A 56171-nucleotide genomic window follows, 5' to 3' on the forward strand; every position below is an offset into this window, starting at 1 on the left:
CCGGATTGGAAGGCCAGCGCCGCATGACTCGGCGCCTCAATGTGACGCCTAACGTGATTTCGACCTCACTTTGCCATATCTAGGAACGCGTTCCTTCCTATGGACTCTTCTTCGCGGAGCAACTGCTCGACGGGAAGGGCAATGCGATGACGCAGTCCCAGACTGAGTACTTCGTGGCGTGGAAGCCGCCACAGTCTGGTCTTCGAGTCGAACCGTGCGCCCCGCCGCAATGCCTCTCGGCGCAGCGCGGACTCGCTGTCCTTGATCTTGAATGAGACGATCTCGTCGCAGCGCTTGCGGATGACGGTTCGCTCGATGATGAGTTCCACTGTGGTGAGACGCTCCTCCCCCGTTCCACTTTGCCGGTAGCGAACACACACCAGCTGGTCTCCGTATTGGCGCATCAGCCGGATGGCGCCGCGTTCACCCGGCTGCATGGTCTTGGCCACCCGCCACCAGGCGCTGAGCGCGGTGGCAGTCTTCCTTCGGGGCTGCGGTATCTGCATTTCCTCTCCAAGCCTCACGGGCAATCGTGCGGGGGCATCGGCGGCGCAGGGGGTGTCGCCGAGTCCGGTCGGGGGTTGCCGAGAGTGCCGAAACAGGGATACTGTACAAACATACAGTCAATGAATCAATCTGGAGTGGCGCATGAACCATCCGAGACCCGCCTCGTCGAGCTCGCCCCGCCTCCTCGACCTCCTGCGCATGCAGGTGCGCTACATGCACTACAGCCTGCGCACCGAGCAGGCCTATGTGCACTGGGTGCGCGCCTTCATCCGCTTCCACGGGCTGCGCCATCCGGCGGAGCTGTCGGGCGCCGAGGTGGAGGCCTTCCTGGCCTGGCTGGCCTCGGAGCGCCAGGTCTCGCCGTCCACCCACAAGCAGGCGCTGTCGGCGCTGCTGTTCCTCTACCAGAAGGTGCTGAACCAGCGCGTGCCGTGGATGGACGAGATCGGCCGCCCGCAGCGCCAGCCGCGCCTGCCGGTGGTGATGTCGCACGACGAGGTGTCGCGCCTGCTCGCGGCGATGGCGCCGTGGCCGGTGCTGCAGCTGTTCGCGCAGCTGCTCTACGGCACCGGCCTGCGCCTGATGGAAGGGCTGCGCCTGCGTGTGAAGGACATCGACTTCGAGCGCCGCGCCATCGTCGTGCGCGAAGGCAAGGGCGGCAAGGACCGCGTCGTGATGTTGCCGGCCGCGCTCGAGGCGCCGTTGCGCGCGCAGCTGGCCGAGGCCCATCGCCTGTGGGCGGCCGACCGCGCGGCCGGCGTCGCCGGGGTGAACCTGCCGCATGCGCTGGTGCGCAAGTACCCGCGCGCGGCCGAGTCCTGGGCCTGGTTCTGGGTCTTCCCGCAGGCCACGCTCTCGACCGATCCGCGCGAGCGCCCGCTCGGCCACGCCGCCGGGGACGGCCAAGCACCGCCGCCGCTGCGCCGCCACCACCTGTTCGACCAGGGCTTCCAGCGCGCCTTCAAGCGTGCGCTGCACGAGGCCGGCATCGCCAGGCCCGCCACGCCGCACACGCTGCGCCATTCCTTCGCGACGCACCTGCTGCAGTCGGGCTACGACATCCGCACTGTGCAGGAGCTGCTCGGCCACGCCGATGTCAGCACCACCATGATCTACACCCATGTGCTCAAGCTCGGCGGCGGCGCCGTGCGCAGCCCGCTCGACCAGCTGCACATGCCCGTGGCCGCCACGCCGGCGGCACCGGCCGGCGCGCCGCAGTGGCCTGCCGGCGCCGGCCGCTACGCGCGCGAGCCCGATCCGCCGGCGTGGCACTTGCCGGCCGAGCAACCATCGCCATGCGACGCCGCACGACCCTGCCGGGCTACGCCGAGCTCCACTGCCGCAGCAGCTTCAGCTTCCTGAGCGGCGCCTCGCAGCCCGACGAGCTGGTGCGCCGCGCGCACGCGCTCGGCTACGCTGCGCTCGCCCTCACCGACGAATGCTCGCTCGCCGGCGTGGTGCGCGCGCACGGGCAGGCGCGCGCGTGCGGCCTGCACCTGATCGTCGGCGCGCAGATGCAGCTCACGCTGCCCGCCGCGGGAGGCAGTGCCGCGCCGGCGCCGCATGCGCGCCTGGTGCTGCTGGCGCAGACGCGCCGCGGCTACGGCAACCTGTCGCACTGGGTCACCGTGGCGCGGCGTCGTGCGCCCAAGGGCGAGTACCTCGCGCATCCGTCCGATGTCGAAGGCCGCGTGCCCCACGCACCCTTCCTCGCCGGGCTGCCCGGATGCCTGGCGCTGCTGGTGCCCGATGCGGCGCAGGGCTTCGAGGCCGTGTTCGCGCAGGCGATGTGGCTGAAGACCTGGTTCGGCATCGACCGCGCCGGCATCGCCCTCGAGCTGCTGCACCGCGCCGGCGACGAGGCGCTGCGCGCGATGGTCAAGCGCGTCGCGCAGCTCACCGGACTGCCCGTCGTCGCCGCCGGCGACGTGCTGATGCACGTGCGCTCGCGCAAGGCGCTGCAGGACACGCTCGTCGCCACGCGGCTGAACCGGCCGGTGTCGCAGTGCGGCCTCGCGCTCGCGCCCAACGCCGAGCAGCACCTGCGCTCGCGCATGCGCCTGGCGGCGCTGTACGAGCCGGAATGGCTGGAGAACACGCTGGCCTTCGCCGCACGCTGCAGCTTCTCGCTGGCCGAACTGCGCTACGAGTACCCGCGCGAGATCGTGCCCGAGGGCCACACGCCGGCCTCCTGGCTGCGCACGCGGGTGATGGAAGGCGTGGAGCGCCGCTTCCCGCTCGACGGGCCGCTGGCCGAGCCCGGCGCCGAGGCGGCGCGTGCCGACGCGCTGCAGCGCATCGAGCACGAGCTCGCGCTGGTCGCCCAGCTCGGCTACGAGCCCTATTTCCTCACCGTGGCCGACATCGTGCAGTGGGCGCGCGCGCAGGGCATCCTCTGCCAGGGCCGCGGCAGCGCGGCCAACTCGGTGGTGTGCTACTGCCTCGGCGTCACCGAGGTCAGCCCGCGCGAGGCCACGCTGCTGTTCGAGCGCTTCATCAGCGCCGAGCGCAACGAGCCGCCGGACATCGACATCGACTTCGAGCACCAGCGCCGCGAGGAGGTCATCCAGTACATCTACGGCAAGTACGGCCGCCACCGTGCCGCGCTCACCGCGGTGGTGATCAGCTACCGCCCGCGCAGCGCGGTGCGCGACGTCGGCCGCGCGCTGGGCATCGACCCGCAGCGCATCGACGCCGTCGCCAAGGGCCAGCAGTGGTTCGATGGGCGCAGCATCAGCGCCGAGCGGCTGCGCGAGAACGGCTTCGACCCCGAATCGCCCATCGTGCGCCAGTGGGTGGAACTCACGCAGCAGCTGATCGGCTTCCCGCGCCACCTCTCGCAGCACCCCGGCGGCTTCGTCATCGCGCGCGACCAGATCGAGCAGCTGGTGCCGGTGGAGAACGCCGCCATGCCGGGGCGCAGCGTGGTGCAATGGGACAAGGACGACCTCGACGCGCTCGGGCTCATCAAGGTCGACATCCTCGCGCTGGGCATGTTGAGCGCGCTGCGGCGATCGCTGGCCGACATCGCGCGCAAGCTCGGCCGGCCGTTCGGGATGCAGCAGGTGCCGCGCGACGATCGGGCCACCTACGACATGATCTGCGCCGCCGACACCGTGGGCGTGTTCCAGATCGAGAGCCGCGCGCAGATGAGCATGCTGCCGCGCCTGCGGCCGCGCACCTACTACGACCTGGTGGTCGAGGTGGCGATCGTGCGGCCCGGGCCCATCCAGGGCGGCATGGTGCATCCCTACCTGAAGAACCGGAACCTGAGCGACGATCAGATCGACTACCCGAAGGCGCTGCGCCCCGCGTTGCAGCGGACCAAGGGCGTGCCGATCTTCCAGGAGCAGGTGATGCAGATCGCGATGATCGCCGCCGACTTCACGCCCGGCGAGGCCGACGCGCTGCGCCGCGCGATGGCGGCCTGGAAGCGCAAGGGCGGGCTGGGGCCGTTCCACGACCGGCTGGTCGGCCGCATGGTCGAGAAGGGCTACGAGCGCGACTACGCCGAGCGCATCTTCAAGCAGATCGAGGGCTTCGGCGAGTACGGCTTTCCCGAGAGCCATGCCGCCGGCTTCGCGCTGCTGGTCTACGTCAGCTGCTGGATCAAGCGCCACCATCCCGATGCCTTCCTCGCCGCGCTGCTGAACAGCCAGCCGCTGGGCTTCTACGCCCCGGCGCAGCTGGTGCGCGACGCACGCGCGCACGGCGTGGAGGTGCGGCCGGTCGACGTGGGCGTCAGCGAAGTGAACTCGGTGCTGGAAGGATTGAGCGGGCCGGTCGGTGAGCAATCGGTGCCGGTGCGGCTCGGCCTCGACCGTGTCGGCGGTCTGTCCCTGGAGGCGGCCGGGCGCATCGTCGCGGCCCGCGACGGCGGCCCCTTCGCCAGCGTCGAGGACCTCGCCCGTCGTGCCGCGCTCAACGCCCGCGACCTGCAGGCCCTCGCGCAGGCCGACGCGCTGCGCGGATTGGCCGGCCACCGCCACCAGGCCGCCTGGGCCGTGGCCGGCGTCGACACGCGCGCCACGCCGATGCTGCGCGACACGCGCGTGCACGAGCGGCGCGCCGAGCTCGCACCGCCCTCGGCGGTGGAGGACACCCTGGCCGACTACCGCGCGCTGGGCCTGTCGCTGCAACGTCATCCCATCGGCCTGCTGCGCGAGGAGCTCGCGCAGTTCAAGGTGCAGCCAGCGGCGGTGCTGAAGACCTACCCGCACGGGCGCCTCGCGCGCGCCAGCGGCCTGGTCACGCACCGCCAGCGCCCCGAGACGGCCAAGGGCACCACCTTCGTCACGCTGGAAGACGAGACCGGCGTGGTCAACGTGATCGTCTGGCCCAGGGTGTTCGAGGCGCACCGGCGCGAACTGCTCGGTACGCGGCTGCTCACCGTCTACGGCCAGTGGCAGCGCGAGGGCGAGGTGATGCACCTCGTCGCCATGAAGCTGATCGACCACAGCCCGCTGCTGGCGGGATTGGTCGCGCGCAGCCGCGACTTCAGGTGATACGCGCAGCCGCGACTTCCGTCGAGCCGTGCGGCCAATGGCAAGATGCGCGCTTTGCCCGACCGGAACCACCCCCGCCGATGCTGTACCTGCTGTCCCCCGCCAAGCGCCTCGACTACGAGAGCCCCGTGCCGCCCGAGGTGGCCGCGCTCGCCACCACGCCGCGGCTGATGGGCGAGGCGGCCGCGCTGATCGAGGTGATGAAGGCGAAGACGCCGCTGCAGGTGGCGAAGCTGATGGACCTCTCCGACGAACTCGCCGCCCTCAACGTGGCGCGTTATGCGGCCTGGTCGAAGCGCAACACGACGAAGAACAGTCGCCCCGCGCTGCTCGCCTTCGCGGGCGATGTCTACGAAGGCCTGCAGGCCGGCACGCTCGCCGTCGACGACCTCGCCTGGGCGCAGGAGCACGTCGTCATCCTCTCCGGCCTGTACGGCGTGCTGCGGCCGCTCGACCGGCTGCAGCCCTACCGCCTCGAGATGGGCACGGCGCTGGCCAGCGAACGCGGCCGCAGCCTCTACGAATTCTGGGGTGACACGCTCGCGCAGTACCTGAACAGGCGCCAGCGCGGCGAAGGTGAGCCGGTGGTCGTCAACCTCGCCTCGCAGGAGTATTCGCGCGCCGCACTGCGCCCGGCGCTGAAGGCGCGCGTGGTCGAGTGCGTGTTCGAGGAAGGCCAGGGCGGTGGCGCCTACAGAATCGTCAGCTTCTTCGCCAAGCGGGCGCGCGGCATGATGGCGCGCCACGCGATCGTGAACCGCCTGCAGACGCCGCAGGCGCTCACCAGCTTCGACGAGGACGGCTACCGCTTCGACGCGCGCGTCTCCACGGCGGACCGGCTGGTGTTCAGAAGGCCGGCACGGTGAGCGCCGTCCCCAGGCGCATCCTGCCCGTCATCGCGATCTCGCAGTTCGCGGGCACCTCGGTCTGGTTTGCCATCAACGCGGTGATGGCCGACCTGCAGCACGACGTCGCGCTGCCCGCGGCCGCGATCGGCTGGCTGACGGCGGCGGTGCAGATCGGCTTCATCGTCGGCACCTTCGTCTTCGCGCTGCTGTCGATCGCCGACCGCTTCTCGCCGCGCAAGGTCTTCCTCGTCTGCGCGCTGCTCGCCGGCGCGCTGGCCGCTGCCACCGCGCTGCTGCCGCCGCAGTTGTCGCTGCTGCTGGTGTTGCGCTTCGCCACCGGCGTCGCGCTGGCCGGCATCTACCCGGTGGGCATGAAGATCGCGGCCGGCTGGTTCGCCCAGGGGCTGGGCTGGGCGCTGGGCGTGCTGGTCGGCGCGCTGGTGTTCGGCAGCGCCTTGCCCTTCGCGCTGCGTGCGCTCGGCGCGCAGTGGCCGTGGCAGGCGGTGATGCTGGCCGTGGCCGCGGTGGCCGCGGGCGGCGGCGTGCTGATGTACCTGCTCGTGCCCGACGGGCCGCACCTCGCGCCGGCGGCGCGCATCACGCCACGCGCGCTCGGCGTGATCTGGCACGACCGCCAGGTGCGCGCTTCGGCCTTCGGCTACTTCGGCCACATGTGGGAGCTCTACGCCTTCTTCGTGCTCATCCCGGCGATCGTCGCCACGCGCTTCGTGGGGGCGGCCTCGTCCTGGTGGGTGGCCGCGACGATGGCGGCAGGCGGCGTCGCCTGCGTGATCGGCGGCGCGCTGGTGCGGCGCGTCGGCGGCGCGCGCGTCGCTGGCTTCCAACTCGCCAGCAGCGGCTTGTGCGGCCTGCTCGCGCCGTGGATGCTCGATGCGCCGCTGCTGCTGTGGGGGGTGTGGCTGCTGTGGTGGGGTGCCACCGTCTCGGGCGACTCACCGCAGTTCAGCGCGCTGACCGCCGCCAACGCGCCGCGCGCGATGGTCGGCAGCGTGCTCACCTTCGTCAACGCGATCGGCTTCACCATCTCGGTGGGCACCATCACGCTGTTCGCGGCGATGGCGGCGGTCTGGCCGCTGGGCAGCGTGCTGCCCTGGCTGGCCGTCGGCCCGGCGGTCGGGCTGTGGTTCCTGCGCTCGCTGACCCGGGCCGGGCAGTAGGCGGTTCTAGCGGCGGGTGTCGAAGACCAGGCAGGTGGTCGTGGCGTGCGCGTACAGCTTGCCGTCCGGCCCGATCAGCCGGCCTTCGGCGGTGGCCACCTGGTTGCCGCCATGCACCACGCGGCCCTCGGCGCGCACCAGCGGCACCTTGTCGGTCAGCGCACGCACGATGTTGATCTTCAGCTCCAGCGTGGTGTAGGCCTTGCCGGCGGGCAGCGAGGAGTGCACCGCGCAGCCCACCGCCGAGTCGAGCAGCGTGGCGAACCAGCCGCCGTGCACCGTGCCCAGCGGGTTGTAGTGCGCGAAGCCGGGCCTGCCCTGGAACACCGCGACGCCGGGCTCGACGTGCACGAGCAGGAAGTCGAGCGTGATGCCGATCGGCGGCGCCGGCAGGCGGCCGGCCATCATGGCCTCGAACACCTGCATGCCCGACAGCCCGGCCACCTGCTCGGGCCGAGCGACGCCGATCTCGCCACGCCGCGCGCGCGCCGCTTCGCCGTCGGCCTGCCAGCGTGCCAGGGTGGCCTCGGCCTCACTCGTCTTGTTCATTCGCACTCCAGTCGTTGCAGTTGCAATAATTGCAGATACAATAATCAGCATGAGCGATGGCGTCAAGCCGCAGGGCTGCACCAACCTGAAGCTGCGACAGCTCAGCCGTGCCGTCACGCGCCACTACGACGCCTATGTGACGCCCACGGGACTCAAGAACACGCAGTACTCGCTGCTCTCGCACGTGGTGCTGCTCGGGCCCATCCGTCCCGGCGAACTGGCGGCGCGCATGAAGCTCGGCGCCTCCACGCTGACGCGAAACCTGCAGCCGCTGATCGCTGCCGGCTGGGTGGAGCAGGGCCCTGGCGACGATGCACGCAGCCGCTCGGTGGTGGCCACCGACGCCGGTCGCGCCAAGCGGGCCGAGGGCCAGCGGGCCTGGAAGCAGGCGCAGTTGGCGCTCAACGCCAGGCTCGGCAGCGAGCGCGTGGCGGCGCTGCACGCGCTGCTCGACGACTGCCTGGCCGTCCTCGACGAACCGGAGACCGACGATGAATGACGCCGTGCGCCGCGCGCTGCCGCCGGTGGCCCTGGTGCTGCTGGCCGCCGGCGGCACCTTCGCGCTGACCATGGGCGCGCGCCAGTCGATGGGTCTGTTCCTCGGCCCGCTGAACACCGCCACCGGGCTCGGCCTGGCAAGCATCAGCCTCGCCTTCGCCTTCGGCCAGTTGTGGTGGGGTCTCACCCAGCCCTTTGCCGGCATGGTGGCGGACCGCATCGGCGCCGGCCGCGTGCTGCTGGCCGGCGTGCTGCTCGTCGCGCTGGGCACGGCGCTGATCCCCTTCATGACCAGCACCGCCGGGCTGGTGTTCGCCATCGGTGTGCTCGCCGCCGGCGGCGCCGGGATGGCCGGGCCCTCGGTGCTGATGGCGGCCACCACGCGCCTCGTGCCGCCCGACAGGCGCGGCATGGCCAGCGGCATCGTCAATGCAGGGGGTTCCTTCGGCCAGTTCCTCTTCGCGCCGATCGCCCAGGGCATCACCGCCGCCGCCGGCTGGGCGGCCGCGCTGCAGAGCCTGGCCGTGATCACGCTGCTGGCGCTGCCCGCCGCCTGGGTGCTGCGCGGCAACGCGGTGCAGGTGCAGGGGTCCGGCGCGGCGCCGGCGAAGCGGGAGGGCACGCGCGAGGCGATTTCCCGCGCGCTGGGCGACCGCAGCTACCGGCTGCTCGCCGGCGGCTTCTTCGTCTGCGGCTTCCACGTCGCCTTCCTCGCCACCCACCTGCCCGGCGTGGTGGCCTCCTGCGGGTTGCCGCCGCAGGTGGGCGCGTGGTCGCTGGCGATGATCGGCCTGTTCAACATCGTCGGCAGCTTCGCGATGGGCTGGGCGGTCGGCCGCTGGCGCATGAAGTCACTGCTCTCGCTGGTCTACGCGACGCGCGCGGTGGCCGTGCTGGCCTTCGTGCTGGCGCCGAAGAGCACGGCAGTGATGCTGCTGTTCGCCGCCGTGATGGGCCTGACCTTCCTGTCCACCGTGCCGCCGACGGCCGGGCTGGTGGCGAAGTTCTTCGGCCCCGCGCACATGGCCACGCTGTTCGGCATCGTCATGCTGTCGCACCAAGTCGGCGGCTTCCTCGGCGCCTGGCTGGGCGGCAAGGCCTTCGAGGCCACCGGCGCCTACGACTGGATGTGGTACACGGACATCGTGCTCGCCGCCGGCGCGGCGCTGCTGCACCTGCCGATCCGCGAGAAGGAACTGCCGCCGCGCGCGGTGGCGGCCTGAGTCACGCGCCGCGCGTGGCCGCGATGCCGGGCACCACGCCCTCGCCGTAGGCGTCCTTCCAGCGCTGCATCAGGCGCTGGTGCTCGTCGAGCCGCGTGCCGGGCAGGCCGTCGTCGGCATGCCACGCGGCGATGCGCGTCTCGATGGCGAAGTGCGACACCGGCCTGACGCGCGAGGGCTCGTCGAGGCTGCCCACCGAGAGGTCCATGCGCGCCGACTCGCGGTATTCGAAGGACAGCGGCGTGCCGCAGTCCGGGCAGAAGCCGCGCAGCGCGAAGCTCGACGAGGCGTAGTGCTTCGGCGGCTCGGTCAGCCAGCGCACCGACGCCTTGGGCACGTTGAGGAAGGGCACGCGCGTGTTGCCGAAGGCGAGCTGGCACATGCGGCAGTGGCAGTAGTAGCCCTCGTCCGATTCGGGCGTCACTTCGTAGCGCACGCGGCCGCACAGGCAGCCGCCTTGCAGGGTCGTCGGATCGGCATCGGTCATGTCGGCTCCAGGAAGGATCAGACGGTGTAGTTGAGCACACGCCGCCCGCCGTCGGCGTAGACGATTTCGCCGGTGAGGTAGCTGGACGCATCGCTGAGCAGAAAGGCCACCACGTCGGCGATCTCGCCCGGCTCGCCCAGCCGCCGCATCGGCGTGCGGCTCATGATGCGCGCCTTCGCCTCCTCGCTGCCGAGCACCGCGTTCTTCGCCAGCTCGGTGGCGATGGTGCCCGGCGCCACGGCGTTGACGCGGATGCCGCGGTCGGCCAGGGCCAGCGCCATCACGCGGGTGAGCTGATCCACGCCGCCCTTGCTGACGTTGTAGCTGGCGATGCTCGGGATCGCCATCACGCCGTTCACCGAGCTCATGTTGACGATCGCGCCGCCGCCGCTGCCGGCCATGCAGCGTGCCACCGCCTGCGCGACGAGGAAGGCGCCCTTCAGGTTCACCGCGATCACGGCGTCCCAGTCGGCTTCGCTGATGTCGAGGAAGTCCGCGGCCTTGAAGATGCCTGCGTTGTTGACCAGCGCGTCGATGCGGCCATGGGCCTGCAGCGCGGCGGCCAGCGCGGCGTCGACCTCGGCCTTGCGCGACACGTCGCAGCGCTGGAACGAAACGGCGGCGCCGTTCGCGCGCAGCGTCGCGGCCAGCGCCTCGCCGCGCGGTGCGTCGACGTCCCACAGCGACACCGCCGCGCCGTCGGCCGCGAGCCGCCTCGCGCAGGCCTCGCCGATGCCCTGCGACGCGCCGGTGACGATGGCGACCCGGCCGGCCAGGCCGAAGTTCACGCTGCTCATGCGGCCTCCCTGTCGAGCCAGATGCCCATGCCCTGCGCGTTCAGCTCGATGTCCATGGCCAGCAGCCGCTCGACCTCGCCGGGCGCGAGCCGGCAGCCGTGCGCGGCCACGCGCGCCTGGTACTGCCGCAGCAGGCCCTGCTTGATCGCGGCATGGCGTTGCGGCGCGGCGCGCAGCGCGCGGCCCAGCGCCACCATCTGCTCGAGCTGCTCGAGGAACTCGGCGCCGAGCCGCTGCACCTCCGTGATGCGGCCGAAGTGCGTCAGGTACATGCACTCGGGCTGGAAGGACAGCAGCCGCTGCACCGACTCGCGCAGCTTCTCCGGCTCGAACTGCACCGGCGTGGTGGTGGGCAGCAGCCAGGGGCCGACCGCGGTGTCGAACTCGCGGTAGCTCAGGCCGAAGGTGTCCCCGGTAAAGAAGCCGCGGCTGCGCGCGTCCCACACGCAGTGGTGGTGGCGCGCATGGCCGGGGGTGTCGAGGAACTGCAGCGGCCGGCCGGCGAGTTCGATCACCATGCCGTCGGCCGACTCGCGCACGCGCTGCGCGCTCACGCCGACGATGCGTCCGTACGAGCGCTCCATCTCGGCCTCGCCGTAGACGGCCGTGGCGCCCGCCACCAGCGCGGCGGGGTCGATCATGTGGCGCGCGCCGCGCGGGTGCACGATGGCGGACGCGTTCGGCAGCTGCTGCATCAGCAACCCGACGCCGCCGGCGTGGTCGAGGTGCACGTGGGTGGGGATGACGAAGTCCACCTGATCCGGCTTCAGCCCCAGGGCTTCGAGCGTGCCCAGCAGCCGCGGCACGGCGTGGTTGGTGCCGGTGTCGACGAAGGCGGCGCGGCCGTTCTCGACGATCAGGTAGGCGGCATCGAACAGCGGGCGGTGGAAGCCGGTGTCGATCGCGTGGACGCCGTGGCCGAGGGCCTGTGCGTAGGGGGGAAGCGTGGACATGGGCAGGGATTCTAGGCAGCGCCTTCGTCCGCGGCGGCGGGACTTCCGCTATCGTCTCCCCCATGGTTCGTCGCTCGATCATCGTGCTGCTCGGCGCGCTCGCCGCCGGCTGCGTCAACATGAGCAACCCGGCGCAGCTCGCACCCGGCGCGAGCGCCGAGGCGATCCGCGCCCATCTCGGCGAGCCGACCGGCCGCCACGCGCTGGCCGACGGCGCGCAGCGCCTCGAGTACGCCCGCGGCCCCTACGGCAGCGAGACCTGGATGCTCGACGTCGATGCGCAGGGCCGTCTGCGTTCGGCCACCCAGGTGCTCAACGAGGCCAGCTTCGCCACCATCACCGCCGGCATGACGCGCGACGAGGTGCTGCGCGCCATCGGGCGGCCGTCGAACATCGGCCACACTGGCTGGACGAAGCAGACGGTCTGGTCGTACCGCTACCGCAGCCCGTTCTGCCAGTGGTTCCAGGTCGGCCTGAGCCGGGCCGGCATCGTCGAGGACACCGGCTACGGTCCCGACCCCTTGTGCGACGACGTCGACAAGCCGCTCATCGGTATCCTGCGCCACCGATGAACACCGTCCTCTACGGCATCCCGAACTGCGACACCGTCAAGAAGGCGCGCGCCTGGCTCGCCGGGCAGGGCGTCGACGCCGTCTTCCACGACTACCGGAAGCAGGGCGTGCCGCGCGCCGAGCTCGAGGCGTGGATCGGTGCGCTGGGCTGGGAGAAGCTGCTCAATCGCCAGGGCACGACCTGGCGCAAGCTCGACCCGGCGCGCCAGGCCGCGGTGACCGACGCGCGCAGCGCGCTCGCGCTGATGATCGAGCAGCCGAGCGTGATCCGCCGGCCGGTGCTGGTGCGCGGCGACACGCTGCGCGTCGGCTTCGACGCTACCGACTGGTCGCAGCTGTTCGGCTGAGCCCGGCCCCGGCCTGGTTCACAGGCGCAGCTCGAAGGTCGCTGCGGCGACCACCCGGCCGTTGATGCGCATGTCGACCTCGTGCCGCCCCGCGTGGTAGCGGCGCGTCGTCACCTCGCGCATCGAGTGGCGCTTGACCAGCGTGCGCGACTCGCCCGCCGCGAGATCGATCACCCAGCCCTTGAACACCTTGGGGCGCGCCTCGCCGTTGGCCTTGACGTGATGCACCGCGTAGTCGATCGCCAGTTTCTGCGTGCGCCGGGCCGTCGAGCTCAGCGCGAGCCGGAGTTCGACGCTGTCGCCCACGGCGATGCGCTTCGGCGCCACGCTCAGGCTCGCCGCGCCGGCGAAGCGCTGCCCCAGCCCCCACAGCGTGAGCATGCGCGCGTCGCCCTGCTTGATCAGCGTGCGGCTGGCGTGCTTGAGCAGGGCGCGGCGCTCGGCCGTCGCGCTGCTCAGGTGGCGCTCGACCCAGTTGGCCACCAGCGAAGGGTGGTCCTTGGCGATGTCGTTGAGGTGGTTGGCGACGCTGCGGCGCACGTAGTCGCTGGGGTCGTCCTGCAGCACTTCGAGCAGCGGCAGCGTCGGCGAGGGGTCGGCGATCAGCGCCTTGAGCCGCATGCCCCAGGGCAGGCGTGGCCGGCTGCCTTCGCTGACCAGCCGCCGCACGTGCGGGCTCGGATCGCGGGCCCAGCGCGCCAGCGTGGCGAAGGTCAGCGCCGGATGCGCGACGAGGAACGGGCGGACTGCCCACTCGGCGGTGAAGCGCTGCGTCAGCGCATGCAGCACGCGCAAGGCGCGCTCGGGTGCGGCCAGGCCCCGGCGTGCCACGAACTCGGTCAGCGGCCAGACCGTCCATCCGGCGAGCCCGGCGTCGCCGGGGCGCAGCTCGCCGAGTTCCTCGTCGCCCCGCAGCGGCGCCAGGCTGGCCTCGATGACGGCGGCAGCGGCCTCGAAGTCCGCCGGCAGTGTGGCCTCCAGCGCCGCGCACAGGTGCTGCGCGCGGGCCTTCAGCTCCAGGTCCTCCAGACCCGGCCGCGCCAGCGCCTCGAAGCGCTGGCCGTCGAAGGCCGGCCAGGCGCGTTGCAGGTGCCGGCGCAGCCAGCCCACGGTGTCCGGATTGAGCAGATTCTTGAATGGTTCGGCCATGGCGCCCCAGCATAACCAGCCCCGCGCGCGCACGCACTTCGTGCTCGAGCGCACCAGAAGAATGCAAATCGGATCAAAGAATCACCGAAGCAGTGCGCTCTGCCTGCACCAATCAAGGCATGACACTTGCTGTCCTGGTGCGCCTTCGTCCGTTCTCGGTGCGACAGGCACGACAAGAACGCACGAGGAGCCACCGCATGGATCAGGTCAAGCAGGGTACCGACGCCCTGTTCATTCTGCTGGGCGCGATCATGGTGCTGGCGATGCACGCCGGCTTCGCGTTCCTGGAACTCGGCACGGTGCGCAAGAAGAACCAGGTCAATGCGCTGGTGAAGATCCTCGTCGACTTCGCCGTCTCGACGATCGCCTACTTCTTCGTCGGCTACACGGTGGCCTATGGCATGAGCTTCTTCGCCGGCGCCGAGACGCTGGCGGCGAAGAATGGCTACGAACTGGTGAAGTTCTTCTTCCTGCTCACCTTCGCGGCGGCGATCCCGGCCATCGTCTCCGGCGGCATCGCCGAGCGCGCGCGCTTCGGCCCGCAGCTGTTCGCCACCGCGGTGGTCGTCGGCGCGATCTACCCGCTGTTCGAGGGCGCGGTGTGGGGCGGACGCTTTGGCCTGCAGGGCTGGATCGAATCGGTGGCGGGCGTCGCCTTCCACGATTTCGCCGGCAGCGTGGTGGTGCACGCGGTGGGCGGCTGGATCGGCCTGGCTGCGGTGCTGCTGCTGGGCGCCCGTGCCAACCGCTACCGCAAGGACGGCGGCATGAGCGCGCACCCGCCCTCGAGCATTCCCTTCCTCGCGCTCGGCGCCTGGGTGCTGGCCGTGGGCTGGTTCGGCTTCAACGTGATGAGCGCGCAGACCATCGACAAGATCTCCGGACTGGTGGCGGTGAACTCGCTGATGGCCATGGTCGGCGGCACGCTCGTGGCGGTGCTGCTCGGCAAGAACGACCCCGGCTTCGCCTACAACGGGCCGCTGGCCGGGCTGGTGGCGGTGTGCGCGGGGTCCGACGTGATGCACCCGGCCGGCGCGCTGGTCACGGGGGGCGTGGCCGGCGCGATCTTCGTCGTGCTGTTCACGCTGACGCAGAACCGCTGGAAGATCGACGATGTGCTCGGTGTCTGGCCGCTGCACGGCCTGTGCGGCGCCTGGGGCGGCATCGCCTGCGGCATCTTCGGGCAACAGGCGCTCGGCGGCCTGGGTGGCGTCGGCCTGCTCGCGCAGCTGATCGGCACCCTGGCCGGCGTCGCCTGGGCGCTGCTCGGCGGCGTGGTCGTCTACGGCGGCATCCGCGCCGTGACCTCGCTGCGCCTCACGCCCGAAGAGGAACACGACGGCGCCGACCTGTCCATCCACAGGATCGGCGCGACGCCGGAGCGCGAGGCGAGCTGGTAGCTCAGGCCAGCAGCTGCCGCAGCACGAACGGCAGGATGCCGCCGTGCAGGTAGTAGTCCACCTCGATCGGCGTGTCGATGCGCAGCGTCAGCGCCACGCGTTGCGTCGAGCCGTCGGCGCGATGGATCACCAGTGAGGCATCGGCCTGCGGCCTGAGCTCGGCGCCGAGGTCGATGTCGATCAGCTCGCCGCCGGTCAGCCCCAGCGCTTCCCACGAGTCGCCGCCCTTGAACTGCAGCGGCAGCACGCCCATGCCGACGAGATTGCTGCGGTGGATGCGCTCGAAGCTCCTCGCCACCACCGCCCGGATGCCCAGCAGCTGCGTGCCCTTGGCCGCCCAGTCGCGCGACGAGCCGGTGCCGTACTCCTCGCCGCCGAAGATCACCGTCGGCGTGCCCGAGGCCATGTACTTCATCGCCGCGTCGTAGATGGGCAACTTCTCGCCGGCGGCGACGGAGGCGCCGCCTCTCGGCGCGGGCTGCAGCAGCGTCACGCCGCCTTCCTCGCGCGAGCCGTCGGCCAGCGGCGGGATCATCAGGTTCTTGATGCGCACGTTGGCGAAGGTGCCGCGCACCATCACCTCGTGGTGGCCGCGCCGCGAGCCGTAGCTGTTGAAGTCGGCCTTCATCACGCCGTGCGCCTTCAGCCACTGTCCGGCCGGCGAACTCTCCTTGATGGCGCCCGCCGGCGAGATGTGGTCGGTGGTGATCGAGTCGCCGAACAGGGCCATGATGCGCGCGCCCTCGATCTTCAGGCTCACCGGCTTCGGCTCGGGCGTGAAGCCGTCGAAGAAGGGCGGCCTGGCGATGTAGGTCGAGGCGGGCCAGTCGTAGACCTGGCCGCTCGTGCCCTCGATCGCGTTCCACAGCTGGCCCGGCTGGCTCCTGACCTTCTCGTAGTTCGCCTTGAAGGCCTGGCCGTCCATGGCGTACTTCATCAGCGCGTGGACCTCGTCGCTCGTCGGCCAGATGTCGCCGAGGTAGACCGCGCGGCCGTTCGTGCCGGTGCCTACCGGCTCGGTCATCAGGTCGCGCATCACGTTGCCGGCGATCGCGTAGGCCACCACCAACGGCGGGCTGGCGAGGAAGTTGGCCTTCAGGTTCGGATGGATGCGCGCCTCGAAGTTGCGGTTGCCCGACAGCACGGCGGCGCAGACGAGGTCGTTGCCGGTGATCGCCTCGTTGATCTCCGCTGCCAGGTCGCCGGCGTTGCCGATGCAGGTGGTGCAGCCGTAGCCGGCGAGGTAGAAGCCGAGCTTCTCCAGGTAGGGCAACAGGCCGGCCTTTTCGAGGTATTCGGTGACGATGCGCGAGCCCGGCGCGAGCGAGGTCTTGACGTGCGGCTTCACCGTCAGCCCGGCGTTCACCGCCTTCTTGGCCAGCAGACCGGCGGCGAGCAGCACGCCCGGGTTGCTGGTGTTGGTGCAGGAGGTGATGGCGGCGATCAGCACGTCGCCGTGGTGCAGCGTGATGCCGCTGGCGGTGGTGACCGGCGCATCGAGCCTCCCGGCCGGCTGGTTGAATCCGTTGGCGGCCACCGGCGCGCTGAACAACTCGCCGAACTTTGTCTTCACCTGGCCGATCTCGATGCGGTCCTGCGGCCGCTTCGGCCCGGCCAGGCTGGGGGCGACCGTGCCGAGGTCGAGCGTCACCACCTGGCTGTAGTCGATCTCGCCGGCCTGGGCCACGCCGAACAGGCCCTGCGCCTTGAAGTAGGCCTCGAAGGCCTCGATCTCGCTCTTCTTGCGCCCGGTGCCCTTGAAATACTCGACGGTGCGCTCGTCGACCGGGAAGAAGCCCATCGTCGCACCGTACTCCGGCGCCATGTTGGCGATGGTGGCGCGGTCGGGCAGGGCGAGCGTGCGCGTGCCTTCGCCAAAGAACTCGACGAACTTGCCGACCACCTTGTGCTTGCGCAGGATCTCGGTGACGGTGAGCACCAGGTCGGTGGCGGTGACGCCCTCGCGAAGCCGGCCGGTGAGCTCGAAGCCGACCACGTCGGGCGTCAGGAAGTACACCGGCTGGCCGAGCATGCCGGCCTCGGCCTCGATGCCACCCACGCCCCAACCGACCACGCCGATGCCGTTGATCATCGTCGTGTGGCTGTCGGTGCCGACCAGCGTGTCGGGGTAGCACACGCCGTCGCCGCGCCGGTGCACGCCGCGCGCGAGGTACTCGAGGTTGACCTGGTGCACGATGCCGAAGCCCGGCGGCACCACGCCGAAGGTGTCGAAGGCCTGCATGCCCCACTTCATGAACTCGTAGCGCTCGCGGTTGCGCTCGAACTCGAGCTTCATGTTCAGGTCGAGGGCGTGCTTGTTGCCGTAGTGGTCGACCATCACCGAGTGGTCGACGACGAGGTCGACCGGCACCAGCGGCTCGATCGCCTTCGGGTTCTTGCCCATCGCGGCGGCGACGTTGCGCATCGCCGCCAGGTCGGCCAGCAGCGGCACGCCGGTGAAGTCCTGCAGCACCACGCGGGCGACGACGAAGGGGATCTCGTCGCTGCGCTCGGCGTTGGGCCTCCAGTTCGCCAGCTGGGCGACATGCTCCGGCGTGACCTTCCTGCCGTCGCAGTTGCGCAGCACGGACTCCAGCACGATGCGGATCGACACCGGCAGGCGGCTCACCGCAGGATGCCGCGTCGCCAGCGCGGGCAGCGAGAAGCAGCGACCCTCCCTGCCCGAGGCCGTCCTGAAGTTGCGGAGTGTCGAGGCGAAGGGATGGGCAGTCATGAGTTTCCTAGGTGACCGTTGGCAGGTAGCGCACCGAGAGCACGCCCTCGATCGAGCCGATGTCGGCCAGCACGGCGTCGGCCACCGGGCTGTCGACGTCGACCAGGGTGTAGGCCATCTCGCCGCGCGACTTGTTGACCATGTTGTGGATGTTCAGCCCGGCACGCGCCATCGCGGTGGAGATCTGGCCGAGCATGTTGGGCACGTTGGCGTTGGCGATCGCCACACGGTAGGCCGATTCGCGCGCCATGGCCACGGCGGGGAAATTCACCGCGTGGGCCACGTTGCCATGTTCGAGGAAGTCGCGCAGCTGGTCGACCACCATCACCGCGCAGTTCTCCTCCGCCTCGCGGGTGGAGGCCCCGAGGTGGGGCAGCGCGGTCACGCGGGGCTGGCCGTGCAGCGCGGCGCTGGGGAAGTCGCTCACGTAGTGGCCGAGCGCGCCGCGCTGCAGCGCGCCGAGCACGGCGGCGTCGTCGACCACGCCGTCGCGCGAGAAGTTCAGCAGCACGCCGTGGCGCTTCATCTGGCCGAGCTTGTCGGCGTCGACCAGGTGGCGCGTGGCCGGCAGCAGCGGCACGTGCAGCGTCACGAAATCCGCGCGCCGCAGCACCTCGGCCACGCTGTGCGCGCGGCCGACCTGCGCGGGCAGGCGCCAGGCGGCGTCGATGGAGATCTCTGGGTCGAAGCCGATCACCTCCATGCCGAGCTTGATCGCCGCGTCGGCCACCAGCGAACCGACCTTGCCCAGGCCGATCACGCCCAGCGTCTGGCCGGCCAGTTCGCGGCCGGCGAAGGCCTTCTTGCCGTCCTCGACGCGCTGCTCGAGTCCGGGCGCCGAGGGGTCGAGCGTGCGCACGAAGTCCAGTGCCGCGCTCAGGTGGCGCGCGGCGAGCAGCATGCCGGCGAGCACCAGTTCCTTCACCGCGTTGGCGTTCGCACCCGGCGTGTTGAAGACCGGCACGCCGCGCGCGCTGAGCGCGGCGACGGGGATGTTGTTGACACCGGCGCCGGCGCGGCCGACGGCGCGCACGCTGGCCGGGATCTCGCGGCCGTGCAGGTCGGCCGAGCGCAGCAGGATGGCGTCGGGCCGCTCCAGGTCCTTGCCCGTCAGGTAGCGCCCGGCCGGCAGCCGCGACAGGCCGCTGGCCGAGACCTGGTTGAGCACCAGGATCTTCAGGGGTGCCGGTGCGTCAGCCATGACTCGCCTCGAACTCCCTCATGTAGTCCACCAGGGCCTTCACGCCCTCGATCGGCATGGCGTTGTAAATCGAGGCGCGCATGCCGCCCACCGAGCGGTGGCCCTTGAGCTGCACCATGCCGCGCGCCTGCGCCCCCTTGAGGAAGGCATCGTCGAGCGTGGCGTCCTGCAGCTTGAAGGGTACGTTCATCAGCGAACGGCAGTCGCGGGCGACCGGGCTCGAATAGAAGTCCTGGCTGTCGAGGTAGTCATAGAGGATCGCTGCCTTGGTGCGGTTGTGTGCCTCCATCGCACTCAGGCCGCCCTGCGCCTTGATCCACTTGAACACCAGCCCGGCGACGTAGATCGCGTAGGTGGGCGGCGTGTTGAGCATCGAGTCGGCCTCGGCCTGCAGCTGGTAGTCGAAGGCCGAGGGCGTGATCGGCAGGGCGCGGCCGAGCAGGTCGTCGCGCACGATGACGATGGTCAGGCCGGCCGGGCCGATGTTCTTCTGCGCACCGCCGTAGAGCAGGCCGTACCGGGTGACGTCCAGCGGTCGCGAGAGGATGTTGCTGGACACGTCGGCCACCAGCGGCACCTCGCCCACGTCGGGCGTGAAGTGGTACTCGACGCCGCCGATCGTCTCGTTGGCGCAGATGTGCACGTAGGCGGCGTTCGGGTCGAGCTTCCAGGTCGCCCGGCTCGGGATGCTGGTGTAGTTCGTGTCCTTGGCGCTGGCGGCCACGTTCACCGTGCAGTACTTTCCTGCTTCCTGGATCGACTTCTTCGACCATTCGCCGGTGTCGATGTAGTCGGCGCTCGTCCTGCCGCGCAGCAGGTTCATCGGCACGATGGCGTTCTCGCCGATCGCGCCGCCCTGCAGGAAGAGGATGCGGTAGTTCTCCGGCACGGCGAGCAGCTCGCGCAGCAGCGCCGTCGCCTCGGCATGGATGGCGATGAACTCCTTGCCCCGGTGGCTCATCTCCATCACCGACATGCCCGAGCCCTGCCAGTCGAGCATCTCTTCGGCGGCCTGGCGCAGCACGGGCTCGGGCAGGGCAGCCGGGCCGGCGCTGAAGTTGAAAACGCGGGTCATGGAACGGGTCTCCGGAGCAGGGGCGGGAAAGGGGCCCACAGCATAACCAGATTCAGTGCGCGTTCGATGACGCCGGCCTCTGGCGCCGCGCCGCATTTGGTGACAGCATTCCGGCGCTCGTCCCACCACCCCCGAAGAACCACCAGGAGACTCGCCATGCAGAAGTCCGGCATCGACCAGGACGCCTTGATCCAGATGTTCGCCAACGCCAGCTCCGGCGCCACCGACCAGGTGCGCAAGGGCGTGACCCAGGCGACGCTCGCCGCGCTGCAGGGCCGCGAGCTCAGCCTGAAGAACATCCGCTCGGTGCTCAAGACGGTGGCGCAAGCCGCCTCCGCCGGCGCGGCACAGAACAAGATGCCCGACATCGACGTCGAAGATCTGCTCGACAAGGCGGTGGTCGGCATGGACGAGGCGCTGCTCAAGGCGGTGGAGGCCAACCGCGTGGCACTGCAGCAGTTCGTCAACCAGGGCGCGGACCTGCGCGAGAAGAATCTGAAAAAGGCGCTCACCGACCTGGAGGCGATGGAGGACAGCTTCATCGGCGCGGTGAAGAAGGCCGCCGAATCGGCCGGCACGCAGGCGGCGTCGCAATGGGCGCCGGTGCTGGAGAAGATGCAGGCCGGCGGCACGCTGTCCGGCGCCAAGGCAGCGACCACCGCCGAACAGTTCGTCCAGCAGATGCAGACGGCCATGCGCGACAGCCGCGCCGCGAGCCTGAAGGCGGCGCAGACGCTGGCCGAGAGCTACGCGGCGCTGGTCAGCGGCGTGCTGATCGGCATGTCCGACGCGCTGGCGCAGGGCGGCACGGCCAAACCCCGCGGCAGGAAGTAGGCAGCAGGCGCGGGCAGCGGCTGGGGTATCGTGCCGGGATGAGCGATCCCGGCGCCGACTTCTCGTTCTTCTGGCACGACTACGAGACCTTCGGCCGCGTGCCGCGCCGCGACCGGCCGGCGCAGTTCGCCGGTGTCCGCACCGACGCCGAGCTCAACGAGGTCGACGAGCCGGTGATGCTGCATTGCCGGCCGCCCACCGATGCGCTGCCCGACCCCGAATCCTGCCTGCTCACCGGCATCACGCCGCAGCACTGCCTCGAACATGGCATCCCCGAGCATGCCTTCGCCGCCGCCATCGAGGCGCAGCTCGCGAAGCCCGGCACGGTGGGAGTGGGCTACAACTCGATCCGCTTCGACGACGAGGTGACGCGCTTCCTGTTCTGGCGCAACCTCATCGATCCCTACGCGCGCGAGTGGCAGAACGGCTGCGGCCGCTGGGACCTGCTCGACGTGGTGCGCTGCACGCGCGCACTGCGGCCCGAGGGCATCGAGTGGCCGGTGAATGACGAGGGCAAGGCCTCGTTCAGGCTGGAGCACCTGACCGCCGCCAACGGCCTCGCGCACGAGGCGGCGCACGATGCGTTGTCCGACGTGCGCGCCACCATCGCACTGGCGCGCTTGATCCGCCAGCGGCAGCCGCGGCTGTGGGAGTTCTGCCTGAGGCTTCGTCGCAAGGAGGCGGTGCTCGCCGAGATCGGCAGCGACCGGCCGTTCCTGCACGTGTCGGGCATGTACGCGCCGGAGCGCGGCTGCTTGGCGGTGGTGTGGCCGCTGGCGCCGCACCCGACCAACAAGAACGAGCTGATCGTCTGGGACCTCGCCGCCGACCCGCAGGAACTCTTTGCGCTCGACGCCGAGACGATCCGCGCGCGCCTGTTCAGCCGCGCCGATGCGCTGCCCGAAGGCGTGCCGCGTCTGCCCATCAAGACCATCCACCTCAACAAGTCCCCCGTCGTCGTCGGCAACCTGAAGGCGCTGAACCCGGCCATGGCCGAACGCTGGGGCGTCGACCTCGCGCAGGCGACGCGACATGCACAGGCGGCGGCAAGCGGCGCGTCGCAGCTGGCCGGCCGCTGGGCCGACGTGTTCGAGCGCCCGGCGCCGACCTCGGCGATCGACGTCGACGAGGACCTCTACGGCGGCTTCGTCGGCCATGCCGATCGCGGCCGGCTGCAGCGGCTGCGCGAGTTGCCGCCCGATCGACTGGCCGCGCGCAGGACCGGCTTCGACGATGGGCGACTGGAGGAACTGCTGTTCCGCTATCGCGCGCGCAACTTCCCGGAGACGCTCGCGGACGACGAGCGCGAGCGCTGGGCGCAGCACTGCTTGCAGCGGCTGCACGAAGGCGCGGGCGGCGCGATGACGGTGGCGGACTTCCTGGAGCGCATCGACGCGCTCAGCGACACCGCGGACGAGCGCGGCGAGGAGATCCTCGCCGCCTTGTACGACTGGGCCGAGCAGATCGCGCCGGAGCGGCCCTGATCGCGCGGGCGGCGCTCAGGGCGCCGACTGCAGTGCGCCGACCTTGCCCGCCCCGCCGCCGATGGCGCGCCACGCGAAAGGCTGCGGCGAGTCGTTGAGGTAGTTCGGGTCGAGCACCGAGGCCAGGCCGATCTGAGCCTGCAGCGTGGCATTCGGCCAGAAGCTGGGCGCGGCGATGTTGTCCGCGCCGGGCACGTTGGAGGCGCTCGAGACGATGTTGTTCGACTGCACCACGTTGGCAAGCACGAAGCCGTCCCTGACCAGCGCGGGCGAGCCCGTGCCGGCGAACAGGTTGGCGGTCATCTTCACCGACTGGGTGTTGGCCGGGGCTGACAGGAAGCCACCCCCTGACCAGGTCATCACCAGCGTGTTGTGCACCATCTCCACTGTGTTGATTGACCAGCGGATGCCCTCGGCGCCGAACGCGATGGCGGTGGAGTTGTCGGCGTTCGGCCCCTTGTGGTAGAAATTGCCGCGCAGGTACACCACGCCGCCTTCCGGGAAATCGTTCAGATAGCTGGAGGTGCCGGAGGGGCCATCCATAAAGTAGCTGTTCTCGATGAAGTTTTCCTTGGCGCGGCTCTTCAGGTTGTGGCCGATCTTCGCCTCGTGGAAGAAGCTGCGCGTGACCGTCAGCCGACCGGCTCGGCCAATGTAGATGTTGTGCGACTGGCCGTCGCCATACCCATTGCGAGCAAACTCCGATCGATCGATGACCACCGACGCGGTGGCGTCGTCCGGCCCGAGAATCCCGTTCTCATTGTCGTAGAAGCCGCTGTTGAGGATGGTCAGGCTGCCGGTCTGTTCGGCGCGAATACCGGCACCGTTCTGGTCGGGTACCGACGTGTCGTGGAACTCGATGCTGTCCACCGTCACGTTTGATCCGGTGATGACCCAGAGCCCCTTGCCTCCAGCGCTCTTGCCGTCGGCATATAGCCTGGCGCGGCCGCCGATGCCGCAGATCGTCAGGTTGTTGGCCGACCAGGTCGTCACGTCGCCGCGGTAGTCTCCTGCAGCGATCTTCACCACATCGCCTGACTGCGCGATCGCCGCCGCGGCGCTGGGCACTGCAAAGGCTTTGCCGGGGCCGACCTCGAGTACCCGCCCGGTGGCGTTGTTGCAGGCCGAGCCGGTCGTCGCAGGAGCCGGTGCCGGTGCCGGTGCCGGTGCGGGTGCGGGTGCGGGTGCGGGTGCGGGTGCGGGTGCGGGTGCGGGTGCGGGGGACGGCGCTCCGCCCGCCGCAGGGGCGGGTGAACTGCCGCCGCCGCAGGCGACCAGCAGTGCGCTGGCGTGCAGGAGGACGAGGTGGATCGATCGCTGGAACGGATGGCGCATGGCCGCGTGAATGCCGGGAAGCGGGAACAGTGCGAATGCTAGTCCGGTGGCGCCGAGGTGTGTAACCAAAGCCGCGACCAGGGTCTCCCAAAACGCGCACGGCCCGCCGAAGCGGGCCGTGCCACAGACGATCAGCGCCGTATCAGACCGTCACCGACTTCGCCGTCTCCGCGTACTCCTCGATCTGGTCGAAGTTCATGTAGCGGTAGACGCTGGCCGCGTCCTTGTTGATGATGCCCATCTCGGACTGGTATTCGGCCACGGTCGGGATGCGGCCCAGCTTGGAGGCGATCGCCGCCAGCTCGGCCGAGGCGAGGAACACGTTGGTGTTCTTGCCCAGTCGGTTGGGGAAGTTGCGCGTGCTGGTGGAGACCACCGTCGCGCCCTCGCGCACCTGCGCCTGGTTGCCCATGCACAGGCTGCAGCCCGGCATCTCGGTGCGCGCCCCGGCGGTGCCGAAGGCGGCATAGTGGCCTTCCTTGATCAACTCGCTCTGGTCCATCTTGGTCGGCGGCGCGACCCACAACTTGACCGGGATGTCGCGCTGGCCGCCGAGCAGCTTGGCCGCGGCGCGGAAGTGGCCGATGTTGGTCATGCACGAGCCGATGAAGGCCTCGTCGATCTTCGTGCCGGCCACTTCACTCAGCAACTTGGCGTCGTCCGGATCGTTCGGGCAGCACAGCACCGGCTCCTTCAGCTCGTTGAGGTCGATCTCGATGACGGCGGCGTACTCCGCGTCCTTGTCGGCCTCGAGCAACTGCGGGTCGGCCAGCCACGCCTCGACCTTCTTAATGCGGCGCTCCAGCGTGCGCTTGTCCTGGTAGCCGTCGGCGATCATGTTCTTCATCAGCACGATGTTCGACTTCAGGTACTCGACGATCGGTGCCTTGTCGAGCTTGATCGTGCAGCCGGCGGCAGAACGCTCGGCGCTCGCATCGGACAGCTCGAAGGCCTGTTCCACCTTCAGGTCCGGCAGGCCCTCGATCTCGAGGATGCGACCGCTGAAGATGTTCTTCTTGCCGGCCTTGGCCACGGTCAGCAGGCCGGCCTTGATGGCGTACAGCGGGATCGCGTGCACCAGGTCGCGCAGCGTCACGCCCGGCTGCATCTGGCCCTTGAAGCGCACCAGCACCGACTCGGGCATGTCCAGCGGCATCACGCCGGTGGCCGCGCCGAAAGCGACCAGGCCGGAACCCGCCGGGAAGCTGATGCCGATCGGGAAGCGGGTGTGCGAGTCGCCGCCGGTGCCGACGGTGTCGGGCAGCAGCAGGCGGTTCAGCCAGCTGTGGATCACGCCGTCGCCCGGGCGCAGCGCGACGCCGCCGCGGTTGCTGATGAAGGCGGGCAGCTCGCGGTGCGTCTTCACGTCCACCGGCTTCGGGTAGGCGGCGGTGTGGCAGAACGACTGCATCACCAGGTCGGCGCTGAAGCCCAGGCAGGCCAGGTCCTTCAGTTCGTCGCGCGTCATCGGGCCGGTGGTGTCCTGGCTGCCGACGGTCGTCATCTTCGGCTCGCAGTAGGTCCCCGGGCGCACGCCCTGGCCTTCGGGCAGGCCGCAGGCGCGGCCGACCATCTTCTGCGCCAGCGTGAAGCCGGCCTTCGTCGCCGCCGGCGCCTGCGGCAGGCGGAACACGGTGGAGGCGCTCAGGCCGAGGAACTCGCGCGCCTTGGCCGTCAGCGAGCGGCCGATGATCAGGTTGATGCGGCCGCCGGCGCGCACCTCGTCGAACAGCACGTCGCTCTTCAGCTTGAACTCGGCGACTGTCTGGCCGTTCTTCACCAGCTTGCCGTCGTAGGGAAGCACCTCGATCACGTCGCCCATATCGAGCTTCGACACGTCGACCTCGATCGGCAGCGACCCGGAGTCTTCCTGCGTGTTGAAGAAGATCGGCGCGATCTTGCCGCCCAGCGTGACGCCGCCGAAGCGCTTGTTCGGCACGAAGGGGATGTCCTGGCCGGTGGCCCAGATCACGCTGTTGGTGGCGCTCTTGCGGCTCGAACCCGTGCCGACCACGTCGCCGACGTAGGCGACCAGGTGGCCCTTCTTCTTCAGGTCCTCGATGAACTGCATCGGGCCGCGCTTGCCGTCCTCCTCGGGCTTGAAGGCTGCGTCGGGACGGGTGTTCTTCAGCATCGCCAGGTAGTGCAGCGGGATGTCCGGGCGGCTCCAGGCGTCGGGCGCGGGCGAGAGGTCGTCGGTGTTCGTCTCGCCGGGCACCTTGAAGACGGTCACGGTGATGGCCTTGGGCACCTCGGGCCGGCTGGTGAACCACTCGGCGTCGGCCCAGCTCTTCATCACCTCCTGCGCCTTGGCGTTGCCGGCCTTGGCCTTCTCGGCAACGTCGTTGAAGAAGTCGAACATCAGCAGGGTCTTCTTCAGTGCCTCGGCGGCGACGCCGGCGACTTCCTTGTCGTCGAGCAGTTCGATCAGCGGGTGCACGTTGTAGCCGCCGACCATGGTGCCCAGCAGCTCGGTGGCCTTGGCCTTGGAGACGAGTCCGACCTTCAGGTCGCCGTGGGCCACGGCGGCGAGGAACGAGGCCTTGACCTTGGCCGCGTCGTCCACGCCCGGCGGCACGCGGTGCGTCAGCAGGTCCAGCAGGAAGGCGTCCTCGCCGGCGGGCGGGGCCTTGATCAGTTCGATCAGCTCGGCGGTCTGCTTGGCATCCAGCGGCAACGGCGGGATGCCGAGGGCGGCGCGTTCGGCGGCATGTTGGCGATAGGCTTGCAGCATGAGGGGCTCCGGTGGCGTTGCGGTGTCGCGGGCGGGTCTTCGGGTTACCCCGATATTTTATATCTTATATAAGACTTGAGGAAGCATCGCAGTGGTGGCTGACGCCGGACTGTCGCTCCACTCGCAAGCAAAGAAAAGGCCCGCCGGAGGCGGGCCTTTGCGGGAGCGGCGGAGCTTACTTGGCGGCGGCGAGGGCGGCGCTCTTCTGCTTCTCGTGCACGCAGCCGTCGACCACGCGGCGTCCGGCCTTCTGGTCCATCAGCATCGACTTGTTGGCGATCTGCAGCAGCATCGTCTGCCCCTTCACGTCCTCCAGGCGCAGTGCACCGGTGGACGACAGCACCGGTTTCATCGTCCAGACGTGCTTCTGGTGCCTGACGTCGACGTAACCGTTCGCCTTCGGGTTCATCGACACGTCGATCGACTGGCTGAACTCGCACTGGTACTCGCCGAGGTAGGTGCGTTCTGCCGCAGCCATCTGGTCGGCGTCGGCGGCGGGCAAGGCGACGGTGGCCGCAGCGGCTGCAGCCTTGGGCGCGGACTTCTTGGCCGCCACTTTCTTGGCTGCAGGCTTCGCCGGCGTGGCGGTCTGCGCTACGGCAACGGTGGCGCCCAGGCAGAGGGCGGCGGCGACGGCAAGGGTGGTCTTCAGGTTCATGGTCGGTGTGCGCAAGCGCGTGTCGAGTGACGGTGGCCGCAGCATGAGGCTGCCCGACAGCGTACTGCAACCAATTGCTGCGCGGTGGACCGCGCGCTTACAAGTGCAAACGTGGATGGGCCGCCGTCCGTGGTGCTTGCCACAGTCGGCGGACACCGCTCAGGCCGGGGAGGCCTCGAACCAGGCGCGACGGACTTCCGCCGGCAGCGGCTGGCCGGTGCGGTGGGCGCGCTCCAGCACCTGCCAGAAGTAGCGGTAGCTGGCGCGGTCGTGCAGCGTGTCGCGGTGGCGGATCGGCGCCCACTGCGCGGCCTGGGCAGCGCGCACGATCTCGATGGCGAGGTCGACCTCCGCGGCGGTCGGCGCGAACGCGTCGACGATGGTGAGCACCTGGTCGGGGTGGATGCTCCACATGCGCGTGTAGCCAAATTCGCGCGCGGCGCGCGTCGCCGCCGCCGCCAGCGCGTGCAGGTCCTTGAACTCGGTGACCACGCAGTGCGAAGGCGTCTTGCCGTGCGCATGGCAGGCCGCCGAGATCTCCAGCTTGGCGCGCACCACCAGCGGATGGGTGAACTGGCCCTGGGCGCTCATCGCCGTGGCCGGGATGGCGCCTCGGTGGGCCGAGACGAAGTCCATCAGCCCGAAGGACACCGACTCGATGCGCGGATGCGCGGCGATCGCATCGACCTCGCGCAGCGCGCCATGCGTCTCCACCAGCACATGCACGGGGATCTGCCGGCCGTGGCCGTGGATGCGCACGAAGTGGTCGATCTCCTCGCAGGCGCGCGTGGCATCCGCCAGGCCGCGCGGCTTGGGCACCATCAGGTAAGCCAGCCGCGCGCCGGCACGGCGCACCAGCGTGTCGACGTCGTTCGCGAAGGCCGGGTGGCCGACGGGGTGCACGCGTGCGCCGACGCGGCCATGCCGGTTGGCGGCCGACATCACCAGTTCGGCGCAAAGGTGCGCATGCTCGGCTTCGCCGCCGACCGGCGCGCCGTCCTCGCAGTCCAGCGTGACGTCGAACACCGGCCCGAGGTCGCCCTGCAGCTCCAGGCTCTTGCGCATGCGCGCCTCGACGCCGGAATAGTGGTCGCACACCGGCAGGGCCGGCGCGCGATCGTCGGCGTCGAAGAGGGCGTCGCGAGGATGGGTCATGAGATCACGGCGTGCGGGGCTCGCGGCGGCCGCAGCATCGGCAGGGGCGGGCGCTGCGGCGGCCCGGCGCGATGGCCCGACACGCGTTCTCATCGGGTCAGAGCAGGTGCTTGACGCCGTCCTGCTCGCCCTGCAACTCGGCCAGGGTCTTGTTGATGCACTCCTGGCTGAAGGCGTCGATCGGCAGGTCCTCGACGATCTTGTACTGGCCGCCCTCGCAGGTGACCGGGTAGCCGAACATCACGTCCTTCGGGATGCCGTATTCGCCATTGCTCGGCACGCCCATGGTGACCCACTCGCCGTTCGTGCCCAGCGCCCAGTCGCGCATGTGGTCGATGGCGGCGTTGGCGGCCGAGGCGGCCGAGGAGAGGCCGCGCGCCTCGATGATGGCGGCGCCGCGCTTGCCGACCGTGGGCAAGAACACGTCCTTGTTCCACACCTGGTCGTTGATCATGTCCTTCACGCTCTTGCCGTCGATGGTGGCGAAGCGGTAGTCGGCGTACATCGTCGGCGAGTGGTTGCCCCACACGCACAGCTTCTTGATCGAGGCCACCGGCTGGCCGGTCTTGGCGGCGACCTGGCTGGCGGCGCGGTTGTGGTCCAGGCGCAGCATGGCGGTGAAGTTCTCGCGCTTCAGGCTCGGCGCGCTCTTCATCGCGATGTAGGCGTTCGTGTTGGCCGGGTTGCCGACCACCAGCACGCGCACGTCGCGGCTGGCCGACTTGTCCAGCGCCTTGCCCTGGGCGGTGAAGATCTGCGCGTTGGCGGCCAGCAGGTCGGCGCGCTCCATGCCGGGGCCGCGCGGGCGGGCGCCGACGAGCAGCGCATAGTCGGTGTCCTTGAAGCCGGTCTCCGGGCTGGCATGGGCCTCCATGCCGGCCAGCAGCGGGAAGGCACAGTCCTCGAGTTCCATCATCACGCCCTTGAGCGCCTTCTGCGCCTTCTCGTCCGGGATCTCCAGCAGTTGCAGGATCACGGGCTGGTCCTTGCCCAGCATTTCGCCGGAGGCGATGCGGAACAGCAGCGCGTAGCCGATCTGGCCGGCAGCGCCGGTGACGGCGACTCGAACGGGTTTCTTGCTCATGGAGGGCTCCGGAAGAGGGGAAATGGGTCTTGGAGGGGGTCAGGGCGCGAGTGTAGGACGAAGCCGGCCGCGGGGCGAGGGGAATCCCGAGTCTTATGTCTTCTATAAGACATCTGTCAGCTGATTATGGACGATGGGCGCCCGTTGTGTTGCAATCCGCCCATGTCGACCGTCGCCACCGAGACCGCCAGCCCGGCCTTCAGTCCGCTGTACCAGCAGATCAAGGCGCTGATGGTGCGCGACCTGCAGGCCGGCGTGTGGCGCCCCGGCGAGGCGATCCCGAGCGAGACCGAACTCGCGGTGCGCTTCAAGGTCAGCCAGGGGACGGTGCGCAAGGCCATCGACGAACTCGCCACCGAGAACCTGCTGGTGCGCCGCCAGGGCAAGGGCACCTTCGTCGCCACCCATGCCGAGCAGACGACGCAGTTCCGCTTCCTGCGCCTGCAACCGGACGATGGCGTGGCCAGCGGCACGCAGCGCCGCTTCATCGACTGCCGGCGCCTGCGCGCGCCCGCCGATGTGGCGCGCGCGCTCGGACTGCGGTCGGGCGATGCGGCCATTCAGGTCAAGCGCGTGCTGTCGCTGCGCGGTTCGCCGGTGGTGTTCGACGAGATCTGGCTGCCGGCGGCGCCATTCAAGGGCCTGACCGCGGAGAAGCTGTCGGGCTATCGCGGCCCGATGTACGGGCTGTTCGAATCGGAGTTCGGCGTGCGCATGATCCGCGCCGAGGAGAAGATTCGCGCGGTCGCGGCGGAAGGGCAGGCGGCCGAACTGTTGGCGGTGCCGGTCGGCGCGCCGCTGCTGTCGGTCGAGCGGCTGTCGCTCACCTACGGCGACAAGCCCGTCGAATTGCGTCGTGGCCTCTACAACACCGCGGCGCACCACTATCGCAACGAACTGAGCTGACGCACCTTCGAATCGCAGCGGCGCCATGGTGCGCAAGCACCGTGCAAGGCTGCTGCAGTGCAATAGAATCGTTTGGTTTCGCGTTGATTACACCTTCACCGAAGACAAGGATGGGCATGGCAGACACCCTCAAGCAGCGGCCCCAGTTCCGCAACATCCACGTCTCCCAGATCGTCGCGTACCGCCTGCCGCCCGCGGGCATCGTGTCGATCCTGCACCGCGTCAGCGGCGTGCTGATGTTCCTGCTGATGCCGTTCATCATCTGGATGTTCGACGCCAGCGTGACCTCGGAGATTTCCTACGCGAAGTTCCAGTCCGCCTTTGTCGCCGGCGTGGGCATCCTGCCCGGTTGGTTCCTCAAGCTCGTCGTGCTGGGGCTGATCTGGGCCTACCTGCACCACCTGATCGCCGGCATCCGCCACTTGTGGATGGACTCGACGCACGCGGTCACCAAGGAGTTCGGTCTCCGCTCGGCCATCGTCACGCTGGCGCTGAGCGTGCTGCTCACGCTGGCACTGGGCTTCAAGCTGTTCTTCTGAGACTCCGCTCATGGCACAGAACTACGGATCCAAGCGCATCGTCGTCGGTGCGCACTACGGCCTGCGCGACTGGCTCGCGCAGCGCATCACCGCGGCGCTGATGGCGCTGTTCACCCTCGCGCTGATCGTGCAGGTGCTGCTGCCCGGCGAGATGGGCTACGACAAGTGGGCCGGCATCTTCAGCCGGCAGTGGATGAAGGTGCTGACCTTCGTCGTCATCGTCTCGCTGCTGTACCACGTCTGGGTGGGCATGCGCGATGTCTGGATGGACTACGTGAAGCCGGTGGCGATCCGCCTCGTGCTTCAGGTGTTCACCATCGTGTGGCTGGTGGGCTGTGCGGGTTGGGCCATCCAGGTTCTCTGGAGACTGTGATTCCATGACTACCAACAACGTCTCGAAGCGCAAGTTCGACGTCGTCATCGTCGGCGCCGGCGGCTCCGGCATGCGCGCCTCGCTGCAACTCGCCCGCGCCGGCCTGAACGTCGCCGTGCTGTCCAAGGTGTTCCCGACGCGCTCGCACACCGTGGCGGCGCAGGGCGGCATCGGCGCCTCGCTGGGCAACATGAGCGAGGACAACTGGCACTACCACTTCTTCGACACGGTCAAGGGCTCCGACTGGCTGGGCGACCAGGATGCCATCGAGTTCATGTGCCGCGAGGCGCCGAAGGTGGTCTACGAACTCGAGCACTTCGGCATGCCGTTCGACCGCAACGCGGACGGCACGATCTACCAGCGCCCGTTCGGCGGACACACCGCCAACTATGGCGAGAAGCCGGTGCAGCGCGCCTGCGCCGCAGCCGACCGCACCGGCCACGCGATGCTGCACACGCTGTACCAGCAGAACGTCAAGTCGCGCACCAACTTCTTCGTCGAGTGGATGGCGCTGGACCTGATCCGTGACGCCGAGGGCGACGTGGTCGGCGTCACCGCGCTCGAGATGGAGACCGGCGAACTGCACATCTTCGAGGCGAAGACCGTGCTGCTGGCCACCGGCGGCGCCGGCCGCATCTTCGCCGCCAGCACCAACGCCTTCATCAATACCGGCGACGGCCTGGGCATGGCGGCGCGCGCCGGCATTCCGCTGGAGGACATGGAGTTCTGGCAGTTCCATCCCACCGGCGTGCACAACGCCGGCGTGCTGCTCACCGAGGGCTGTCGCGGCGAAGGCGCGATCCTGCGCAACAGCAGCGGCGAGCGCTTCATGGAGCGTTATGCGCCCACCCTGAAGGATCTGGCGCCGCGCGACTTCGTGTCGCGCTGCATGGACCAGGAGATCAAGGAAGGGCGTGGCTGCGGGCCGAACAAGGACTACATCCAGCTCGACATGACGCACCTCGGCGCCGAGACGATCATGAAGCGGCTGCCGAGCGTGTTCGAGATCGGCCACAACTTCGCCAACGTCGACATCACCAAGGAGCCCATTCCTGTGGTGCCGACCATCCACTACCAGATGGGCGGCATCCCGACCAACATCCACGGCCAGGTGGTGGTGCCCAAGCACGGCGAGCCGAACGCGGTGGTCAACGGCCTCTACGCGGTGGGGGAGTGTTCGTGCGTGAGCGTGCACGGCGCGAATCGGCTGGGCACCAACTCGCTGCTCGACCTGCTGGTGTTCGGCCGTGCCGCCGGCAACCACATCGTCGACAGTGCGCTGAAGACGAAGAGCCACAAGCCGTTGCCCGCCGACGCCGCCGACCGCACGCTGTCGCGCCTGGCCCGCTACGAGAAGAGCGTCAGTGGCGAGTACGCGCAGGACGTCGCCAACGACCTGCGCAAGGCCATGCAGCAGCATGCCGGCGTGTTCCGCACCCAGGCCTCGATGGATGAAGGCGTGGTCAAGGTCAAGGCGATCGCCGAGCGCGTGAAGGCGATCCACCTCGCCGACAAGTCCAAGGTGTTCAACACCGCACGCATCGAGGCGCTGGAGGTGGAGAACCTGATCGAGTCGGCGCTGGCGACGATGGTCTCGGCCGCGGCGCGCCACGAGAGTCGCGGCGCCCACACCGTCAACGACTACGGCGACACCCCGGAGCACCCGAACGGCCGCAACGACGCCGAGTGGATGAAGCACACGCTGTGGTACAGCGAGGGCAACCGCCTCGACTACAAGCCGGTGAACCTCAAGCCGCTGACCGCGGAATCGATTCCCCCGAAGGTCCGTACCTTCTGAGCAAGATCATGGCCAAGCGAACCTTCCAGATCTACCGCTACGACCCCGACACCGACGCCCGGCCGCGCATGCAGACCCTCGAGGTCGAGCTCGACGGCAGCGAGCGCATGCTGCTCGACGCGCTGATGAAGCTGAAGGCCGTCGACCCGACCCTGAGCTTCCGCCGCAGCTGCCGCGAGGGCGTGTGCGGCTCGGACGCGATGAACATCAACGGCAAGAACGGCCTGGCGTGCCTGACGAACATGCGCACGTTGCCGGATGTCGTGGTGCTCAAGCCGCTGCCCGGCCTGCCGGTGATCCGCGACCTGATCGTCGACATGACGCAGTTCTTCAAGCAGTACCACTCGATCAAGCCCTACCTCGTCAACGACGAGCCGCCGCCCGACAAGGAGCGCCTGCAGTCGCCCGAAGAGCGTGACGAGCTCAACGGCTTGTACGAGTGCATCCTGTGCGCAAGCTGCAGCACGTCCTGCCCCAGCTTCTGGTGGAACCCGGACAAGTTCGTCGGCCCGGCCGGGCTGCTGCAGGCCTACCGCTTCATCGCCGACAGCCGCGACCAGGACACGGCCGGGCGTCTCGACGACCTCGAGGACCCGTACCGCCTGTTCCGCTGCCACACGATCATGAACTGCGTCGACGTCTGCCCCAAGGGCCTGAATCCGACGAAGGCGATCGGCAAGATCAAGGAACTGATGGTCCGCCGCGCGGTGTGATCGCAGTACTGCCATGACCGCGCTGATCGACGAACGAGCCCTCTCGAAGTTGCGCTGGCGTTGCCGCCGCGGCCTGCTGGAGAACGATCTGTTCGTCGAGCGCTTCTTCGCGCGCAGCGCGGGCCGCGTCTCCGAGCAGCAGGCCGCGGGCATGGTGGCGCTGATGGACCTGGCCGACAACGATCTGCTGGACCTGCTGTTGCGACGCAAGGAGCCCGAGGGCGAGCTGGCGCGCGACGACGTGATCGAGGTGCTCGACCTGATGCGCACGCCGATCGATCAGTGCCTGAGACAAGACGACGAAGGGCCGACACGAGCCCGCCTGGTGGAGACAAGCCCGGCCTCAACCCCGACCCGCCATTCAAGGAAAGAACCATGACTCCGTCTGACGTCAAAGCCACCCTGTCATTCTCGGATGGCAGCCCGAGCATGGAACTGCCGCTCTACAAGGGCTCCATCGGCCCGGACGTGATCGACATCCGCAAGCTCTACGCCCAGACCGGCAAGTTCACCTACGATCCGGGCTTCCTGTCGACCGCCTCCTGCCAGTCGACCATCACCTACATCGACGGCGACAAGGGCGAGCTGCTGTACCGCGGCTACCCGATCGAGCAACTGGCGACCAACTGCGACTTCCTCGAGACCTGCTATCTGCTGCTCAAGGGCGAGCTGCCCAACGCGACGCAGAAGGCCGACTTCACCAAGCTCGTCAGCAACCACACGATGGTCAACGAGCAGATGCAGTTCTTCCTGCGCGGCTTCCGGCGCGACGCGCACCCGATGGCAGTGATGACCGGCCTGGTGGGCGCGTTGTCGGCCTTCTATCACGACAGCACCGACATCAACAACGCGCAGCACCGCGAGGTCGCGGCGATCCGGCTGATCGCCAAGATGCCCACGCTGGTGTCGATGGCCTACAAGTACGGCATCGGCCAGCCGTACATCTACCCGAAGAACTCGCTGTCCTACTCGGCGAACTTCATGCGCATGATGTTTGCCACGCCCTGCGAGGAGTACGAGCCGAACGACGTGCTGGTGCGGGCGATCGATCGCATCTTCATCCTTCATGCCGACCACGAGCAGAACGCGTCGACCTCGACGGTGCGCCTGTGCGGTTCGTCGGGCACCAACCCGTTCGCCGCCATCGCGGCCGGCGTGGCCTGCCTGTGGGGCCCGGCGCACGGCGGAGCCAACGAGGCGGCGTTGAACATGCTGGAGGACGTGCAGAAGATGGGCGGTGTCGAGAAGATCGGCGAGTTCATCAAGCAGGTGAAGGACAAGAACTCCAACGTCAAGCTGATGGGTTTCGGCCACCGGGTCTACAAGAACTACGACCCGCGCGCCAAGCTGATGCGCGAGACCTGCCACGAGGTGCTGGATGCGCTGGGCATGAACAACGACCCCATCCTCAAGCTCGCCATGGAGCTGGAGAAGATTGCGCTCGAAGACGAATACTTCGTCGCGCGCAAGCTGTACCCGAACGTCGACTTCTACTCCGGGATCGTGCAGCGGGCCATCGGCATCCCAGTCTCGCTCTTCACCGCGATCTTCGCGCTGGCGCGTACCGTCGGCTGGATCGCGCAGCTCAACGAGATGATCGGCGACCCCGAGTACAAGATCGGCCGTCCGCGCCAGCTCTACCATGGCTCGGAACGCCGCGACGTCAAGCCGATGTCGCAGCGCGGCTGAAGAAACCGGCTCCCTCTGGAAGGCCCCGCACGGAAGTGCCGGGGCCTTTCTCATGCGCCTAAAATCAGCGGTTTCCCGCAGAACCGCCGCGAGCTGTCATGCCACGCACCCTGTACGACAAGATCTGGGACGAGCACGTCGTCCACACCGAGGAGGACGGCACCTCGGTGCTCTACATCGATCGCCACCTGGTGCACGAGGTGACCAGCCCGCAGGCCTTCGAGGGCCTGCGCCTGGCTGGCCGCAAACCCTGGCGCGTCAGCTCGATCGTCGCCACCGCCGACCACAACACGCCGACCACCGGCTGGGAGCTGGGCTACGACGGCATCACCGATCCGACGTCCAAGCAGCAGGTCGTCACCCTGGATGCCAACATCAAGGCCTTCGGCGCCGCGGCGTTCTTCCCGTTCCTCGACAAACGCCAGGGCATCGTGCACGTGATCGGGCCGGAGCAGGGCGCCACGCTGCCGGGCATGACGGTGGTCTGCGGCGACTCGCACACCTCCACGCACGGCGCCTTCGGCGCACTGGCGCACGGCATCGGCACCAGCGAGGTCGAGCATGTGCTGGCCACGCAGACGCTGCTGGCCAAGAAGGCGAAGAACATGCTGGTGAGGGTCGAGGGCCTGCTTGCGCGCGGCTGCTCGGCCAAGGACATCGTGCTGGCCATCATCGGCCGCATCGGCACCGCCGGCGGCACCGGCTACACCATCGAGTTCGGCGGCTCGGCGATCCGTGCCTTGTCGATGGAAGGCCGCATGACGGTGTGCAACATGGCCATCGAGGCCGGTGCACGCGCCGGCCTGGTCGCGGTGGACGAGACCACCATCGGCTACGTCAAGGGCCGCCCCTTCGCGCCCGGCGGCGTCGAGTGGGACCAGGCCGTGGCGTACTGGCGCACGCTGCGCTCCGACGATGATGCGACCTGGGATGCGGTGGTCGAACTCGACGCCGCACAGATCCGACCGCAGGTGACCTGGGGCACCTCGCCGGAGATGGTGCTCTCGATCGAAGACCGCGTGCCCGATCCCGAGCGCGAGAAGGACGCCGGCAAGCGCGGTGCGATGGAGCGCGCGCTGCATTACATGGCGCTGGAGCCCAACAAGCCGATCGCCGACATCCGCGTCGACAAGGTGTTCATCGGCTCGTGCACCAACTCCCGGATCGAGGATCTGCGCGAAGCCGCCACCGTCGTGCGCAAGCTGGGCCGGCGTGTTGCCGCCAACGTCAAGCTGGCGATGGTGGTGCCGGGTTCGGGCCTGGTGAAGGCGCAGGCCGAGCGCGAGGGACTGCACGAGGTCTTCAAGGCCGCCGGCTTCCAGTGGCGCGAGCCGGGCTGCTCGATGTGCCTGGCGATGAACGCCGACCGCCTCGAGCCGGGCGAGCGCTGCGCCTCCACCTCCAACCGCAACTTCGAGGGCCGCCAGGGCGCCGGCGGCCGCACGCACCTGGTCAGCCCGGCGATGGCTGCGGCGGCCGCGATCGAAGGCCATTTCGTCGACGTCCGGCGCATCGCCTGACCTGCCCCATCCTCCAAAGGAGACCGTCCATGAAGCGCATCCTGTTCGCCCTGCTCGCCGCGGCCTATCTGCTGGCCGGCTGCAACACCATCGAAGGCATGGGCAAGGACATCAGGACCGGCGGCGAGAAGATCGAAGAAGCTGCCAAGAAGAAGTAATCCGTCATGCAAGCCTTCACCGTCCACAAGGGCCTGGTCGCGCCGCTCGACCGCGAGAACGTCGACACCGACGCGATCATTCCGAAGCAGTTTCTCAAGTCGATCAAGCGCACCGGCTTCGGACCGAACCTGTTCGACGAGTGGCGCTACCTCGATCGCGGCGAGCCGGGCCAGGATCCGGCGCAGCGCAGGCCCAACCCGGACTTCGTGCTGAACCAGCCGCGCTACCAGGGTGCTTCCATCCTGCTCGCACGCAAGAACTTCGGCTGCGGCTCGTCGCGCGAGCACGCTCCCTGGGCGCTCGACCAGTACGGCTTCCGCGCCGTCATTGCGCCGAGCTTCGCCGACATCTTCTTCAGCAACTGCTACAAGAACGGCCTGCTGCCAATCGTGCTGAGCGAGATGCAGGTCAGCCAGCTGTTCGACGAGGTGGCGGCCTTCACCGGCTACCAGCTCACCGTCGACCTGGCGCGCCAAGTGGTGGTCAAGCCCGATGGTGCCGAGCTGTCGTTCGAGATCACGCCGTTCCGCAAGTACTGCCTGCTCGGCGGCTTCGACGACATCGGCCTGACGCTGCGCCATGCCGACAAGATCCGCGCCTTCGAGGCCGAGCGGCTGATGAAGAAGCCCTGGCTCGCCCACACCCTCTGACAAGGACATCCGCTTGAAGATCGCCATCCTGCCGGGCGACGGCATCGGCACCGAGATCGTCGCGCAGGCCCAGCGTGCGATGCAGTGCCTCGACCTGAAGTTCGAGACCGAGACCGCGCCGGTGGGCGGCGCCGCCTACGAGTCGCACGGCCACCCGCTGCCCGACTCGACGCTGAAGCTCGCCAAGGAAGCCGACGCGGTGCTGTTCGGCGCCGTGGGCGACTGGAAGTACGACAAGCTCGAGCGCGCGCTGCGCCCCGAGCAGGCCATCCTGGGCCTGCGCAGGAACCTGGGCCTGTTCGCCAACTTCCGCCCCGCGATCTGCTACGAGCAGCTCACCCACGCCTCGAGTCTGAAGCCCGAGCTGGTGGCGGGGCTGGACATCCTCATCATCCGCGAGCTGACCGGCGACATCTACTTCGGCCAGCCGCGCGGCCGCCGTGAGTCTCCCGACGGCGCCTTCAAGGGCGCGCCCGAGGCCTTCGACACCATGCGCTACTCGCGCCCGGAGATCGAGCGCATCGCGCATGTGGCCTTCCAGGCGGCGCGCAAGCGCCACAAGAAGGTCACCAGCGTCGACAAGGCCAACGTGCTGGAGACCTTCCAGTTCTGGAAGGACGTGGTCACCGAGGTGCACGCGCAGTACCCGGACGTGGAACTGGAGCACATGTACGTCGACAACGCGGCGATGCAACTCGTCAAGGCGCCGAAGAAGTTCGACGTGCTGGTCACCGGCAACATGTTCGGCGACATCCTGTCGGACGAGGCGGCGATGCTCACCGGCTCGATCGGCATGCTGCCGTCGGCCTCGCTGAACGAGCAGAGCCGAGGCCTGTACGAGCCCAGCCATGGCAGCGCACCGGACATCGCCGGTAAGGATCTCGCAAACCCGCTGGCTACAATCCTGTCCGTGGCCATGATGCTCCGCTTCTCCCTGAACCAGCCCGAGGCGGCCGACCGGATCGAGTCGGCCGTCCAGCACGTGCTCGCGTCGGGGCTGCGCACCGCGGACATCTGGTCGGAAGGCACCACCAAGGTGGGCACGCGCGCCATGGGCGACGCCGTGGTCGCCGTGCTTTCCGGCAAGACCATCACCAAAACCATTACCAAGGGCTAGTTCAGCTCCGGTTCGTTTCGCCCATCCCCCGGCGACGCGACCCGGGGGACACGAAGGTTTCCACAGCAACTTCACTGGAAAGGGCGACGACGATGAGACTCACGGGATTGGTCGGCTGGCGCGGCATGGTCGGCTCCGTGCTGATGGACCGCATGCAGGCCGAAGGCGACTTCGCCCACATCGAGCCGGTGTTCTTCAGCACCAGCAACGCCGGTGGCACCGCTCCGGCGATGGCGAAGAACGAGAAGACGCTCAAGGACGCCTACGACATCGACGCGCTCAAGCGCTGCGAGATCATCATCACCGCACAGGGTGGCGACTACACCAGCGAGGTGTTCCCCAAGCTGCGCGCGGCGGGCTGGAAGGGCCACTGGATCGACGCCGCCTCGACGCTGCGCATGAAGGACGACGCGGTCATCGTTCTCGATCCCGTCAACATGCCGGTGATCAAGAGCGCGCTGGCCAAGGGCGGCCGCAACTGGATCGGCGGCAACTGCACCGTCAGCTGCATGCTGATGGGTGTGGGTGCGCTGTACAAGGCCGGCTTGGTCGAGTGGATGAGCACGATGACCTATCAGGCGGCCTCGGGCGGCGGCGCGCAGCACATGCGCGAACTGCTCACCCAATTCGGCACGCTGAACGCCGAGGTGAGGTCGCTGCTCGACGACCCGAAGAGCGCCATCCTCGAGATCGACCGCAAGATCGTCGGGAAGCAGCGTGCGCTGACCGAGGCCGAGACCGCCAACTTCGGCGTGCCGCTGGGGGGCTCGCTGATCCCGTGGATCGACAAGGACCTGGGCAACGGCGTGAGCCGAGAGGAGTGGAAAGGCGGCGCCGAGACCAACAAGATCCTCGGCCAGGGCGAGGGCTTCGGCAGCCCGGGCGTGCCGGTGGACGGCTTCTGCGTGCGCATCGGCGCGATGCGCTGCCACAGCCAGGCGCTGATGTTCAAGCTGAAGAAGGACGTGCCGGTGGCGGATGTGCAGGCCATGATTGCCGCCGACAACGCGTGGGTGAAGGTGGTCCCCAACACGCGCGAGGCGACGATCAAGGACCTGACGCCGGTGGCCGTGACGGGCACGCTGACGATTCCCGTCGGACGGATTCGCCAGCTCGCCATGGGACCCCAGTACCTTGGTGCCTTCACGATCGGCGATCAACTGCTGTGGGGCGCCGCCGAACCGCTGCGCCGCATGCTGCGCATCCTGGTCGAGGCGTGAAGTCGGCGCGATGGCAGTGGCTTCACGTTGGCGCGCTGCAACATTTATCACGCCGGCACGCTGCATGAGCAGCAAGGTACGAATATCAGCCATTGCATGAGCTTGTCATCGTATCCTCTTGATGTTATTGTGATTTCCAGCTATTCGCGCGAGGTGCGGATGTCCTTCGCCGGTAACCTAGTCGACAGCAGAGGGCAGTCATCGCGCCCGGCACGGTCCTATTGGGAGACGCCTTGAAACGAAACTCGACCTTTTCAGGGCGTCTTGCCCTGACCGGTGTGGCCGCAGCCGCCCTCTGGCTTGCCGCATCGAATGCGCACGCGCTGGGTCTGGGCAGGCTTTCCGTGCAGTCGGCACTCGGTGAGGCGCTGCGGGCCGAGATCGATGTCACCAGCCTGACGGCCGAAGAGGCCGGCACCCTGCGCGTGCGCGTGGCGCCGCCCGAGGCCTACCGCGCCGCCGGCGTCGACTACAACACCGTCTTGCCCGCCACTCAGGTCGATTTGCAGCGCCGCACCGATGGCCGGCCCTACTTGCGCGTGACCAGCGACCGCGCGGTCCAGGAGCCGTTCGTCGATGTGATCCTCGAGATCTCGTGGGCCAGTGGCCGGCTCGTGCGTGAATACACGATGCTCTTCGATCCGCCGGCGATGGCGCGTGCCCCTGCGCAGCCCGCGCCTGCGGCGGCACCGTCGATCGCAGCCGCGCCGCCGGCTCCTGCCCCGGCGCAGGCGGCGGCTCCTTCGCCGGCTCCCAGAGCCGCGCGGCCGGTGCCCGAGAGCAAGCCTGCGGTCGCGGCTGTGCCCGCGCCGTCGAGCGCCGCCGCCACGGCGCCGACCGGCGCCGACGAGTACAAGGTCCGCCAGGGCGACACGCTGTTCCGCATTGCTGGCAAGCATCCGCGCCAGGGCGTATCGCTCGACCAGATGCTGGTGTCGCTGTACAAGGCCAACCCCGAGGCCTTCATCGCGAACAACATGAACCGGCTGAAGTCCGGGGTCGTGCTGTCGGTTCCCAGCGCAGAAGACGCCAGGGCCGTGTCCACTGCCGAGGCGCGTCAGCTCATCCAGGCTCAGAGCGCCGACTTCGGCGCCTACCGGCAGCGTCTTGCGGGGGCGGTGCCCGCGGCGCGTGACGCAGGCAGCACGCGTCAGGCCGCCGGCACGGTGCAGACCGAGGTGCAGGACCGCAAGCAGGCGGCCGCACCGGCCCCCGACAAGTTGACGCTCAGCAAGGGTGATACGGCGGGCAAGGCCAGTGCCGAAGAGCAGATCGCAAAGACGGCCGAGAAGAAGGACACCGACACGCGCGTGGCCGAGCTGTCCAAGAACGTTGCCGAGTTGAAGAAGCTCGGTGACGAGGCTGCCAAGACCAAGGCCGCGGCATCCGCCGGGGCCGCCGCCGTCGCCCCGGCGGCACCGTCCGCGCCGGCGGCAGTGACCTTGCCGGTCAAGGCGCCCCTGCCGGCGGCCCCCCCGGCACCGGTGGCTGCCGCGCCGGCGTCGGCGCCTGTCGCCGCGGCGATGCCGGCATCCGCGCCCGCCGTGGCGGCGGCGCCCGCCGCGCAGCCCGAGCCCGTATCCACGCAAGCCTCCGCGGCGGCGCCCGACATGATGGCGGCCGCGTCCGTCCCGGAGTCCTCGCCCGTCGCTGCGGCCGCCCCGGCCGCGTCGGTGGCCAAGCCGGTGGCTCCTCGCCCCGCGCCGGCAGTGACGGCGCAGCAGGACGAGCCCAGCTTCCTCGGTTCGTTGCTCGACGACAATCCGCTGGCACTGGCGCTGGGGGGCGGCCTGATCGCGCTGCTCGCCGGCTTCGGCGTCTACCGCTTCACGCGACGCGCCAAGAGGGATAGCGGCGAGACCTCTTTCCTCGAGAGCCGTTTGCAGCCGGATTCGTTCTTCGGCGCCAGCGGCGGCCAGCGCATCGATACGCGCGACGCCGGCGGCAACTCCTCGTCGATGAGCTACTCGCTGAGCCAGCTCGACGCCATCGGCGACGTGGACCCCGTCGCCGAGGCGGATGTCTACCTGGCCTATGGCCGCGACCTGCAGGCCGAGGAAATCCTCAAGGAAGCGATGCGCGGCAACCCCGAGCGCATGGCTATCCGCACCAAGCTGCTCGAGGTGTACGCCAAGCGCCGCGATACCAAGGGCTTCGAGTTGCTTGCCACGCAGCTGTACTCGCTGACGCAGGGGCAAGGCGAGGACTGGGCGAAGGCCCAGGAGCTGGGCCTGCAGATCGACGCCGAGAACCCGCTCTACCAGCCCGGCGGCGCGCCCGCGGGCGGCGCCACGGTTGGCGGCCAGATGGTCGAAGCGCTCGGCGCGAGCACCATGCCGCAGTCGGTGCTGCCCTCGCCATCGCAATTCAATGCGGGAATGATGGATTCGCAGGCTGCGCCGGAGACTGGCGTCGACCTCGACCTCGATCTGGGCAGCGAGCCCGCGGACGCAACGGAAGCGGCGCCGCCTCTGGGCACGCAGCCGTTCGCGACCGCCCCCGCCGAGCCGACTTCGTTCGACTTCGAGCCGGCCGGTGCGGACCTCACGTTGCCCGACCTGGCGCCGGAACCGGCGCGCGGCGCACCCGCGAGTGCGCCGGCGGTCGAATTCGACCTGGCCGGCATCTCTCTCGACCTCGACCTGCCCGCAGGCGGCAGCACAGCTGCAGCACCCGCACCGGTGGCTGCGGCGCCTTCGGGCTTCGGCGAGTCCGGTCTGTCGGGCTTCGACGAGGACGACGCCGGCGACCCGTTGTCGCGCAAGCTCGAACTGGCCGAGGAGTTCCGCCAAATCGGCGACACGGAAGGCGCTCGCGACCTGCTGCAGGAAGTGGTGTCCAAGGCCTCGGGCTCGTTGAAGTCCAAGGCCCAGGGCATGCTCGAGCAGCTCGGCTGATGAGAGGGCGCCGCGGCGCCCGCGACGAGCCCTGAGCACGGCCGTGAGGGTTGCCCTCGGCGTCAGCTACCGCGGCACGGGCTACCAGGGCTGGCAGAGTCAGCCCGGCGGCAACACCGTGCAGGATCGGCTCGAGCATGCGCTGTCCAGCTTCCTCGACCGATCGGTGCGCGTCATGTGCGCCGGCCGTACCGACGCGGGGGTGCATGCGCTCAACCAGGTCGTGCACCTCGATTGCGCCGTCGAGCGCGACCCCTTCTCCTGGGTGCGCGGCACCAACCGCTTCTTGCCGCCGGACATCGCGGTGCAGTGGTGCCGCCCGGTCGATGCTCGGTTTCACTCGCGCAACAGTGCGCTCGGCCGTCGCTACGTGTACGTGCTGCGCCAGTCGCCCGTGCGGCCCTCCCTGGAGGCCGGCCTCGTCGGCTGGAGCTTCCGCCCGCTCGACGGTGAGGCCATGCGTGTTGCGGCGCAGCGGCTGATCGGCGAGCATGACTTCTCTGCCTTCCGGTCGGCGGAGTGCCAGGCCGCATCGCCGGTGAAGACGCTGCGGCGCATCCACATCGAGTCGCGCGGCGCCTACTGGCGCTTCGAATTCGATGCCAGCGCCTTCCTGCACCACATGGTGCGCAACCTGATGGGTTGCCTGGTGGCGATCGGCGCGGGCACGCGCGATGCGGACTGGCTCGCCCAGGTGCTGGAGTCGCGGGACCGAAGCCTCGCCGCACCGACCTTTGTCGCTGACGGCCTGTACTTCGCCGGGCCGTACTACGATCCGTCCCTCGCACTGCCGCAATCGACGGCGGCGATGGACTGGCTTCCCTGAGGCGATGAACCAACGCACGCGCATCAAGATCTGTGGCCTCACCCGCGAGGCCGACGTGGACGCCGCCGTCGAAGCCGGTGCCGACGCGATCGGTTTCGTGCTCTACGCGAAAAGCGCACGCCACGTGAGCGCCACACGGGCGGCCGAACTGGCGCGGCGACTGCCGCCGTTCGTCATGCCGGTGGCGCTGCTGGTGAACGCCAGCGACGAGGAACTCGGTGCCGCCGCCGCCGCCATGCCCCAGGCCCTGCTGCAATTCCATGGCGACGAGACGCCGGCCGACTGCGAGCGCGCGGGACGGCCCTACCTGCGTGCCGCCCGCATGGGCGCCGGGCTCGATTTGGTAGACTTCGCGCTGCAGTTCTCGAACGCCCAGGCCGTCCTGCTCGACGCCCATGTCGAAGGATTTGGCGGTGGCGGAAAGGTCTTCGATTGGTCGCTCATTCCCGCAAACGTGCCCCGTCCAGTCGTTTTGTCTGGTGGGTTGCATGCCGGAAATGTGACCGAAGGCATTCTTCAGGTGCGGCCCTGGGCCGTTGACGTGAGTTCCGGCGTGGAAACCGCAAAGGGCATCAAGGATGCCGCGCTGATCCGCCGGTTCTGCGAGGTGGTGCGCGACGCCGATGCGCGCATCGCCGATTCCGAGACCTGAACTTCTTTCCACCACCATGTTGAACTACCAACAACCCGATGCCCGGGGGCATTTCGGCGTCTACGGCGGCACCTTCGTCGCCGAGACGCTGATCCACGCACTCGACGAACTGAAGCTGGCCTATGACCAGGCACGCGCCGATCCGGCGTTCATGGCCGAGTTCCGCTACGAACTGGCTCACTTCGTCGGCCGGCCGAGCCCGGTCTACCACGCCGCCCGCCTCAGCCGCGAGCTTGGCGGCGCACAGATCTATCTCAAGCGCGAAGACCTCAACCACACCGGCGCACACAAGGTCAACAACACCATCGGCCAGGCCATGCTGGCACGCCGCATGGGCAAGCCGCGCGTCATTGCCGAGACCGGAGCCGGCCAGCACGGCGTGGCCACGGCGACGATCTGCGCGCGCTACGGCCTGGAGTGCGTGGTCTACATGGGCAGCGAGGACGTCAAGCGCCAGTCGCCCAACGTCTACCGCATGCACCTTCTCGGCGCCAAGGTCGTGCCAGTGGAGAGCGGCTCGAAGACGCTGAAGGACGCGCTCAACGAAGCGCTGCGCGACTGGGTGACGAACGTCGAGCGCACCTTCTACATCATCGGCACGGTGGCCGGTCCGCACCCCTATCCGACGATGGTGCGCGACTTCCAGCGCGTCATCGGCGACGAGTGCCTGGTGCAGATGCCCGAAATGATCGGTCGCCAGCCGGATGCGGTGATCGCCTGCGTGGGCGGCGGCAGCAACGCGATGGGCATCTTCTACCCTTACATCCCGCACGAGGGCACGCGGCTGATCGGCGTGGAGGCGGCGGGCCAGGGTCTGGACAGCGGCAAGCACGCCGCCTCGCTGTCGGCGGGCACGCCGGGGGTCCTGCACGGCAACCGCACCTACCTGCTGCAGGACGCCAACGGCCAGATCACCGAAACGCACTCGATCTCCGCCGGCCTGGACTACCCCGGTGTCGGCCCCGAGCATGCCTACCTGAAGGACATCGGCCGCGCCGAGTACGTCGGCATCACCGACGACGAGGCGCTCGAGGCGTTCCATCGCCTGTGCCGCACCGAAGGCATCATCCCGGCGCTGGAGTCCAGCCATGCCGTGGCCTACGCGATGAAGCTGGCGCCGACGATGCGGCCCGATCAGCATCTGCTCGTCAACCTCTCCGGCCGTGGCGACAAGGACATCGGTACCGTGGCCGACCTGTCGGGGGCCGAGTTCTACTGCCGACCGTCGTGCCGCGGGCAGACGGTGAAGGGGGGGGCGCTGTGAGCCGCATCGCCGACGCCTTCGCGTCGCTGAGTTCGCGCGGCCGCAAGGCGCTGATCCCTTACGTCACTGCCGGCGATCCCCACGTCGACGCCACCGTCGACATCATGGTCGCGATGGCCCGCGCAGGCGCCGACGTGATCGAGCTCGGTGTGCCGTTCTCCGACCCGATGGCCGATGGCCCGGTGATCCAGAAGGCGTCCGAGCGTGCGCTGGCCAAGGGCATCGGCATGTCCCAGGTGCTGCAGATCGTGCGGGATTTCCGCGGGCGCGACGCGAATACGCCGGTGGTTCTGATGGGCTATGCGAATCCGGTGGAGCGCTATGGCGTCGACCGCTTCGTCGCCGACGCCAAGGCCGCGGGGGTGGATGGCGTGCTCGTCGTCGACTACCCGCCGGAGGAGTGCGAAGCCTTCGCGGCCAAGCTGCGCGGCGCCGACCTGGACATGATCTTCCTGCTCGCGCCCACCTCGACCGAGCGGCGCATTCGCGAAGTCGGCCGCATTGCCAGCGGCTACGTCTACTATGTCTCGCTGAAGGGCGTGACCGGCGCCGGCCACCTCGACACCGCGGCGGTCGCGGAGATGGTGCCGCGTATCAAGCAGCATGTGAAGCTGCCGGTCGGCGTGGGCTTCGGCATTCGCGACGCTCAGACTGCACGCGCCGTGGCAGCGGTCGCCGATGCGGTGGTCATCGGCTCGGCGCTCGTGCAACTGCTCGAGACGCGCGACCGCGGCAGCGTCGCCGCGGCCGCGGCCGACTTCATCGGCGGCATCCGTGCCGCCATCGATTCTTGAAAGGAACGGCACGATGAGCTGGCTGGAAAAACTGCTGCCCCCGAAGATCCAGCAGACCGACCCGAGCGAGCGCCGCACGGTGCCCGAAGGTCTGTGGATCAAGTGTCCGTCCTGCGAAACGGTGCTGTACAAGTCCGATCTTGAGCAGAACGTCAACGTCTGCCCGAAATGCGGGCATCACCATCGCATCGGCGCGCGTGCGCGGCTCGACGCCTTCCTGGATCCGGAAGGGCGCTACGAAATCGGCCAGGAGGTGTTGCCGGTCGACGCGCTCAAGTTCAAGGACAGCAAGAAGTACCCCGAGCGCCTGAAGGACGCGCTCGAGGCCACGGGCGAGACGGACGCGCTGGTGGTGATGGGTGGGGCGGTGATGAGTCTGCCCGTCGTGGCCGCCTGCTTCGAGTTCGACTTCATGGGCGGTTCCATGGGTTCGGTCGTCGGCGAGCGCTTCGTGCGCGGTGTCGAGACCGCCGTCGAGCAGAAGACGCCGTTCGTCAGCTTCACCGCCACCGGCGGCGCGCGCATGCAGGAAGGTCTGCTGAGTCTGATGCAGATGGCCAAGACCAACGCGGCGCTGACGCGACTGGCCAAGGCGAGGCTGCCCTACATCAGCGTGCTGACCGACCCGACGATGGGCGGGGTGTCGGCGAGCTTCGCCTTCATGGGCGACGTGGTGATCGCCGAGCCCAAGGCCCTGATCGGCTTTGCCGGCCCGCGGGTGATCGAGAACACCGTGCGCGAGAAGCTGCCCGAAGGCTTCCAGCGTGCCGAATTCCTGCTCGGCACGGGGGCCATCGACATGATCGTCGACCGGCGTGAACTGCGCGGCACCATGGCCCAGGCGATCGCCATGCTGCAGGGGCTGAGCGCCGACGCGATCGCCTGACACGCCCCCATGTTCGAACCCGTGCGCGCGTCGCGGCGCACGCGGGGATCCGCATGACCCCGCGCACCCTCGACCAATGGCTGGCGCATTGCGGCGCCATGCACCCCACCGAGATCGACCTGTCGCTGGAGCGCGTGGTGGAGGTGCGCGCGCGACTCGGGCTGGAATTCAAGGTGCCGGTGATCAGCGTCGCCGGCACCAACGGCAAGGGCTCGACCTGCGCAATGCTCGAGTCCATCGCGCTGCAGGCGGGCTACCGGGTCGGTCACTATGCGAAGCCGCACCTCGTGCACTTCGAGGAGCGCTGCCGCATCGACGGTCGCATGGTCGATGCCGCCGACCTGCTGCCCCACTTCGAGGCCGTCGAGGCCGCGCGGCGGGAGATCACGCTCAGCATCTTCGAGTTCACCACGCTGGCGATCGCGCGCCTGCTGGCGCATGCGCCGCTGGACCTGGTCATCCTCGAGGTGGGCCTGGGCGGGCGTTTCGACGCCGTCAACGCCTTCGACGCCGACTGCGCCGTCATCACCAGCATCGCCCTCGACCACATGGAGTTTCTCGGCACTGATCGCGAGTCGATCGGCCGCGAGAAGGCGGGCATCATGCGCCGAGGCAGGCCGGCCGTCGTCAGCGACCCGGAGGCGCCGCGCAGCGTGATCGACGAGGCAGAGCGGATCGGAGCCGACCTGTGGCTGCTCGGCCGCGACTTCAAGTTCGACGGTGATCGGCAGCAGTGGAACTGGGCCGGTCGCGAGCGGCGCTACAACGGCTTGGCCTACCCCGCGCTGCGCGGTGTCAACCAACTGCTCAATGCCGCAGGCGTGCTGGCGGCGTTCGAGGCCATGCGCATGGTGCTTCCGATCACCGCGCAGGCCGTGCGCAGTGGCTTCGCACTGGTGGAGTTGCCCGGGCGGTTCCAGATCGTCGCCGGCCAGCCCACGCTGGTGCTCGACGTGGCGCACAACCCGCATTCCGTCGCGGCTCTGGCTCAGAACCTCGACCAGATGGGCTTCTATCCGTGCACGCGCGCGGTCTTCGGCGCCATGCGCGACAAGGACCTCGCCGCCATGCTCGCCCGAATGGCGCCGCTGGTGGACGAGTGGCACTTCACCGATCTGCCTTTGCCGCGCGCCGCGACCGCCGAAGAGCTTGCCGCGGTCCATGCATCGCTCGGGAGCAAGGGGCCGGGGCCGGTGGGCGTGCATCGTCACGCCGGGCCGGCGCAGGCCCTGGCAGCTGCGCTCGCCGAGGCAGACCCCACTGATAGAATCGTTGTCTTCGGTTCGTTCTACACCGTCGGCGGCGTGTTGAAGGACGGCGTGCCCGTGCTCCGGGCGCGGCATGTCGGCTGAGCGTCGCTTCCTGCGGCCTCCATTCTCTCGCCGAGAGGTGTGACGCGCCGGCCTAAACGCTTCATTGCACCTGACGCACCGCATGGGACTGCTGTCGTTCTTCCAGCGCCGTACGAGCGGTGCCGACGCGCCGTCCAAACCGGCGGAGTCGGCAGATTCGCTCGCCGCGGCGCGCACTCGCGCGAGGCGCCGCTTGATGGGCGCTGCCGTGTTGCTGATGGCCGGCGTGATCGGCTTCCCGCTGGTGTTCGAGACGCAGCCTCGCTCCGTGCCGGTTGACATTCCGATCGAGATCCCGCGCAAGGAAGGCGCCTCCCCTCTGACCATGCCGCCGGTGCGTACGCCAGCGGCAAAGGCGTCGTCGGCGGTCGAGGCTGCGCCGCGCGAGGAGGCGCCGCCTGCACAAGCGTCCGAACGACCGGGCGAAACAGCGCCGGTGGCCGGCGCACAGGCTCCGAAGGCGGCGGCACCCGTGACGGAGCCACCCAAGAAGGCCGCCGGCGAGACGCGTCCTGCCGCGCCTGCGCCCGAGGCTGCACGCGCCAGGGCCTTGCTCGACGGCAAGGAGGTGGCCAAGCCGTCCGTGGCCGCCGCCAAGACGGAGTCCACGCGCGATGCGGGCCGCTTCGTGGTGCAGGTCGGGGCATTCGCCGATGCTGCGGCTGCTCGCGAGATGCGTGCCCGGGTCGAGAAGCTCGGTCTGAAGAGCTACACGCAGGTGGTCGAGACCTCCTCGGGAAGCCGCACGCGGGTGCGGGCCGGTCCCTACGACTCGCGCGACGAGGCGGAGCGGGCGCTCTCCAAGGCCAAGGCGGCGGGGCTCAACGCCGTCGTCCTGACGCTCTGAGTGCGCGGCCATGGACTTCGCGCAGATCAGCTGGGTCGACGCGGTACTGCTGGCCGTGCTGGCCATTTCAGTGATCGTCGGGGTGATCCGCGGCTTCGTCTTCGAACTGCTGTCACTGGCCGGTTGGCTGGCCGCGTGGTTCGCGGCGCAGTGGTTCGCGCCGGTGGCCGCGCGCCATGTTCCCATCGGCGTGCCGGGATCGGCGTTGAACCTCGGCGCCGCGTTCGCCCTCGTCTTCGTGGCGGCGCTGATCGTGTGGGCGATCGCGGCGCGATTGATCCGCCTGCTGTTGCATGCCACGCCGCTGAGCGTGCCGGACCGCGGCCTGGGTGCGATCTTCGGCGCCCTGCGAGGCATGGTGCTGCTGCTCGCAGCGGCAGCCGTGATCGGCCTCACGCCGGCGGCCAAGGCTGCGGCCTGGCAGCAGTCGCGCGGAGCGGGGGCGCTGTCGACGTTGCTCGATGGGTTGATGCCGCTGCTGCCGCCGCAGGTGGCGGCACAGCTTCGCCGGGCATGATGCCTGCGCGATGAACAGGAGTTGAGGACATGTGTGGCATCGTCGGTGTGATCTCGCCTTCGCCGGTCAACCAACTGATCTACGACGCGCTGCTGCTGTTGCAGCACCGCGGACAGGACGCCGCCGGCATCGTGACGATGCTGGGTACGAAGTGCTTCATGCACAAGGCGCGCGGCATGGTGCGCGACGTCTTCCGCACGCGCAACATGCGTGCGCTGCCCGGCAACGTCGGTCTCGGCCAGGTGCGCTATCCGACCGCAGGCAATGCCTACAGCGAGGAAGAGGCGCAGCCCTTCTACGTCAATGCACCGTTCGGCATCGTGCTCGTGCACAACGGCAACCTGACGAACGCGCACTCGCTGAAGCAGCAGCTCTTCGACATCGACCGCCGCCACATCAACACCGAGAGCGACACCGAAGTGTTGATCAACGTGGTGGCGCACGAGCTGGAGCTCGCTGCGCGCGACCTCCCGCTGGCGCCTGAATCGGTCTTCAAGGCCGTGCGTGCGGTGCACAAGCGCCTGAAGGGCTCGTATGCGGTGATTGCGTTGATCGCCGGCCACGGGTTGCTGGCCTTCCGTGACCCGTTCGGCATCCGGCCGCTGTGCTTCGGCGAAGGCCAGACGGCCGAAGGTCCCGAGATCATGGTGGCGAGCGAGTCGGTGGCCCTCGAAGGCACCGGGCACAAGCTGGTGCGCGACGTGGCTCCCGGCGAGGCGATCTTCATCGATCTGCAGGGCCGCGTGCACGCGCAGCAATGCGCCGAAAATCCGACCTTGAACCCTTGCATGTTCGAGTTCGTCTATCTGGCGCGGCCCGACTCGGTGATGGACGGTGTGTCGGTCTACCAGGCGCGGCTGAACATGGGCGAGACATTGGCGCAGCGGCTCATCTCGACGATGCCGCCCAGCGAGATCGACGTCGTCATCCCCATCCCGGAGTCGAGCCGGCCCTCGGCGATGCAGCTCGCGCAGAAGATCGGCAAGCCCTACCGCGAGGGCTTCGTGAAGAACCGCTATGTGGGGCGCACCTTCATCATGCCCGGGCAAGGCATGCGCAAGAAGTCGGTGCGTCAGAAGCTCAATGCGATCGCCTCCGAGTTCAAGGGCCGCAACGTGCTGCTCGTCGACGACTCGATCGTACGCGGCACGACGTCCAAGGAGATCGTGCAGATGGCGCGCGAGGCCGGTGCGCGCAAGGTCTACATGGCGTCGGCGGCGCCGCCAGTGCGCTTCCCGAACGTGTACGGCATCGACATGCCGACCAAGGACGAACTGATCGCCCACAACCGCAGTACCGAGGAGATCCGCCAGTACATCGGCGCCGACGCGCTGATCTACCAGGATGTCGCGGCGATGAAGAAGGTGGTCAGCGCGCTGAACCCCAAGCTCGACGGCTTCGAGGCGTCCTGCTTCGACGGCATCTACATCACCGGGGACATCACCGCCGCCGACTTCGACACGCTGGCGGCGCAGCGCCGCTCACAGGGCGATGAAGAGGAGGGGGGCGATCGCTCCCGCCTCGCGCTGCACAACGCCACGGAGTCGCGCTGATGGGCGACAAACGCATTCCTCGCGTCGACCTGCCGGCCGACGTGCACCTCGACACGCTGGCGGTGCGCGAAGGCCTGCCCGCCAGCGCCTGGGGCGAGAACAGCGAGGCGCTGTTCCTCACCAGCAGTTTCCGTCAGCCCGACGCGGCAACAGCCGCCGCGCGCTTCGCCAACGAGGAAGAGGCCTTCATCTACTCGCGCTTCACCAACCCGACGGTGATGATGTTCGAGCGGCGGCTTGCCGCGCTGGAGGGTGCGCAGGCCTGCATCGCCACCTCCAGCGGCATGAGCGCGATCCTGCTGCTCGGCATGGGCCTGCTCAAGGTCGGCGACCACGTGGTGTGCTCGCAGAGCGTGTTCGGCTCGACGATCATGCTGTTCGGTCGCGAGTTCGCGAAGTTCGGCATCGAGACGACCTTCGTCTCGCAGACCGACGTGTCGCAGTGGCAGGCCGCAATCAAGCCGAACACGAAGCTGCTCTTCGCGGAATCGCCCACCAACCCGCTCACCGAGGTGTGCGACATCGCGGCGCTGGCGGCCATCGCCAAGCAGGCCGGCGCCTGGCTGGCGGTCGACAACTGCTTCTGCTCCCCGGCGCTGCAGAGGCCGATCGAATACGGCGCGGATCTCGTCATTCACTCCGGCACCAAGTACCTGGACGGGCAGGGCCGCGTCATCGCCGGAGCGATCTGCGGCAACGAAGCACTGATCAACGAGCGATTCGTGCCGGTGATGCGCAGCGCGGGCATGAGCCTGTCGCCATTCAACGCCTGGGTGGTGCTCAAGGGACTGGAGACGCTGTCCATCCGAATGGAGGCGCAGAGCCGCCGTGCGCTGGAACTGGCACGATGGCTGGAGGCGCAGCCCCAGGTGGAGCGCGTGTTCTACCCGGGGCTCGAATCGCACCCGCAGCACGCGCTGGCGATGGCGCAGCAGTCGGGCAGCGGCGGCGCGGTGGTGTCGTTCGTCGTGCGCGGACAGGCCGAGGGCGGGGCGACGCGAGCCCGTCGGAACGCGTTTCACGTGATCGACGGCACGAGGGTCTGCTCCATCACCGCCAATCTCGGCGACACCAAGACCACCATCACGCACCCGGCGAGCACCTCGCACGGGCGCCTCTCCGAAGAGCAGCGGCAGGCTGCGGGCATCACGCAGGGCATGATCCGCGTCGCCGTGGGACTGGACGACGTTCGTGACTTGCAGGCCGATCTGCGGCGCGGTCTCGGCTCGCTGTGAAGAAGAACGAACGATGACCCGCAGAGTCCGCACCCGCATCGCACCGTCGCCGACGGGTTTTCTCCACCTGGGCACGGCACGCACGGCGCTGTTTTCCTGGGCATTCGCGCGCCATCACGGCGGCGACTTCATCCTGCGCATCGAGGACACCGACGTGGCGCGTTCGACGCAGGAGGCGGTCGACCAGATCATCGCGGCGATGAACTGGCTTCAGCTCGACTACGACGAAGGGCCGTACTACCAGATGCAGCGGCTCGATCGCTACCGGGAGGTGATCGCGACGATGCTCGCCGCGGGCACGGCCTACCACTGCTACTGCTCGCCCGAGGAGCTCGACGCGATGCGCGAGGCGCAGCGCGCGCGCGGCGAGAAGCCGCGCTACGACGGCCGCTGGCGCCCCGAGCCGGGCAAGACGTTGCCTGCGCCGCCCGCGGGCGCGACGCCGGTGGTCCGCTTCCGCAATCCCGTCGAAGGCGACGTGACCTGGAACGACATGGTCAAGGGACCCATCACCATCAGCAACCGTGAGCTCGACGACCTGATCATCTGCCGGCCCGACGGCACGCCGACCTACAATTTCTGTGTGGTCGTCGACGACTGGGACATGCAGATCAGCCACGTGATCCGCGGCGACGACCATGTCAACAACACGCCCCGGCAGATCAACATCCTGCGTGCGCTGGGCGCGGATCTGCCCGAGTACGGCCACGTGCCGATGATCCTCGGCCCGGATGGCGACAAGCTCTCCAAGCGCCACGGCGCGGTCAGCGTGATGCAGTACGAGGAGGGCGGTTACCTGCCCGACGCGATGGTCAACTATCTGGCGCGGCTGGGCTGGAGCCATGGGGATGACGAACTGTTCGACCGCAACCAACTGGTTACCTGGTTCGACGGCAGCCACCTCGCTCGCAGCCCGGCGCAGTGGGACGCGGCGAAGTTGAACTGGGTCAATGCCCATGTCATCAAGACGACTGCCGACAGCGAACTCGCCGCCCTGCTGGCCGGAAGATGGTCCGCACGACCAGGCGACGTGGCCGCCGATGAGCGACTCGCGAGCATGTGCGCGCTGTTCAAGGACCGCTGTGCGACGCTCGTCGAACTCGCCGACTGGCTGGCCATGTACTTCGTCGACGTGCAACCGCGCGGCGAGGACGTGGCGCAGCATGTCACCGAGGTGGTGCGGCCCGCGTTGCAGGCACTCAGAGGTCGCCTGGCGGAGATCGACTGGGACAAGGCCACGATCGCTATGGTGATCAAGGAGACGCTGGTCACCCACGGGCTGAAGATGCCGCAGCTGGCGCATGCGTTGCGCGTGCTGGTGTGTGGCCGCGTGCAGACGCCCTCGATCGATGCGGTGCTGGCGCTGTTCTCTCGCGACGTCGTCCTGCGCAGATTGCAGGGCGTCTGAAATTCTGTCTATAATCGCAGTCTCGCTTGAAACTGCGACTGCTGCACCAACGCAATCGAAACGGGGGTATAGCTCAGCTGGGAGAGCGCTTGCATGGCATGCAAGAGGTCAGCGGTTCGATCCCGCTTACCTCCACCACGGTTGCACGGCGCAGGTTCGAGTCGACGAATGAGTTTCAGTCCCCTTCGTCTAGAGGCCTAGGACACGACCCTTTCACGGTTGTAACAGGGGTTCGAATCCCCTAGGGGACGCCAAGTTTCGGCAGCGCTTGCGGAGTCATCCTGAAGCTGCCGGCCACGCGGAGTGGTAGTTCAGTTGGTTAGAATACCGGCCTGTCACGCCGGGGGTCGCGGGTTCGAGCCCCGTCCACTCCGCCAATCCTTCGAAGGGCTGATCTTGCAAGAGGTCGGCCCTTTTTCTTGCCGTCTCAGGGTCTTCTCTCCCTAGGGTCGACGGCCGATTTCCCCTCGTTTGGAGGGTTTCTGCACCGAGGACGGCTCCCGAGAATCCCGTCACTCCGATCGATGTCGAACCGCGCGGTGATGCCGTGCGGGTCCGCGACGAGACCGGCAGAACAGAGGCTGATGCGATGCTCAAGGTCTTCCAACACCATATCCCGCTGTCTGCTCTCGCGGAACTGCTGGCCGATGGCTTGTTCTGCTTTCTTGCGGTCGTGTTGGCTGCCCAGGGTTTGTCGGGCGTGCAAATCGGCGACCAGTTGGTCTTGGGCACGGTGCCGTCGCAGTTGTTGCTGCATGCCGCGGCGTTCGCGTTGCTGATGTCGCTCCTGTACTCGGTGTTCGGCATCTATCGCTCGTCCGCCGTTTCGGTGGGCCTGGGGGTACTGCTCAGCCGTGCCTCGCTGGCCGTTCTGGTCGGGGCTGGCATCGCCTACTCGGTGATCAGCACGGAAGGATTGACCGACCGCGCGAGCGAGTTGCTCTTCCCGGTCATCGTGTACATGCTGCTGGGCTTGGTGGTGGTGCGGTTGCTCTTCCACGTGGTGCGGCGTGCCGTCGTGGGTTCCCCTCGTGTGCTGATCGTCGGCACGGGCAAGGAGGCTCTGAGCATCGCCACGGATCTGCGCCTTCCTGGCCGAGCTCATCGCTCAGTGGTCGGCTTCTATCCCGCTGGTGGCGGTGACGGGGCGCCGGGTGCCGGCAGGGTGTTCGACCGCGACGAGTCGATCAGCAGCCTGGTGAGGCGTTTCCAGATCGACGAGGTGATCGTCGCGGTTCGTGAGCAGCGCGGTGGCGCGGTGCCGATGGACCAGTTGCTGGAATGTCGCCTGCAGGGCACGCCTGTGCTCGACCTTGCCGGCTTTTACGAGCGCACCAAGGGTCAGGTGCCCACCGAGAGTCTGAAGGCGAGCTGGTTGGTGTATGGCCATGGCTTCGTGCAGGGGCGGGTGCGCACGGCGGTGAAGCGCGCCTTCGACGTCGTCTGCTCGACCATGCTGCTCGTGCTGGCCTCGCCAGTGATGCTGGTGACTGCCCTGCTGATTCGTCTGGACAGTCCGGGGCCGATCATCTACCGCCAGGAACGCGTTGGCCTGGGTGGTCGCAGTTTCATGTGCCTCAAGTTCCGCAGCATGTGCACCGACGCCGAGCGCGATGGCGTGGCCCGCTGGGCGAGCAAGAACGATGCGCGTGTGACCCGTGTCGGAGCGTTCATTCGCAAGTGCCGGATCGACGAGTTGCCGCAGCTGATCAGCGTGCTCAAGGGCGAGATGAGCTTGGTCGGCCCACGGCCGGAGCGCCCGTCGTTCGTGGCTCAACTTCGAGAGCAGATCCCCTTCTACGACATCCGTCACAGCGTCAAGCCTGGGGTGACGGGCTGGGCCCAGGTGCGCTACAGCTACGGCGCTTCGGTCGAGGATGCGCGTCGAAAGCACGAGTTCGACCTCTACTACGTGAAGAACAACTCGCTGTTCCTCGACCTGCTGGTGC

48 protein-coding genes, 3 tRNA genes and 2 pseudogenes (1 of these 53 running past the window's edge) are annotated in these 56171 nt (G+C 68.8%); 39 read left to right on the top strand and 14 right to left on the bottom strand.

Going from position 1 to position 56171, the window contains the following annotated elements; all coding sequences use genetic code 11:
- Positions 1–65 precede the first annotated feature (65 nt).
- A complete protein-coding gene (locus tag Q0599_RS21740; RefSeq protein ID WP_298834392.1) occupies positions 66–506 on the bottom strand; it encodes a hypothetical protein in 441 nt (146 codons plus the stop codon).
- Positions 507–648: 142 nt separating this feature from the next.
- On the opposite strand from Q0599_RS21740, the pseudogene Q0599_RS21745 reads away from it, so the two are divergent.
- From Q0599_RS21745 to Q0599_RS21760, 4 genes and pseudogenes are all read left to right on the top strand, one after another.
- Positions 649–1671, top strand: a pseudogene (locus tag Q0599_RS21745) (integron integrase); the annotation flags it as partial.
- A 131-nt stretch (positions 1672–1802) separates the two neighbouring features.
- Positions 1803–5012, top strand: coding sequence for an error-prone DNA polymerase (locus Q0599_RS21750; RefSeq protein ID WP_298834395.1), 3210 nt, complete (start codon positions 1803–1805; stop codon positions 5010–5012).
- Between the two features lie 80 nt (positions 5013–5092).
- Positions 5093–5878, top strand: a complete 786-nt coding sequence (gene yaaA, locus Q0599_RS21755; RefSeq protein ID WP_298834397.1) for a peroxide stress protein YaaA — start codon at positions 5093–5095, stop codon at positions 5876–5878.
- Entirely contained in the window at positions 5875–7038 is a 1164-nt protein-coding gene (locus Q0599_RS21760; protein ID WP_298834399.1) for an MFS transporter, read from the top strand. The genes yaaA and Q0599_RS21760 overlap by 4 nt, the downstream gene beginning before the upstream one ends.
- Positions 7039–7044: 6 nt before the next feature.
- Here the strand turns inward: Q0599_RS21760 and Q0599_RS21765 are convergent, their stop codons facing one another.
- On the bottom strand, positions 7045–7587 hold the full coding sequence (locus Q0599_RS21765; RefSeq protein ID WP_298834401.1) for a PaaI family thioesterase: 543 nt from the start codon (positions 7585–7587) through the stop codon (positions 7045–7047).
- A gap of 49 nt (positions 7588–7636) precedes the next feature.
- Here Q0599_RS21765 and Q0599_RS21770 point away from each other — a divergent pair, with 49 nt between their 5' ends.
- Positions 7637–8086: a MarR family winged helix-turn-helix transcriptional regulator gene (locus tag Q0599_RS21770; RefSeq protein WP_298834404.1), complete on the top strand. Its 450-nt coding sequence runs from the start codon at positions 7637–7639 to the stop codon at positions 8084–8086.
- Positions 8079–9308, top strand: coding sequence for an MFS transporter (locus Q0599_RS21775; protein ID WP_298834407.1), 1230 nt, complete (start codon positions 8079–8081; stop codon positions 9306–9308). Before Q0599_RS21770 ends, Q0599_RS21775 begins: the two co-directional genes overlap by 8 nt.
- 1 nt (position 9309) lies before the next feature.
- On the opposite strand, the gene Q0599_RS21780 is transcribed toward Q0599_RS21775, so the two are convergent.
- From Q0599_RS21780 to Q0599_RS21790, 3 genes are read right to left on the bottom strand one after another with little or no spacing between them, the layout of a single operon-like run.
- Positions 9310–9795 (bottom strand): GFA family protein, encoded by a 486-nt coding sequence (locus Q0599_RS21780; RefSeq protein ID WP_298834409.1) that lies wholly within the window; start codon positions 9793–9795, stop codon positions 9310–9312.
- A 17-nt stretch (positions 9796–9812) separates the two neighbouring features.
- Positions 9813–10592 carry an SDR family NAD(P)-dependent oxidoreductase gene (locus Q0599_RS21785; protein WP_298834412.1) on the bottom strand — a complete coding sequence of 260 codons (780 nt, stop codon included), beginning with the start codon at positions 10590–10592 and terminating at the stop codon, positions 9813–9815.
- Positions 10589–11545: an MBL fold metallo-hydrolase gene (locus Q0599_RS21790; protein ID WP_298834415.1), complete on the bottom strand. Its 957-nt coding sequence runs from the start codon at positions 11543–11545 to the stop codon at positions 10589–10591. Before Q0599_RS21790 ends, Q0599_RS21785 begins: the two co-directional genes overlap by 4 nt.
- A gap of 62 nt (positions 11546–11607) precedes the next feature.
- Here Q0599_RS21790 and Q0599_RS21795 point away from each other — a divergent pair, with 62 nt between their 5' ends.
- A complete protein-coding gene (locus Q0599_RS21795; RefSeq protein ID WP_298834418.1) occupies positions 11608–12117 on the top strand; it encodes a hypothetical protein in 510 nt (169 codons plus the stop codon).
- On the top strand, positions 12114–12464 hold the full coding sequence (locus tag Q0599_RS21800; protein ID WP_298834420.1) for an ArsC family reductase: 351 nt from the start codon (positions 12114–12116) through the stop codon (positions 12462–12464). The genes Q0599_RS21795 and Q0599_RS21800 overlap by 4 nt, the downstream gene beginning before the upstream one ends.
- An 18-nt stretch (positions 12465–12482) precedes the next feature.
- On the opposite strand, the gene Q0599_RS21805 is transcribed toward Q0599_RS21800, so the two are convergent.
- Positions 12483–13613: a DNA alkylation repair protein gene (locus tag Q0599_RS21805; RefSeq protein WP_298834423.1), complete on the bottom strand. Its 1131-nt coding sequence runs from the start codon at positions 13611–13613 to the stop codon at positions 12483–12485.
- 197 nt (positions 13614–13810) lie between these two features.
- On the opposite strand from Q0599_RS21805, the gene Q0599_RS21810 reads away from it, so the two are divergent.
- Positions 13811–15013 carry an ammonium transporter gene (locus Q0599_RS21810; protein WP_298834426.1) on the top strand — a complete coding sequence of 401 codons (1203 nt, stop codon included), beginning with the start codon at positions 13811–13813 and terminating at the stop codon, positions 15011–15013.
- Between the two features lies 1 nt (position 15014).
- On the opposite strand, the gene acnA is transcribed toward Q0599_RS21810, so the two are convergent.
- The 3 genes from acnA to serC are packed head-to-tail and all read right to left on the bottom strand — an operon-like array spanning position 15015 to position 20023.
- Positions 15015–17747: an aconitate hydratase AcnA gene (gene acnA, locus Q0599_RS21815; RefSeq protein ID WP_298834429.1), complete on the bottom strand. Its 2733-nt coding sequence runs from the start codon at positions 17745–17747 to the stop codon at positions 15015–15017.
- Between the two features lie 7 nt (positions 17748–17754).
- Positions 17755–18948 (bottom strand): phosphoglycerate dehydrogenase, encoded by a 1194-nt coding sequence (locus Q0599_RS21820; RefSeq protein ID WP_298834432.1) that lies wholly within the window; start codon positions 18946–18948, stop codon positions 17755–17757.
- The gene (gene serC, locus Q0599_RS21825; protein WP_298834434.1) at positions 18941–20023 is read right to left on the bottom strand and encodes a 3-phosphoserine/phosphohydroxythreonine transaminase; all 1083 of its coding nucleotides are present in this window, start codon (positions 20021–20023) and stop codon (positions 18941–18943) included. Before serC ends, Q0599_RS21820 begins: the two co-directional genes overlap by 8 nt.
- Before the next feature lie 156 nt (positions 20024–20179).
- Here serC and Q0599_RS21830 point away from each other — a divergent pair, with 156 nt between their 5' ends.
- Both Q0599_RS21830 and sbcB read left to right on the top strand, forming a co-directional pair.
- A complete protein-coding gene (locus Q0599_RS21830) occupies positions 20180–20857 on the top strand; it encodes a DUF6781 family protein (RefSeq protein ID WP_298834437.1) in 678 nt (225 codons plus the stop codon).
- A 38-nt stretch (positions 20858–20895) separates the two neighbouring features.
- Complete coding sequence (gene sbcB / locus Q0599_RS21835; protein ID WP_298834440.1) at positions 20896–22341, top strand: exodeoxyribonuclease I; 1446 nt, start codon at positions 20896–20898, stop codon at positions 22339–22341.
- Between the two features lie 15 nt (positions 22342–22356).
- On the opposite strand, the gene Q0599_RS21840 is transcribed toward sbcB, so the two are convergent.
- From Q0599_RS21840 to Q0599_RS21860, 5 genes are all read right to left on the bottom strand, one after another.
- Entirely contained in the window at positions 22357–23676 is a 1320-nt protein-coding gene (locus Q0599_RS21840; protein ID WP_298834443.1) for a hypothetical protein, read from the bottom strand.
- Between the two features lie 142 nt (positions 23677–23818).
- Positions 23819–26410, bottom strand: coding sequence for a bifunctional aconitate hydratase 2/2-methylisocitrate dehydratase (gene acnB, locus Q0599_RS21845; RefSeq protein WP_298834446.1), 2592 nt, complete (start codon positions 26408–26410; stop codon positions 23819–23821).
- A gap of 175 nt (positions 26411–26585) precedes the next feature.
- The gene (locus Q0599_RS21850; protein ID WP_298834448.1) at positions 26586–27068 is read right to left on the bottom strand and encodes a hypothetical protein; all 483 of its coding nucleotides are present in this window, start codon (positions 27066–27068) and stop codon (positions 26586–26588) included.
- Between the two features lie 159 nt (positions 27069–27227).
- A complete protein-coding gene (locus Q0599_RS21855; protein WP_298834451.1) occupies positions 27228–28223 on the bottom strand; it encodes an aldolase/citrate lyase family protein in 996 nt (331 codons plus the stop codon).
- Positions 28224–28320: 97 nt separating this feature from the next.
- Entirely contained in the window at positions 28321–29307 is a 987-nt protein-coding gene (locus tag Q0599_RS21860; protein ID WP_298834453.1) for a malate dehydrogenase, read from the bottom strand.
- A gap of 162 nt (positions 29308–29469) precedes the next feature.
- On the opposite strand from Q0599_RS21860, the gene Q0599_RS21865 reads away from it, so the two are divergent.
- From Q0599_RS21865 to Q0599_RS22000, 28 genes and pseudogenes are all read left to right on the top strand, one after another.
- The gene (locus Q0599_RS21865; RefSeq protein WP_298834456.1) at positions 29470–30213 is read left to right on the top strand and encodes a GntR family transcriptional regulator; all 744 of its coding nucleotides are present in this window, start codon (positions 29470–29472) and stop codon (positions 30211–30213) included.
- Between the two features lie 116 nt (positions 30214–30329).
- On the top strand, positions 30330–30752 hold the full coding sequence (sdhC, locus tag Q0599_RS21870; protein ID WP_298834460.1) for a succinate dehydrogenase, cytochrome b556 subunit: 423 nt from the start codon (positions 30330–30332) through the stop codon (positions 30750–30752).
- Positions 30753–30762: 10 nt separating this feature from the next.
- A complete protein-coding gene (sdhD, locus tag Q0599_RS21875) occupies positions 30763–31125 on the top strand; it encodes a succinate dehydrogenase, hydrophobic membrane anchor protein (protein ID WP_298834463.1) in 363 nt (120 codons plus the stop codon).
- Positions 31126–31129: 4 nt separating this feature from the next.
- Positions 31130–32923, top strand: coding sequence for a succinate dehydrogenase flavoprotein subunit (gene sdhA / locus Q0599_RS21880; RefSeq protein WP_298834465.1), 1794 nt, complete (start codon positions 31130–31132; stop codon positions 32921–32923).
- A gap of 8 nt (positions 32924–32931) precedes the next feature.
- On the top strand, positions 32932–33636 hold the full coding sequence (locus Q0599_RS21885) for a succinate dehydrogenase iron-sulfur subunit (protein ID WP_298834467.1): 705 nt from the start codon (positions 32932–32934) through the stop codon (positions 33634–33636).
- 13 nt (positions 33637–33649) lie between these two features.
- A pseudogene (locus Q0599_RS21890) lies at positions 33650–33904 on the top strand (succinate dehydrogenase assembly factor 2); the annotation flags it as partial.
- Positions 33905–34011: 107 nt separating this feature from the next.
- The gene (gltA, locus tag Q0599_RS21895) at positions 34012–35325 is read left to right on the top strand and encodes a citrate synthase (protein WP_298834468.1); all 1314 of its coding nucleotides are present in this window, start codon (positions 34012–34014) and stop codon (positions 35323–35325) included.
- 98 nt (positions 35326–35423) lie between these two features.
- Positions 35424–36845: a 3-isopropylmalate dehydratase large subunit gene (leuC, locus tag Q0599_RS21900; RefSeq protein WP_298834471.1), complete on the top strand. Its 1422-nt coding sequence runs from the start codon at positions 35424–35426 to the stop codon at positions 36843–36845.
- A 29-nt stretch (positions 36846–36874) separates the two neighbouring features.
- Positions 36875–37003, top strand: a complete 129-nt coding sequence (locus tag Q0599_RS21905) for an entericidin A/B family lipoprotein (protein ID WP_298834474.1) — start codon at positions 36875–36877, stop codon at positions 37001–37003.
- Positions 37004–37009: 6 nt separating this feature from the next.
- The gene (gene leuD, locus Q0599_RS21910; protein ID WP_298834475.1) at positions 37010–37654 is read left to right on the top strand and encodes a 3-isopropylmalate dehydratase small subunit; all 645 of its coding nucleotides are present in this window, start codon (positions 37010–37012) and stop codon (positions 37652–37654) included.
- 13 nt (positions 37655–37667) lie between these two features.
- Positions 37668–38771, top strand: coding sequence for a 3-isopropylmalate dehydrogenase (leuB, locus tag Q0599_RS21915; protein ID WP_298834479.1), 1104 nt, complete (start codon positions 37668–37670; stop codon positions 38769–38771).
- A 92-nt stretch (positions 38772–38863) separates the two neighbouring features.
- The gene (gene asd / locus Q0599_RS21920; RefSeq protein WP_298834482.1) at positions 38864–39991 is read left to right on the top strand and encodes an aspartate-semialdehyde dehydrogenase; all 1128 of its coding nucleotides are present in this window, start codon (positions 38864–38866) and stop codon (positions 39989–39991) included.
- 233 nt (positions 39992–40224) lie between these two features.
- Positions 40225–42888, top strand: coding sequence for a FimV/HubP family polar landmark protein (locus Q0599_RS21925; RefSeq protein WP_298834485.1), 2664 nt, complete (start codon positions 40225–40227; stop codon positions 42886–42888).
- A gap of 43 nt (positions 42889–42931) precedes the next feature.
- Positions 42932–43714: a tRNA pseudouridine(38-40) synthase TruA gene (truA, locus tag Q0599_RS21930; protein WP_298834488.1), complete on the top strand. Its 783-nt coding sequence runs from the start codon at positions 42932–42934 to the stop codon at positions 43712–43714.
- Between the two features lie 4 nt (positions 43715–43718).
- Positions 43719–44366, top strand: coding sequence for a phosphoribosylanthranilate isomerase (locus Q0599_RS21935; RefSeq protein ID WP_298834491.1), 648 nt, complete (start codon positions 43719–43721; stop codon positions 44364–44366).
- A 16-nt stretch (positions 44367–44382) separates the two neighbouring features.
- Positions 44383–45630 carry a tryptophan synthase subunit beta gene (gene trpB / locus Q0599_RS21940; RefSeq protein WP_298834494.1) on the top strand — a complete coding sequence of 416 codons (1248 nt, stop codon included), beginning with the start codon at positions 44383–44385 and terminating at the stop codon, positions 45628–45630.
- Positions 45627–46424, top strand: coding sequence for a tryptophan synthase subunit alpha (gene trpA / locus Q0599_RS21945; protein WP_298834496.1), 798 nt, complete (start codon positions 45627–45629; stop codon positions 46422–46424). The genes trpB and trpA overlap by 4 nt, the downstream gene beginning before the upstream one ends.
- A gap of 13 nt (positions 46425–46437) precedes the next feature.
- A complete protein-coding gene (gene accD, locus Q0599_RS21950) occupies positions 46438–47310 on the top strand; it encodes an acetyl-CoA carboxylase, carboxyltransferase subunit beta (RefSeq protein ID WP_298834498.1) in 873 nt (290 codons plus the stop codon).
- A 47-nt stretch (positions 47311–47357) separates the two neighbouring features.
- Positions 47358–48662, top strand: a complete 1305-nt coding sequence (gene folC / locus Q0599_RS21955; protein ID WP_298834536.1) for a bifunctional tetrahydrofolate synthase/dihydrofolate synthase — start codon at positions 47358–47360, stop codon at positions 48660–48662.
- An 82-nt stretch (positions 48663–48744) separates the two neighbouring features.
- Positions 48745–49509, top strand: coding sequence for an SPOR domain-containing protein (locus Q0599_RS21960; protein ID WP_298834500.1), 765 nt, complete (start codon positions 48745–48747; stop codon positions 49507–49509).
- A gap of 10 nt (positions 49510–49519) precedes the next feature.
- Positions 49520–50026: a CvpA family protein gene (locus Q0599_RS21965; RefSeq protein WP_298834502.1), complete on the top strand. Its 507-nt coding sequence runs from the start codon at positions 49520–49522 to the stop codon at positions 50024–50026.
- 29 nt (positions 50027–50055) lie between these two features.
- Positions 50056–51579: an amidophosphoribosyltransferase gene (gene purF, locus Q0599_RS21970; protein WP_298834504.1), complete on the top strand. Its 1524-nt coding sequence runs from the start codon at positions 50056–50058 to the stop codon at positions 51577–51579.
- Positions 51579–52814, top strand: a complete 1236-nt coding sequence (locus Q0599_RS21975) for an O-succinylhomoserine sulfhydrylase (RefSeq protein WP_298834507.1) — start codon at positions 51579–51581, stop codon at positions 52812–52814. The genes purF and Q0599_RS21975 overlap by 1 nt, the downstream gene beginning before the upstream one ends.
- 13 nt (positions 52815–52827) lie before the next feature.
- Complete coding sequence (gene gltX / locus Q0599_RS21980) at positions 52828–54222, top strand: glutamate--tRNA ligase (RefSeq protein ID WP_298834509.1); 1395 nt, start codon at positions 52828–52830, stop codon at positions 54220–54222.
- A gap of 62 nt (positions 54223–54284) precedes the next feature.
- Positions 54285–54360, top strand: a tRNA-Ala gene (locus Q0599_RS21985).
- Between the two features lie 40 nt (positions 54361–54400).
- Positions 54401–54476, top strand: a tRNA-Glu gene (locus tag Q0599_RS21990).
- A 46-nt stretch (positions 54477–54522) separates the two neighbouring features.
- A tRNA-Asp gene (locus Q0599_RS21995) sits at positions 54523–54599 on the top strand.
- 212 nt (positions 54600–54811) lie between these two features.
- A protein-coding gene (locus Q0599_RS22000) for a TIGR03013 family XrtA/PEP-CTERM system glycosyltransferase (protein ID WP_298834512.1) crosses the window boundary here: on the top strand, positions 54812–56171 show its 5' portion. It continues 47 nt past the right edge of the window; only the first 1360 of its 1407 coding nucleotides appear in the window; its start codon is at positions 54812–54814; its stop codon lies off the right edge, out of view.

The sequence above is a fragment of the uncultured Piscinibacter sp. genome (assembly GCF_937952055.1).
Lineage (GTDB): Bacteria > Pseudomonadota > Gammaproteobacteria > Burkholderiales > Burkholderiaceae_C > Piscinibacter.

What these genes read in the sequence shown, in the direction of transcription:
- Q0599_RS21740 (WP_298834392.1), bottom strand. Translation starts at nt 506, where the DNA reads ATGCAGATACCGCAGCCCCGAAGGAAGACTGCCACCGCGCTCAGCGCC.
- Q0599_RS21750 (WP_298834395.1), top strand. Translation starts at nt 1,803, where the DNA reads ATGCGACGCCGCACGACCCTGCCGGGCTACGCCGAGCTCCACTGCCGC.
- yaaA (WP_298834397.1), top strand. Translation starts at nt 5,093, where the DNA reads ATGCTGTACCTGCTGTCCCCCGCCAAGCGCCTCGACTACGAGAGCCCC.
- Q0599_RS21765 (WP_298834401.1), bottom strand. Translation starts at nt 7,587, where the DNA reads ATGAACAAGACGAGTGAGGCCGAGGCCACCCTGGCACGCTGGCAGGCC.
- Q0599_RS21770 (WP_298834404.1), top strand. Translation starts at nt 7,637, where the DNA reads ATGAGCGATGGCGTCAAGCCGCAGGGCTGCACCAACCTGAAGCTGCGA.
- Q0599_RS21775 (WP_298834407.1), top strand. Translation starts at nt 8,079, where the DNA reads ATGAATGACGCCGTGCGCCGCGCGCTGCCGCCGGTGGCCCTGGTGCTG.
- Q0599_RS21780 (WP_298834409.1), bottom strand. Translation starts at nt 9,795, where the DNA reads ATGACCGATGCCGATCCGACGACCCTGCAAGGCGGCTGCCTGTGCGGC.
- Q0599_RS21785 (WP_298834412.1), bottom strand. Translation starts at nt 10,592, where the DNA reads ATGAGCAGCGTGAACTTCGGCCTGGCCGGCCGGGTCGCCATCGTCACC.
- Q0599_RS21790 (WP_298834415.1), bottom strand. Translation starts at nt 11,545, where the DNA reads ATGTCCACGCTTCCCCCCTACGCACAGGCCCTCGGCCACGGCGTCCAC.
- Q0599_RS21795 (WP_298834418.1), top strand. Translation starts at nt 11,608, where the DNA reads ATGGTTCGTCGCTCGATCATCGTGCTGCTCGGCGCGCTCGCCGCCGGC.
- Q0599_RS21800 (WP_298834420.1), top strand. Translation starts at nt 12,114, where the DNA reads ATGAACACCGTCCTCTACGGCATCCCGAACTGCGACACCGTCAAGAAG.
- Q0599_RS21805 (WP_298834423.1), bottom strand. Translation starts at nt 13,613, where the DNA reads ATGGCCGAACCATTCAAGAATCTGCTCAATCCGGACACCGTGGGCTGG.
- Q0599_RS21810 (WP_298834426.1), top strand. Translation starts at nt 13,811, where the DNA reads ATGGATCAGGTCAAGCAGGGTACCGACGCCCTGTTCATTCTGCTGGGC.
- acnA (WP_298834429.1), bottom strand. Translation starts at nt 17,747, where the DNA reads ATGACTGCCCATCCCTTCGCCTCGACACTCCGCAACTTCAGGACGGCC.
- Q0599_RS21820 (WP_298834432.1), bottom strand. Translation starts at nt 18,948, where the DNA reads ATGGCTGACGCACCGGCACCCCTGAAGATCCTGGTGCTCAACCAGGTC.
- serC (WP_298834434.1), bottom strand. Translation starts at nt 20,023, where the DNA reads ATGACCCGCGTTTTCAACTTCAGCGCCGGCCCGGCTGCCCTGCCCGAG.
- Q0599_RS21830 (WP_298834437.1), top strand. Translation starts at nt 20,180, where the DNA reads ATGCAGAAGTCCGGCATCGACCAGGACGCCTTGATCCAGATGTTCGCC.
- sbcB (WP_298834440.1), top strand. Translation starts at nt 20,896, where the DNA reads ATGAGCGATCCCGGCGCCGACTTCTCGTTCTTCTGGCACGACTACGAG.
- Q0599_RS21840 (WP_298834443.1), bottom strand. Translation starts at nt 23,676, where the DNA reads ATGCGCCATCCGTTCCAGCGATCGATCCACCTCGTCCTCCTGCACGCC.
- acnB (WP_298834446.1), bottom strand. Translation starts at nt 26,410, where the DNA reads ATGCTGCAAGCCTATCGCCAACATGCCGCCGAACGCGCCGCCCTCGGC.
- Q0599_RS21850 (WP_298834448.1), bottom strand. Translation starts at nt 27,068, where the DNA reads ATGAACCTGAAGACCACCCTTGCCGTCGCCGCCGCCCTCTGCCTGGGC.
- Q0599_RS21855 (WP_298834451.1), bottom strand. Translation starts at nt 28,223, where the DNA reads ATGACCCATCCTCGCGACGCCCTCTTCGACGCCGACGATCGCGCGCCG.
- Q0599_RS21860 (WP_298834453.1), bottom strand. Translation starts at nt 29,307, where the DNA reads ATGAGCAAGAAACCCGTTCGAGTCGCCGTCACCGGCGCTGCCGGCCAG.
- Q0599_RS21865 (WP_298834456.1), top strand. Translation starts at nt 29,470, where the DNA reads ATGTCGACCGTCGCCACCGAGACCGCCAGCCCGGCCTTCAGTCCGCTG.
- sdhC (WP_298834460.1), top strand. Translation starts at nt 30,330, where the DNA reads ATGGCAGACACCCTCAAGCAGCGGCCCCAGTTCCGCAACATCCACGTC.
- sdhD (WP_298834463.1), top strand. Translation starts at nt 30,763, where the DNA reads ATGGCACAGAACTACGGATCCAAGCGCATCGTCGTCGGTGCGCACTAC.
- sdhA (WP_298834465.1), top strand. Translation starts at nt 31,130, where the DNA reads ATGACTACCAACAACGTCTCGAAGCGCAAGTTCGACGTCGTCATCGTC.
- Q0599_RS21885 (WP_298834467.1), top strand. Translation starts at nt 32,932, where the DNA reads ATGGCCAAGCGAACCTTCCAGATCTACCGCTACGACCCCGACACCGAC.
- gltA (WP_298834468.1), top strand. Translation starts at nt 34,012, where the DNA reads ATGACTCCGTCTGACGTCAAAGCCACCCTGTCATTCTCGGATGGCAGC.
- leuC (WP_298834471.1), top strand. Translation starts at nt 35,424, where the DNA reads ATGCCACGCACCCTGTACGACAAGATCTGGGACGAGCACGTCGTCCAC.
- Q0599_RS21905 (WP_298834474.1), top strand. Translation starts at nt 36,875, where the DNA reads ATGAAGCGCATCCTGTTCGCCCTGCTCGCCGCGGCCTATCTGCTGGCC.
- leuD (WP_298834475.1), top strand. Translation starts at nt 37,010, where the DNA reads ATGCAAGCCTTCACCGTCCACAAGGGCCTGGTCGCGCCGCTCGACCGC.
- asd (WP_298834482.1), top strand. Translation starts at nt 38,864, where the DNA reads ATGAGACTCACGGGATTGGTCGGCTGGCGCGGCATGGTCGGCTCCGTG.
- Q0599_RS21935 (WP_298834491.1), top strand. Translation starts at nt 43,719, where the DNA reads ATGAACCAACGCACGCGCATCAAGATCTGTGGCCTCACCCGCGAGGCC.
- trpB (WP_298834494.1), top strand. Translation starts at nt 44,383, where the DNA reads ATGTTGAACTACCAACAACCCGATGCCCGGGGGCATTTCGGCGTCTAC.
- accD (WP_298834498.1), top strand. Translation starts at nt 46,438, where the DNA reads ATGAGCTGGCTGGAAAAACTGCTGCCCCCGAAGATCCAGCAGACCGAC.
- Q0599_RS21960 (WP_298834500.1), top strand. Translation starts at nt 48,745, where the DNA reads ATGGGACTGCTGTCGTTCTTCCAGCGCCGTACGAGCGGTGCCGACGCG.
- Q0599_RS21965 (WP_298834502.1), top strand. Translation starts at nt 49,520, where the DNA reads ATGGACTTCGCGCAGATCAGCTGGGTCGACGCGGTACTGCTGGCCGTG.
- purF (WP_298834504.1), top strand. Translation starts at nt 50,056, where the DNA reads ATGTGTGGCATCGTCGGTGTGATCTCGCCTTCGCCGGTCAACCAACTG.
- Q0599_RS21975 (WP_298834507.1), top strand. Translation starts at nt 51,579, where the DNA reads ATGGGCGACAAACGCATTCCTCGCGTCGACCTGCCGGCCGACGTGCAC.
- gltX (WP_298834509.1), top strand. Translation starts at nt 52,828, where the DNA reads ATGACCCGCAGAGTCCGCACCCGCATCGCACCGTCGCCGACGGGTTTT.